Genomic DNA, 57671 nt, shown 5'->3' on the forward strand with positions numbered 1-57671 from the left:
TACCTGGTCATCTCCACGCTGGGCGAGAAGGGCCAGCTCGACGCGGCCAAGTGGGAGCCGTTCCTGCGCGGTGACACCTGGACCGGGTTCATCCTGCCCGGCCTGGTCGGCACGTTGCAGGCGGCGGTGGTCGCGGCGGTGCTCGCGGTGATCTTCGGCGTGCTGTTCGGCCTCGGCCGGCTCTCCGACCACAAGGTGATCCGTACGGTGTGCGGCGGCGTCGTGGAGTTCTTCCGCGCCATCCCGCTGCTCATCCTCATCTTCTTCGTGCAGGCCGGCCCGGCGACGCTGAGCGGCTACACGATGAGCGTGCCGGCGTTCTGGGCCGTGGTCATCGGCCTGACGCTGTACAACGGGTCGGTGCTGGCGGAGATCGTCCGGGCCGGCATCCTCGCCGTGCCGAAGGGGCAGTCCGAGGCCGCGTACGCCATCGGGCTGCGCAAGTCGCAGGTCATGCGGCTGGTGCTGGTGCCGCAGGCGACGACGGCCATGATGCCGGCGATCGTCAGCCAGATGGTCGTGCTGCTCAAGGACACCGCGCTCGGCTGGATCATCGCCTACGAGGACCTGCTGAACGCCGGGCTCAAGCAGTTCGCGGTCAACTACGGCAACCTCATCCCGAGCGCGATCGTGCTGGCGCTGATCTACGTGCTGATCAACCTGGCACTCGGCGCCCTCGCGCACTGGCTGGAACGGCGCAGCCGGCGCAGCCGTACGTCCGCGGCGGGCCCGGTCGCGGCTCCCCCGGCCGTCGGCGCCGGAGGGGCCGGCGCAGGGGCCACCGCCACGCTCTGAGGACCTGATCCCCTGGCAGGGAAAGCCCCAAGAAGGGGTCACGGCTCGGTGAGGGCCGCTCGCGTGGCGGCCCTCCCGCGATCTTCGGCACGCACACTTCTCCTGGACGCAGGGAGAGGTCGGTGGTGGGATGCGGGTCGCGGGGACGCCCCTCTGCCTGGCCGTGTGTCTCGTCTCCTGCGGCTCCGGCGGCTCGTACGCCACCGTCGTGGAAAAGGTCAGGGGCAGCGGACGGGTCACCGTCGGCACCAAGTGGGACCAGCCGGGGCTGGGCCTGAAGCCCGGCACCGGCGAGCCGCAGGGCTTCGACGTCGACGTCGCCAAGTACGTCGTCCAGGCGCTCGCCCCCGGCGAGGACGTGCGGATCACCTGGCGGGAGACGCCCTCGTCCAGCCGCGAGGCCATGCTCCAGAACGGCGCCGTGGACCTGGTCTTCGCCACCTACGCGATCACCGAGGCGCGCAGGCCCAAGGTGACGTTCGGCGGGCCGTACGTCTTGGTGCCCCAGGACACGATGGTCCGCGCCACGGACACCTCGATCCGTACCGTCCAGGACCTGCGCGGCACGCGGCTCTGCCTGGCCAAGGGGTCGAACTCGTACCGGCGGATCGTCGACCCGCCGCCGGACGGCAAACTGGGCCTGCCGGCGCGCCTGGTGTCCGCCGAGAACTACTCCGACTGCGTACGCAAGCTCGACGCCGGGCAGCTCGACGCGGTGAGCACCGAGAACCTGGTGCTGGCCGGCTACGCGGCGGCCGCCCCCGGGCGGTTCCGGCTGCTCGGCGATCCCATCGGCGAGGAGCGGTGGGGCGTCGGGATCAAGAAGGGGGACACGGCGACCTGCGAGGCGGTGAACGCGGCGGTCGCCGCGATGTGGCACGACGGGACGGCCACCCGGCTGCTGCACAAGTGGTTCGGCGACACCGGCCTCCCCCTCCCCTCCGCCCTCCCCCGCCCAGAACCCTGCCCCTGACCCTCCCTGCCCCTCTCGGGGTCTCGCCTTCTCACTCTGGGTCCTCCGCCGTCTCCTGCGGGAAGCCGCAGCCCTTGGCGGAACATGAGCGCAGCTCAGACGGGGGTCGGAAGTGCCGGTGATCTAGGGGGACCTGGCGGCACCGCCGGTGATCTTCCGGCAGGATGCGGGTATGCCTTTCTGGCCCTCCCCCATATCGACGCGAGACGTGGCGGCTTCGGGCACGCGCCCCGCCTGGCCCACCGCCAGGGACGGCCGGGTGTGGTGGACGGAGGACCGCCCCGACGAGGGCGGACGCACCACGATCATCTGCCGCACCCCCGACGGCACCTGCCACGACCTGCTCGCGCCCCCGTGGAACGCCCGCACCAGGGTCCACGAGTACGGCGGCCACCCCTACGCCGTGACCCCCGCGAACGAGGTCGTCTTCGCCAACCTGGAGGACCAGCGGCTCTACCTGCTCGGCGCCGACGGCAAACCGCAGCCCCTCACCCAGGACGGCGCCCGCTACGCCGACCTGCTGGTTCGCGACGGGCAGGTCTGGTGCGTACGCGAACGGCACAACGACGACGGCACGGTCAGCCGGGCCATTGTGACCGTCCCCCTCGACGGCGACGCCGAGCCCCGCGTACGGGTCACCGGGCACGACTTCTACGCCTCCCCCACCCTGTCCCCCGACGGGCGACATCTCGCCTATGTCTGCTGGAACCACCCCCACATGCCCTGGAACGCCACCGAGGTCCGCGTCACCAGCCTGGAGACCGGCGAGTCATGGCCGGTGAAGGGCGGCCCCGCCGAGTCGGTGCTGGCCCCCTCCTGGCGCGACGACGCCCACCTCTACCTCGTCTCCGACGCCTCCGGCTGGTGGAACCTGTACGAGACCGACCTGCGCGGCGAGGACGTCCGTGCCCTCTGCCCCGCCGAGGAGGAGTTCGCGGCGGCGCCGTGGCAGCTCGGCGGCCTGCCGTACGCGGTGCTCGAAGACGGCCGGCTCGCGGTCCTGCACGGGCGCGGTGACCTGCGGCTCGGCGTGCTCGACCCGGAGTCGGGCACCCTCACCGACCTGGAGACCCCCTTCAGCGGCTGGACCGCCGCGCTGACCACCGACGGCACATCCGTCACGGGCGTCGGCTACGCCGCCACGATCCCCCGCTCCGTCGCGACCGTCGACCTCGCCTCGGGCGCCGCGACGCCGCTGCGGCCGGACGCCGCCGAACGGCTGCCCGATCCCGCGCTCCTGCCCGTCCCCCGCGCGGTCCTGGTGCCGGGGGGCGAGGAGGTGCACGCCTACCTCTATCCGCCGTACGAGCCCGCCGCCGAGGGCCTTCCCCCATACGTGATCTTCGTGCACGGCGGCCCGACCTCCCACGCGGGCAGCGCGTTCGACCTGGAGAAGGCGTTCTTCACCACGCGCGGCATCGGCGTGCTCGACGTCAACTACGGCGGCTCGACCGGCTACGGCCGGGCCTACCGCGAGCGCCTGCGCGGCCAGTGGGGCCTGGTGGACGTGGCCGACGTCGTCGCCGCCGCGAAATGGCTGGCCGCCGAGGGGCTCGCCGACCCGGCCAGGATCGCGGTACGCGGCGGCAGCGCGGGCGGCTGGACCGTGATGGCCGCCTGCTGCCGCTCGGACGTCTTCGCCGGCGGGGTGTCCTACTACGGCGTCAGCGCCCTCGGCCCGCTCGTCGCCCACACCCACGACTTCGAATCCCGGTACGTGGAATGGCTCGTCGGCCGCCCCGACCCGGCGGTCTACGCCCAGCGCGAACCGCTCGCCCTGGCCGGCGGCGTCTCCTGCCCCATGCTGCTCCTGCAGGGCCTGGACGATCCCGTGGTGCCGCCCGAGCAGTCGGCGGCCTTCGCCGACGCGCTGTCGGAGCGCGGGGTGGCCTGCACCTATCTGGCTTTCGAGAGCGAGTCACACGGCTTCCGCCGCACCGAGACCCGCACCGCCGCCCTGGCCGCCGAACTCGCCTTCTACCAGCAGATCTTCTCGTAAGGCGCGGGCCCCGGGGCGGCTCCGCTCGGCTCAGCGGGCGAACTCGGTCGCCCGCGACTCCCGCACCACCGTGATCCTGATCTGCCCGGGATAGGTCAGCTCCTCCTCGACCTGCTTGGCCACGTCCCGCGCGATCACCTGGGCCTGGATGTCGTCGATGGCGTCCGGCTTCACCATGACCCGGATCTCCCGCCCGGCCTGCATGGCGAACACCTTCTCCACGCCCTCGTACGACTGCGCGATCTCCTCCAGCCGCTCCAGCCGCTTCACGTACGCCTCCAGCGACTCCCGCCGCGCGCCCGGCCGGCTGCCGCTGATGGCGTCGGCCGCCTGCGTGAGAACCGCTTCGACGGTCTTCACCTCGACCTCGTTGTGGTGCGCCTCGATGGCGTGCACCACGTCCTCCTCCTCGCCGTAGCGGCGGGCGATCTCGGCGCCGATGAGCGCGTGGCTGCCCTCGACCTCGTGCGTGAGGGCCTTGCCGATGTCGTGCAGCAGGGCGCACCGCTTGACCAGCCGCTGGTCCAGCTTCAGCTCGGCGGCCATGATGCCGGCGATGTGCGCGGACTCGATGAGGTGCTTCAGCACGTTCTGGCCGTAGGAGGTGCGGTAGCGGAGCTGGCCCAGCAGGAGCGTCAGCTCGGGGTGCATGTCCGTGATGCCCAGCTCGACGAGGGCGTCCTCCCCGGCCCGCGCGCAGAGGTCCTGGACCTCCTGCCGGCTGCGCTCGTGCGCCTCCTCGATGCGCTGCGGGTGGATGCGCCCGTCGAGGACGAGTTTCTCCAGGGTGAGCCGCGCGGTCTCCCGGCGTACCGGGTCGAAGCAGGACAGCAGCACCGCTTCGGGCGTGTCGTCGATGATGAGGTTGACGCCGGTCGTGGACTCGAAGGCGCGGATGTTGCGCCCTTCGCGCCCGATGATGCGCCCCTTCATCTCGTCGCCCGGCAGGTGCAGCACGCTGACCACCGACTCGGCCGTCTGCTCGGCCGCCACCCGCTGCACGGCCAGCGTCACGATCTTGGTGGCGCGCTTCTCGCCCTCCTTGCGGGCCTGGCTCTCGATCTCCCGTACGATGAGCGCCGCCTCGCGCTTGGCCTGGTTCTCGATCTCCTTGACCAGCTCGGCCTTGGCCTGCTCGGCCGTCAGCCCGGTCACCCGCTCCAGGATGAGCCGCCGCTCGTCCTCCACCTGCAGCAGTTCCTCGCGCCGGCCGGCCAGCTCGATCTCCGTCTCCGCCAGCTTCCTGTCACGCTCGGACTGCCGGCGGGCCTCCTCGTCCAGCCGCTGCTCGCGCTCGGCCAGGCGGGCCTCGCGGCGTTCAAGGTCGGCGCGCAGCTCCTTGAGCTCGGTCTTGAGCACGCGGCTCTCCGCCTCGACCTCCTGCCGCATCCGCGCGGCGCTCTCGGCGGCCGCCTCGGACCTGCGCAGCATCTCCTCGGCGTCGACCTCCGCCTTCTGGCGGATCTCCCGAGCCTCCTCACGCGCCTGTTCGAGCTCCTCGTGCACGACCTGCACCTGCTCGGGACTCGGCCGCGCCACCCCTTTGGGTGCGGTGCCGGACGTGCGGCGTATGACGACGAGCAGCGCGACGATCATCCCGAACGCGAGCACGAGCACCGCCACCATCAGCACCACGACCAGCGGCCCCATGTGCGCCCCGCCCTCCTCGCGTCGTCAACACCCCATAACGCGGACCCAGACCATGGGAGGGGTCACAAGCACGCCACGCGAAGCCCGTACGGTGCCGGGATCGATATCAAGCCAAGACTGACCGGGCGTCGACCCGCACAGCCGACACCTCGCCCGCCTTCATCAACCACGCTCGTTCGTCCGTCGCTCACCGGTATGGCAATCCGCACTGCGCGGAGTAACTCCTCACTGCCGTCGAGGTTATGCGTCGAACTGGTCACGAGCAAGCAAACGAGTCGTCAAGCGTGTCTTACGGGCCCGTGACTCCCCATCAAGCCCAAGATCATCCATCGATGCCGCAATCCCCCCTCGCCGCCCCGATCCCGTCCGGAGACGGGGCAGACGGGCGGCCGGCCACGTCCCTACGGAAAGCCATCGCCCTCCACATCGATGCCCTCCTCATCCAGCGCCTCCCGAATCACCCGGTACGCCAGCCCCGAGGAGTACCCCTTGCGGGCGAGCATGCCGGCCAGACGGCGGGTACGGGTCTGCGGATCGAGAGAGCGGGTGGACGCCAGCTTGCGATCCACCAGCCGCCGAGCCGTCTCCGCCTCCTGATCGGAATCCAGGCGCTCCACAGCCTCCTTGACCGTGTCGTTGTCCACGCCCCGATGACGCAACTCGGCCGCCAGCGCACGCTTGGCCAGCCCACGCCCGTGATGGCGGGAATCGACCCACGCCTCGGCGAACGCCTCATCGTTGATCAGCCCCAACTCCGAGAACCGATCGAGAACCGCGTCGGCCGCCTCCTCCGGCACATCCCGCTTCCGAAGCGCCTCGGCGAGCTGAGCCCGCGTCTTGGGCGCCATCGTCAGGAGCCGAAGCACGATGGCCCGAGCCACCGACTCCGGATCCGCCGGCGGTGCCGACGCGGCCTGGCTCTCCTCATCGGGCCCATCCGGCAGCCACGAACGCCCGGAACTCCGCCGCCCCTTACTACCGGCACGACGCCCACCCCGCCGCCCTTTCCTCGCGCTGCCTCGCTGCCCATCCTCAGCCCCACCACCCAGCAGACTCCCACCCCAGTCCAGGGCACTGGAACCGTCAGCAGTGTGCCTTTCACCGCCCCGATCCCCCGAAGCCCCTTCAAGAGACTCCGCGACAACACCCGCAGCACCGCCCTCCGTGGCACCACTCTCTTCAGCGCCACCTATCGTGGCGCCACCATGCGCAGCGCCACCGCCCCCCGTCACACTCTCGGCGGTGACGCCCGGAGTGGTGACGCCACCCTCGGTGCCGTCCTCCTCGGTATCGGCGTCCTCCTCGGGGGACCCCGCTACGACGGTTTCCTCTGCGGAGCGCCGAGTAGTGGCGTTCTCGGCGGGATCATCCACGGCATCCTCTTCAGCGAGGTCCGCCGCCTGGTTCCCTTCGGCGGCATTCGCTGTCAGGTCCTCGTGCGGGGGATCCACCGCGATCTCCCGCACGGAGGGATACGCCGTCCCATGTTCCTGGGTTAGATCCGGCATGGTGCTGCTCTCGGAGGGATACGCCGTCCCATGTTCCTGGGTTAGATCCGGCATGGTGCTGCCCTCAGCGGGATGCGCTGCTACGCCCCCTTCGAGGGGATCCGGCTGTGCATCCTCTTCGGCGGAATCCGCTGTGGCGTGTACCTCGAAGGGGTCGGCGGCGCTTCCCCTTGCCGGAGGAGTGCCTCCGCGTACGGTCTCGCCTGGAAAACCGCCCGCTGCGGAAGGATCACCTATGGGGAGGCCCGAAGAGCCATCTGAAGGCGTATCCGAAGAGCTGCCGATCGGCACGTCGAGGACGTCAGCGGCCTCGTACGTGCGGGAACGGCCCTCAAGCTCCTGCGCCTCATCAGCCGATCGAGAGCCCTCCAGAACGAAGGGTCCCGGGCTGTCTGTCGTCGCGTCGCGAGGACCACTCAGCGGCATGCCCAGCGGCCCCGCAGGGGAACGGCTGGACGGTATCTCGCGAGGCTCACCAGCAGACGTGTCGGCTGACGAGTCCTCCTGCGAAATCTCGCGCAGGCCGGCGGAGGCCATGGGCATGACGACGGGACTGGCCCCAGACGCAAGCCCAGCAGAATCGCCACCGCCCGAGGCGGCATCTCCCTCCAAAGAGTCCGCGGCGGGCGCTACGGCATCGACAGGAGAACCCCCAGGTAGCACAGGCTCTCCGTCGGAAGAGCCGGTGGAAGGTGCTGCTGGTGTGTTGGCGAAGAAGGGGTGGGTGCTTGAGGCTTCGCCGGGATTGTGGCTTGAAGCGTCGCCGAAGAAGGACGTGGCGGCGGCCGCCGCACGGTCCCTGAAGGAGGCGGACGAGTGTGGCTCGTCCGCGAGGGTTGATGACCAGGCCCCAGCGGGGACCGACGGTGACCAGGCCCCGGTGGAGGTAGCGGGTGACCGGCCCTCGGTGGGAGTGGCGGGCGACCAGGTCTCGGTCGGAGTAGCGGGTGACCGGCCCTCAGTGGGGGAGGCGGACGACCAAGCCCCGGTTGGGGTGGCTGGTGACCGGTCCTCGGCGAGGGCAGAGGGCGACCAGGTCTCGGTCGGGGTAGCGGGCGACCGACCTTCGGCAGGGGCGGAGGGCGACCATCCCTCAATGGGGGTGGCGGACGACCAGCCCTCGGCCGGGGTCGTCGGTGTGGGGTCGTCGGTGTGGGGGGTGGAGGTGCGGTCTTCGTCCTCGCGGGGGCGTCGCTTGGTGCGGCGGCGGGGCTTGGTGGCTTTGGCGCTGGCTGCGGGGGTTTTCTGGCGGGGAGTGTGCTGGTCGCCGGGGGCGTAGGCGGCGTTCTCCGGGTCCACCGGGCCGGAGGTGGTGTCGGTGGAGGGCTCGGGCTGCTCCTCGCCGGGGTCGTGGGAGGAGTCCGAGGCGCGTTGGGCGAGGCGTTGGGCGCGCCACTCCTCCACGGAGGGCCAGCCGTCCGCGGCGGAGCGGGCCAGGTCACGGGAACTGGAACCGGAACTGGCCCGGGAACCGGAACGGGAACGAGGAGGGGTCGGTGAGTCAGTCACGGGTCAGGCCCCAGTGGTGCAGGGGTGGTCGGGCCAGGCGCCCCGCGGCCGGGGCGCCTGTGGCCAAGGCGTGTCACTCATGGGCGACGATCAGACGTCACCCGGCTTCGGAGTGGACTTCGAGCCGCGGCCCGAGGTGGCAGGCGCCGGAGCCGGAGCGGCGACGGGCTCGGCCGGGGCATCGAGGCGCGGGCCCACGCCCAGCTTGTCCTTGATCTTCTTCTCGATCTCGTTGGCCATGTCGGGGTGGTTACGCAGGAAGTTGCGGGCGTTCTCCTTGCCCTGGCCGAGCTGGTCGCCCTCGTAGGTGTACCAGGCTCCCGACTTGCGCACGAAGCCGTGCTCCACGCCCATGTCGATCAGGCCGCCCTCGCGGGAGATGCCCACCCCGTAGAGGATGTCGAAGTCGGCGACCCGGAAGGGCGGGGCCATCTTGTTCTTGACGACCTTGACCCGGGTGCGGTTGCCGACCGCCTCCGTGCCGTCCTTGAGCGTCTCGATGCGGCGGATGTCCATGCGCACCGAGGCGTAGAACTTGAGCGCCTTGCCACCGGTCGTGGTCTCGGGGCTGCCGAACATGACGCCGATCTTCTCGCGCAGCTGGTTGATGAAGATGGCGGTGGTGCCGGTGCTGTTGAGCGCGCCGGCGACCTTGCGCAGGGCCTGCGACATGAGGCGGGCCTGAAGGCCGACGTGGCTGTCGCCCATCTCGCCCTCGATCTCGGCCTTGGGCACCAGGGCGGCCACCGAGTCGATGACGATGATGTCGACGGCACCGGACCGGATCAGCATGTCGGCGATCTCCAGCGCCTGCTCACCGGTGTCGGGCTGGGAGACCAGCAGGGCGTCGGTGTCGACTCCCAGCTTCTTGGCGTATTCGGGGTCGAGGGCGTGCTCGGCGTCGATGAACGCCGCGATGCCCCCGGCCCGCTGGGCGTTGGCGACCGCGTGCAGGGCGATCGTGGTCTTGCCGGACGACTCCGGACCGTAGATCTCGACGATGCGGCCGCGCGGGAGGCCGCCGATGCCGAGCGCCACGTCGAGGGAGATCGACCCGGTGGGGATCACCTCGATGGGAGCTCGGGCGTCGTCGCCCAGGCGCATCACAGAGCCCTTGCCGAACTGCCGCTCGATCTGAGCGAGTGCGGTCTCGAGGGCCTTCTCGCGGTCGTTGATTGCCATGGGAACTCCCCCTGGAGGGTCGTGGTCCGATCAGTCGAGTGAAAGCTACGGCCTGCCACCGACATTTTCTGCGACTGCCGGGGAAGACGTGGCCCGGCGTTCTCCATGGTAGCCGAACGGCTGTTCGATCACAGCAGGAACACACGGGAGCCGGAAGGTTACCCGGAGCACGGCGGGAGCGGGCCCCTGATGATGTTCACGACCGTTCGCGACGGCGTGTTGTCATGCGCGGTGAGCTGGGGAGACTCACTGGAGGGGGCGACGGTTGGAGGCGGTGACGTGGCGAGCGGCTACACCGGTGAACGACGCGCCCATCTGCAGGCTCTCGCGGAGCTGCTGCCGGACCACGGACTGGTGAGCCGCATGGTCGGCGGCGACGAGCCGGTGCTGTGGGCGTGGCATCCGCGTACGGGCCGCCAGACGCTCGTCTTCGCCACCCCGTCGTCGGGCGGCTGGGTGTTCCTGTGGTCGCCGAGAGGTCAGGGCGGCGCGGACGACCTCGGCCGTACGGCGGACGCGCTCCGGCAGACCCTGGACGCCTCCCCCCAGGGCCAGGAGTGAGCGGCGTCAGCGCAGCTTGGACGAGACGTCCTCGACCTGGCACACCGCCCGCCAGACCGTCTTGGCGCTCTCGCCGTCGGCCAGGGCCTGCATCACGGTGCGCCCACCCAACGGGGCGATCACGTAGTCGCGGGCCCACGACTCGGCGTACGCCTCGCCGAAGTGTGCGTTCATACGCCGCCAGAATTCCGTAAGCCGCATGCCATCAAGTATGGAAGCGCCCAGGGGGTGGGTAGGACACCCCCATGCCAAAGACCCACAAGTCTTCACCCCCGAAGACACCCACGACGAAGGCCAACAGGGCCAGACGCCGCCGGCTGCTGTCGGCGTTACGTGACGCCGTCAAGAAGGAGAAGGCGGAGCGCGCGGAGCGGCACGCCGGCATCAGGCAGGCGCCCCGGGCGGGCAAGCCGCGCACGCGCCGGCCCTCGCGGCGTTAGCCGCCCGACCGCACCCCGAGCAGCCGCTCAGCCGGACGGCTGACCCTCCAGAGCCGCCGCTCATCCGGATGAGCTCAGCCGGATGAACAGCGTCCGACCAGACGCAAGGCAGATGGTCGGCGCCCCGAGCAGACCCTCAGTCGGACGGCTGGCGCTCCAAGCGGGCGGTCAGGCGGATGCGCATCTGAGCGGGTGCCGAGGGTGTGGGTGACAGACACGTGCGGGGTCACAGCACCCGCGCGCCGTACATCTCACCGAGATGGTCGGCGAGCAGCTCCAGCCGCGCGCCGTCGGGGTCCTTGAAGTAAATGGAGGCGCCGCTCTCGATCTGGTGCGGCACGCCGGCCATCTCCAGTTTCCCGCGCAGGCGCTCCCACGTGGCCGGGTCCACGGAGATCGCGATGTGGTGCAGCCCTCCCAGCACCTCCTGGTAAGGACCGAGGTCGAGGCCGGGGAAGTCGAAGAAGGCGAGCAGGTTGCCGTTGCCGATGTCGAAGAAGAAGTGGCTGGAGCCCTTGTAGTCGCGGTTCTCGATGATCTCGGTGAGCGGGAACTCCAGCAGATCCTGGTAGAACTGGACGGTCCGCTCCACGTCCGACGAGAGCAGGGCGACATGGTGCAGGCCACGGGCGCTGCTCGACGGCCGGCGCGCTAACACGTGACGGCGCCTGATCTCGGCACGGCGGGCTTCGATGGCCGCGTGGTCAATGGTCACGGTCGCTGTATGTCCGCCAGGAGGCCCGCTCAACCACCCGCCGTCCGCACAATGCGTTTTCTGTCGGTGGCGCGAGGCAATATGGGCTGGTGAGCACGCTAGCCCAGTTCAGCCCGATGACCCAGCAGTGGTTCACGGGGGCGTTCGAGGCGCCCACGGCCGCCCAGGAGGGGGCGTGGGAGTCGATCGCGCGCGGCGACAACACGCTGGTCGTCGCGCCCACGGGGTCGGGCAAGACGCTGGCGGCGTTCCTGTGGTCGCTCGACCGGCTGGCCGCGCAGCCCCGTGATCCCGGGGCGGGCGGGGGCACGCGGGTCCTTTACGTCTCGCCGCTCAAGGCCCTCGCCGTCGACGTCGAGCGCAACCTGCGCGCGCCGCTGGCCGGGCTGAAGCAGACGGCGCGGCGGCTCGGGCTGCCGGTGCCGGAGATCTCGGTGGCGATCCGCTCGGGCGACACGCCCGCGGAGGACCGCAGGAGGTTCGCGGCCAAGCCGTCCGACATCCTCATCACCACGCCGGAGTCGTTGTTCCTGCTGCTCACCAGCCAGGCGCGGGAGGCGCTGCGCGGGGTCGAGACGGTCATCGTGGACGAGGTGCACGCGGTCGCCGCCACCAAGCGCGGCGCCCACCTGGCGCTCACGCTTGAGCGGCTGGACGTGCTGCTGGAGCGGCCGGCGCAGCGCATCGGCCTGTCGGCGACGGTGCGGCCGGTGAGCGAGGTGGCGGCGTTCCTGGGCGGGGCGCGGCCGGCCACGGTGGTGCAGCCGCCCGCCGACAAGCGGATCGAGGTCGAGGTCGTGGTCCCGGTCGAGGACATGACCGAGACCGCCGCCGGCCTCGAGGAGGGCGGCGACGGCGAGGAGCCGCGGGGCAGGTCGATCTGGCCGCACGTCGAGGACCGGTTGTTCGAGCTCATCGAGGCCCACAGCTCGACGATCGTGTTCGCCAACTCCCGGCGGCTGGCCGAGCGGCTGTGCTCGCGCCTCAACGAGCTGGCCTACGAACGTTCCCAGGGCATGGAGGCCGTCGACCTGTCGATCTGGGAGACGCCGTCCGACCTGCCGCGGCGCACCCCGGCCGAGGTCATGGCGCAGGCGGGCGGCACCAAGGGCGTCGTCACGGAGGTCGTACGCGCCCACCACGGCTCGGTGTCGAAGGAGGAGCGGGCGCAGATCGAGGAGGCGCTGAAGTCCGGCCGGCTGCCCGCCGTGGTCGCCACCTCCAGCCTGGAGCTGGGCATCGACATGGGCTCGGTCGATCTCGTCGCGTGCGTGGAGGCGCCGCCGAGCGTGGCGAGCGGCCTGCAGCGCATCGGCCGGGCCGGGCACCAGGTCGGCGCGGTGTCCAAGGGCGTGATCTTCCCGAAATACCGCGGCGACCTGGTGCAGACCGCCGTGGTGGCCGAGCGCATGCAAGCCGGCCACATCGAGGAGATGCGCTATCCGCGCAACCCGCTCGACGTGCTGGCCCAGCAGATCGTGGCCATGACGGCGATGGACGAGTGGACGGTCGACGAGCTGGAGTCGGTGGTCAAGCGGGCCGCACCCTACGCCACGCTGCCGCGCACAGCGCTGGAGGCCACGCTCGACATGCTGGCCGGCCGCTACCCTAGCGAGGAGTTCGCCGAGCTGCGCCCGCGCGTCGTCTGGGACCGTGTCACCGGCACGCTCCAGGGCCGACCGGGCGCGCAGCGGCTCGCGGTCACCAACGGCGGCACGATCCCCGACCGCGGCCTGTTCGGCGTGTTCCTGGTGGGCGAGCGGGCCTCCCGGGTCGGCGAGCTGGACGAGGAGATGGTCTACGAGTCGCGCGTGGGCGACGTGTTCGTGCTGGGCGCGACCTCGTGGCGGATCGAGGACATCACGGCCGACCGGGTGCTGGTCTCCCCCGCGCCTGGGCAGCCGGGCAAGCTGCCGTTCTGGCACGGCGACGCGCCGGGGCGGCCGGCCGAGCTGGGGCGGGCCATCGGGGAGTTCCTGCGCGAGCAGGCCAAGGGCGGCGCGGCCGAACGGCTGCGGGCGGCCGGGCTCGACGACTTCGCCGCGGGCAACCTCCTCGCCTACCTGGAGGAGCAGCGCCAGGCCACCGGCTACGTGCCCGACGACCGCACGCTGCTGGTCGAGCGGTTCCACGACGAGCTGGGCGACTGGCGGATAGTGATCCACTCGCCCTACGGCGCGCGGGTGCACGCGCCGTGGGCGCTGGCGATCAACCGGCGGCTGCGCGAGCGCTACGGCGTCGACGTGCAGGCGCTCCATTCCGACGACGGCATCGTGCTGCGCGTCCCCGACACGCTGGCCGAGCCGCCGGCCGACGTGGCGGCCTTCGACGCCGACGAGATCGAGCAGATCGTCACCGAGGAGCTGGGCGGCTCGGCGCTGTTCGCCTCCCGCTTCCGCGAGTGCGCGGGGCGGGCGCTGCTGCTGCCGCGCCGCACGCCGGGGCGGCGCAGCCCGCTGTGGCAGCAGCGGCAGCGGGCGGCCCACCTCCTGGGGGTGGCCTCGCAGTACGCCTCGTTCCCGATCGTGCTGGAGACGATGCGCGAGTGCCTGCAGGACGTGTTCGACGTGCCGGGGCTGGTGCGGCTCATGCGCGACATCGCCGCCCGCCGGGTGCGGGTGGTGGAGGTGGAGACCTCGCAGGCCTCGCCGTTCGCGGCGTCGCTGCTGTTCCACTACGTGGGCGCGTTCATGTACGAGGGCGACGCGCCGCTGGCCGAGCGGCGGGCGCAGGCGCTGGCCCTGGACACGTCCCTGCTGGCGGAGCTGCTGGGCCAGGCCGACCTGCGTGAGCTGCTCGATCCCGACGTCATCTCCGACGCCGAGCGCGAGCTGGCCCGGCTCGACCGGCCGCTGCGCGACGCCGAGGACCTCGCCGACCTGCTGCGCTCGCACGGGCCGCTGCTGGCGCCCGACGTCAGCGTACGCGGCGGCGATCCGGCCTGGCTGGAGGAGCTGGAGCGGGCGCGGCGGGCCATCCGGGTGCGCGTCGCGGGCGAGGAGCAGTGGGCGGCCGTCGAGGACGCCGGCCGGCTGCGTGACGCACTGGGCGTGCCGCTGCCGGTGGGGGTGCCGCACGTGTTCCTGGAGCCGGTGCCCGATCCGCTGGCCGACCTGGTGGCGCGGCACGCCCGCACCCGCGGCCCGTTCCACGCCGGCACCGCCGCCGCCAGGTTCGGGCTCGGTGTGGCCGTGGTGACCGACGCCCTGCGGCGGCTGGCCGGGTCCGGGCGGGTGGTCAGCGGGGAGTTCCGGCCCGGCGGGCGGGGCGAGGAGTGGTGCGACGCCGGGGTGCTGCGGATGTTGCGGCGGCGGTCGCTGGCCCGGCTGCGCAAGGAGGTGGAGCCGGTCGCGCCGGAGACGCTCGCCCTGTTCCTGCCGGCCTGGCACGGCATCACGGGCGCCTCCGCCGACGGGCCGAGGGCGGGCGGTGACCGGCGGGGCGGCGGGACGGCGCGGGCCATGGACGCGCTGGTCCGGGCGATCGAGCAGCTCCAGGGGGCGGCCGTGCCCGCGTCGGCGCTGGAGAGCCTGGTGCTGCCCGCGCGGGTGCCCGGCTATCACCCGTCGTTGCTGGACGAGCTGACCTCGTCCGGCGAGGTGATGTGGGTGGGGCAGGGGTCGTTGCCCGGCGGCGACGGCTGGGTGTCGCTCTACTTCGCCGACACCGCGCCGCTGCTGCTGCCCGAGCCCGCCGAGATCACGATGACGGCGGTGCACGAACGGGTGCTGGAGCTGCTGGGCGGCGGGGGCGCGCTGTTCTTCCGCGGCATCTCCGACCAGCTCGGCTCGCAGGACGACCAGACGCTGGTGCCGGCTCTGTGGGACCTCGTGTGGTCGGGGCGGATCTCCGGCGACACGCTGGCGCCGCTGCGGGCCACGCTCGGCACCGGGCGGCCCGCGCACCGGCCGGCGACGACCCGGCGGCGGAGGGCGGTGCTGCCCACGCGCAGCGGGCCGCCGACGGTGGCAGGGCGGTGGTGGCTGCTGCCCGCGCCCGCGGCCGACGCCACCCAACGGGCCCAGGCCCAGGCCGAGGCGCTGCTCGAACGGCACGGGGTGGTGACGCGGGGGGCGGTCACCTCGGAGCGGCTGCCGGGCGGGTTCACGCCGGTCTACCAGGTGCTTCGGGCGTACGAGGAGAGCGGGCGGTGCCGGCGGGGCTACTTCGTCGAGGGGCTCGGGGGTGCGCAGTTCGCGCTGCCGGGGGCGGTGGACCGGATGCGCGCCATGGCGCCCGGCATCGCCCCGACGGCCGCCGGCGCACCACCCCTCGACCCAGGCCCGGGGCCCGCTGGGTTCGGGCCCGGGGGCGGGCGGGAAGGTGCTAGGCGAGCTGTGGTGCTGGCGGCGGCGGATCCGGCCAATCCGTACGGCGCCGCGCTGTCGTGGCCGCAGCGTCCCGGCGATGTCGGTCACAAGCCGGGCCGTAAGGCGGGCGCGCTGGTGGTGCTGGTGGACGGGCATCTCGTCCTCTACGTGGAGCGCGGCGGCAAGACCCTGCTGTCGTTCGCCGACGACGAGCGGCTGCAGCCGGCCGTGGACGCCCTGGCCCTCGCCGTACGCGACGGCGCGCTCGGCAAGCTCACCGTCGAGCGCGCCGACGGGGCCTCGATCGGGGAGTCGCCGCTGGCGGCGGCCCTGGAGGCGGCCGGGTTCCATCCCACACCGCGCGGCCTTCGCCTGCGCGCCTGAGCGAAGCTCCGCGGCGGGCCGGGGATCCGCGGCAGGGCCGGGCCTCCGCCGCAGGGCGGGCACTCCGCCGCAGGGCGGGCACTCCGCCGCAGGGCGGGCACTCCGCCGCGGGGTTTGGCCTCCGCCGCAGAGCCGGCCTCCGCCGCAGGGCGGGGAAGCGATCACAATAGCCGGATGAGTTCCTTCCGCCGTTTACGGGCCGACCTCCTCACCGGCAAGAACCTGGAGATCTACCTCACGGCGCTGATCGCGCTGGCGGTAGGTGTGCTCGGCGTCTTCGACGTCGTGGACGCCAAGGTGGTGGGCGCGGCGACGCTGGCCACGCTCGCCCTCGTCGCGGTCAACGCGCTCGGCCCCCGCCATCAGGTGACCGACCTGGAGGCGCGGGTCGCCGAGCTCAACCGCCTGGTCGAGGCCAGGCTCCCCGGTGACACGTTCCTGACCGCCGAGCGGAAGGGGCTCGCCGAGCAGGTGGGGCGGGCGCGCGACCTGCGCCTGGCGGGGGTGACGCTGAGCCGCACGGTGCGGGGGCACGTCGAGGAGCTGCGCAAGGCGCTGGAGCGGGGCGCGACGGTCAAGGTGCTGCTCATCGACCCGTCCGGCGGGGTGCCCGAGGAGGCGGCGCGGCGCAGCACGATCGCCGGGCGCGGTGAGGTCTTCGAGCACCGGGTCACCTCCACGCTTCACCTGCTGGAGGGGCTGGAGGGGGCGATCGAGGTGCGACTCCTGCCGTTCGTGCCCGCGTTCGGGGTGGTGCTGCTGGATCCGGCGGACGACCACGGCGTCGCGTACGTGGAGCTGGGCACGCACAGCACGGCGGGCCGCGATCCGGTCTTCGCGGTGACGCGCCGCCGCGACCTGTTCTGGTTCGAGCACTTCACGGCGGAGTTCGACCGCCTGTGGGAGGTGTCCAGGAAGCGGGAGCCGGATCAGGACGGCTGAAAATCTTGTATACGATAAGCCCGATATGACCGATCTGACGCTGGGCGCGGCCCACCGGACCTTGCGTGACGAGGTCACCGCGGAGCTGCGGCGCCGCATCCTGTCCGGCGAGCTGGCCCAGGGCGAACGGCTGGTCGAGGACCGGCTGGCCGCCGCGCTCGGCGTGTCGCGCAACCCGGTCCGCGAGTCCATCCGGGTGCTCGCCGCCGAGGGTTTCGTCGAGGTCGTCCCCCGTCTCGGGGCCACGGTCGCGCGCCTGTCCGCGGAGGAGGGCGAGGAGCTCTTCGACGTACGGATGGCCGTAGAAGGGCTGGCGGCGCGGCTGGCCGCGCGCAAGCGCACGCCGGAGTCGGCGCGGCGGCTGCGCGCGGTGCTGGAGCAGGCCAAGGACGCCGTCGAGAACGGCCAGGTGGAGCGGGTGGCCGACCTCAACACCGCCTTCCACCTGGCCGTGGGCGAGGCGGCGGGCAACGCCTACCTGCACCTCATGATGACGCCGATGTTGCAGCGGGCGCAGTGGGTCTTCAGCCGTACGGCGTCGGTGCGCGGGCCGCACTCCTGGACCGAGCACCTCGGGCTGTGCGAGGCGATCGTGGCGGGCGACGAGGACGAGGCGCAGGCCAGGGCGGTCGCGCACGTGGCCGCCGCCCGGCGCTCGTTCCTGTCCGCGATCGGCCGGACGGCCAGGCACCCGAACGATTGAGACGCCGGCCCTGTCGTATACAGTCTCCGAGCCGCCGGCCGGGGAGCGGGAAGAAGGAGAGACGTTGTTCACCACCAGGCCCGAGCTGACGGGCGACTTCGGCATGGTCGCGGGCACCCACTGGCTGGCCTCGGCCACCGGCATGAGCGTCCTGGAGCGGGGCGGGAACGCCTTCGACGCGGCCGTGGCCGCCGGCTTCGTGCTGCAGGTGGCCGAGCCGCACCTGAACGGCCCCGGCGGCGAGGTGCCCATCCTGCTGTGGAGCGAGGCCGAGCAGCGGACGCACGTCGTGTGCGGGCAGGGCGTGGCCCCGGCCGCCGCGACCATCGAGCGCTTCCGCGAGCTGGGCCTGGACGTCGTCCCCGGCACCGGACTGCTCGCCGCCACCGTTCCCGGGGCGTTCGGCGGGTGGATGCTCCTGCTGGAGCGGTGGGGCACCTGGCGGCTGGCCGACGTGCTCGCGCCCGCCATCCACTACGCCGAGCACGGCGTCCCCGTGCTGGAGCGCGTCTCGGCCACGATCACCGCGGTCGAGGACCTGTTCACGGCCGACTGGCCCACCTCGGCGGCCACCTGGCTGCCCGGCGGCCGGGTGCCCGAGCCGGGCTCGCGGCTGGCCAACCCCGTGCTCGCCGCCACCTACCGGCGGATCGTCGCCGAGGCCGAGGCCGCCTCCGGCACCCGCGAGGGCCAGCTCGCCGCCGCCCGGCACGCCTGGTACGAGGGTTTCGTCGCCGAGGCGATCGCCGACTTCAGCGCCACGACCGCCTGGCGCGACAGCTCCGGAGAGGTGCACGGCGGCCTGCTGACCGGCGACGACCTCGCGGGCTGGAGCCCCACGACCGAGGAGCCGGTCGGCTTCGACTACCGGGGTCACACGGTGTACAAGACCGGCCCGTGGGGCCAGGGCCCGGTGTTCCTGCAGCAGCTCGCCCTGCTCGACGGCGTGGACCTGGACGCGATGGGCTACCTGAGCGCCGACTACGTCCACACGGTGACCGAGGCCGCCAAGCTCGCCTTCGCCGACCGCGAGGCCTGGTACGGCGATGCCGACGTGCCGCTCGCCGACCTGCTCGACCCGGCCTACAACGCCGCCCGGCGCGCGCTCATCGGTCCCCGGGCGAGCCTGGACCTGCTGCCCGGCTCCCCCGGCGGCCGCGAGCCCCGGCTGCCCGTCCTGCCCGGGGCCAGGGTGCCGGTCACGGAGGGCGTGGGCGAGCCCACCGTGGACACGGCCGGGCTGGAGCGGACGCTGCCCGACGGCCAGGTCCGCGGCGACACCTGCCACGTGGACGTCGTCGACCGCTGGGGCAACATGGTCTCGGCCACGCCGAGCGGCGGCTGGCTGCAGAGCTCCCCCACCATCCCGGCGCTGGGCTTCTGCCTGGGCACGCGGGCCCAGATGTTCTGGCTGCAGGAAGGGCTGCCCTCGTCGCTGCGGCCGGGGGCGCGCCCGCGCACCACGCTGTCGCCGTCGTTCGCGCTCAAGGACGGACGGCCGTGGCTGGCGTTCGGCACGCCGGGCGGCGACCAGCAGGACCAGTGGAGCGTGAACTTCTTCCTGGCGCTCGTCCACGGCGGCCTCAACCTGCAGGAGGCCATCGACGCCCCCATGTTCCACACCGAGCACTTCCCCAGCTCGTTCTTCCCGCGCGGCGCCCGGCCGGGCGTGCTGCACGTGGAGGAGCGGCTTGAGGCCGGCGTGGTGGCCGAGCTGCGGCGGCGCGGGCACGAGGTCGAGGTGCAGGGGCCGTGGTCGCTGGGGCGGCTCAGCGCGGTGGCCCGTGACGGCGGCTTCCTCAAGGCCGCCGCCAACCCGCGTGGCGCCCAGGGCTACGCCGCGGGCCGATGAGCCCCGCGGAGCTGCTCTTCCTGGCGGCGTCCGGCCTGCTGGCCGGGGTGGTGAACGCCCTGGCCGGCGGCGGCACGCTCGTCTCGTTCCCCGCCCTGCTGGCGTTGGGGTATCCGGGCCTGACCGCGTCCGTGACCAACGCGGTGGCGCTGTGGCCCGGCTATCTCGGCGGCGCCCTGGGCTACCGGGCCGAGCTGCGCGGGCAGCGGCGCAGGGTGGTGAGGCTCGGGGCGACGGCGGTCACGGGCGCGGTGGCGGGCAGCGCGCTGCTGCTGGTCACGCCCGGCCGGGTGTTCGAGTCGATCGTGCCGTGGCTGGTGGGTCTCGCCAGCCTCGCGCTGCTGGCCCAGCCGTGGCTGCGCGCCCGTCTCGGCGGCGCGGCCGACGGACCGCCGAGCCGCCGGGTGTACGCCGGGGTGTTCCTCGGCGGGTGCTACGGCGCCTACTTCAACGGCGGCATGGGCGTGCTGCTGCTGGCCGTGCTCGGGCTGTTCCTGCATGACGGCCTGCACCGGGTCAACGCCGTACGGGCCGTGCTGGCGCTGGTGATCACCTCGGTGTCGGCGGTGGCGTTCTCGCTCTTCGCGGACGTGCGGTGGGGGGCGGTCGCGGTGATCGCGCCGGCCAGCCTCGCGGGTGGCTTCCTCGGCACCCGCGTGGCCAGACTGCTGTCGGCGAAGGTCCTGCGTGGCGTGGTGGTCGTCTTCGGCCTCGGTGTGGCCGTGGCGCTCGCACTCCAGTGAAAGCCTGGGTCTCAGGCGACGGTGGCCTCGATGAGGTCGTCCACCACGTCGTTCAGGTCGTTGCCGCGGGCGTGCACCCGCCGCTGGCGCATCGCGCCCGACCCCTTGCGCAGCAGCCGGTCCAGGCCCTCCTGCACGAAGGCCAGGTCACCCGCCTCGGCCAGCGCCGGGCGTACGTGCTCCAGCAGCCGCCAGGCCAGCACGCTCGCGGGCAGGCGGGTGCCGTCGCGCACGTCCACGCCCTCGCCCGCGAGGCCGTCCCTGGCCGCCCGCCAGTAGGCGGCGCGCAGCACCTCGGAGGAGACGGGCAGCCCGTGGTCGCCGCGGCGTACCGCTTCCAGTGAGGTCACCACCAGGGCGCGGACGAGCCCGATCAGTGTGAGGCTGTCGCTCACGTCGAGCGGCACGTCGGCCGCCCTGATCTCGACCGTGGGCAGGCTGGGCGAGGGACGGGTGTCCCAGTAGACCGTCTTCGGGTCGATCAGCGCCCCCGTGTCGCCGAGTGCCTGAACCGCCAGCTCGTAGTCGGTGTAGGAGGCGAAGTAGGGGGGCGCGCCCGCCACCGGCCACCGGCCCCAGGAGATCACTCTCCAGGAGGCGTACCCGGTGTCGCGGCCGGCGAAGAACGGCGAGTTGGCGGCCAGCGCGATCAGCGTCGGCAGCCAGCAGCGCACGTGGTTGCCGACGTAGACGGCGTGCTCGCGGTCGGGCACGTCCACGTGCACGTGGAGCGCGCAGATGGTGATCTCGTCCTGGAGCGCCCGGTAGGCCACCCTGCTCTGCAGGTAGCGGGGCACGTCGGTCAGCGGCGGCGAGCTCACGTCGCCGAGCACGGGGATGCCGCTGGCGACGATCGCGAGACCGCACGCCCGCGCGGCGTCGGCCACCTCCTTTCGTACGGCGCGCAGTTGCGAGCCGAGCTCGCTCAGGTCGGTGGAGGGGGGCGTGCGGGCCTCCACCTGGAAACGGGTGATCTCATGAACCACGTCGGCCATCCCGGTGGTGGCGGCCAGGACATCGGTCGCCCGGGGAGAGACGTGGCGGGTGCGGGGATCGACGATGAGGTATTCCTCTTCGATCCCGATCAGCGGAATCATGCCTGCACCTCGTTGGGGGGAGTGAGTTCCGCAAGGAGTTGTGCCCCGGCGACAGCTCGCGGAAAACCTTCCCGACCCGAGGGTGTCAGGCGGTGAAACCTGTGGGGCCGTAGAGGGCGTGGGGCGCTCCTGTGGCGAGCGCCCAGTAGCGGTCGCCGTAGGACCAGTGCCACCACTCGGTGGGGTAGTTGACGAGACCGGCGGGCTCCAGGACGGCGGCGAGGAGGTCGCGGTGCGCGCGGGCGTCGGCCGAGATGCCGGGGGCCGCGGTGTAGCAGGCGCCGGCGCTCTCCTCGGGGTTGTCGTTGACCTGGGTGCCCATGTCGTACTCGACGCCCTCGGGGTCGCACAGGGTGAGGTCGACGGCCGCGCCGGCGGTGTGGGGGGCCACGCTGACCGGGGAGACGTACCGGCTGGCGGCGACGTGGGCCTCCTCGACCGTCATGCCGGGGTTGGCGGCCAGCAGCTCGTCGCGGTAGCGGGTGAAGTAGAGGGACTGGGTGGCGATCGGCCGGTAGCCCTCCACGATCAGCAGGTGGTAGCCGTCGGGCAGACCGGCCTCGGCGCGCTCCAGCCGCTCCAGCAGCCCGGCGCGCAGGTGCGCCCAGGCGCCGTCGGGGTCGGCCAGCCGCTCGTCCACCCGCAGCCGGCCGCGTACCTCGGCCAGCGGCTCGTCCGACTCCTGCACCGGGATGGCGGCCACCCGGGGGTCCGAGATGAGCACGACGTCGTTCCTGGGGTCGTTCGGGGACTGCCACATGGGCAACGATTTTCACACAGTGTCGGAGAAGACCTGTTCCCGGGCCTGGTCCAGAGCGGCGACCAGGGCCCCGCGCAGCACGGGGTTCCCGGCCACCCTGGTGGTGACGACGGGGGGCCGGCTCGGGCACACGCGGGCCACGGCCTCCTGCACCTTCGCGGCCAGCCGCTCGCCGCCCGCCCGGCCGACGTCGCCGCTCAGCACGATCAGGCCGGGGTCGAGCACGACGGTGACCGCCGCCGCGCCCACGGCCAGCCGCCCGGCGACCGCGTCGAGGAAGTCCTCGCCGCCGTTGCGTACCAGGTCGGGGACGGTCGCCCCCTGCACGCCGTGCTCGCGGGCGAGGCCGCGCAGCGCGTCGTGGCCGACCAGGCGCTGGAAGGAGCCGGACTGCGGCTGGGAGACGTCGGCGGGCAGCGGCTCGCCGGGCACCGGCAGCCAGCCGATCTCGCCCGCGCCGCCGGTGATGCCGCGGTGCAGCCGGCCGTCCAGCATGACGCCGAGGCCCTGGCCGACGCCCGCCCAGATGACCACGAAGTCGTCGTGGCCGACGGCGGCGCCGTAGGTGTGCTCGGCCAGGGCGACCAGGTTGACGTCGTTCTCGATGGTGACGGAGGCGCCGAGGGTGCGGCGGAGGCTGGCGAGCACGCCGACGTGCCAGGCGGGCAGGTCGTACGACCAGCGCACGTCCCCGCTGACCGGGTCCACGACGCCCCTGGTGCCGATGACGAACGCCTTGAGCCGCTCCAGCCCGATGCCGGCGGTGCCGCAGGCGCGCTGCACGGCGGCGTGGACCGTGCGGACCGGGTCGCCGCCGTCGGCGGGGTTGACCGTGATCTCGACCACGATCCGGCCTGTGATGTCGGCCACACCGACCTTGAGGCTGTCGGGCAGCACCTCCAGGCCGGCGACATAGGCGCTGGACGGCACCACCCCGTACAGTGCGGCGTGCGGCCCCCTGCCGCCCGCCCGCTCCCCCGCGACCTCGACCAGCCCCCGCTCCTCCAGTCGAGCCAGGAGCTGACCTGCGGTTACCTTGGAGAGCCCGGTCCGCTCGCCCAGCTCGGCCCGGGTGAGCGGGCCGTCCACGAGGAGGAGCTCGAGTGCCGCGCGATCGTTCAACCGCCGCAGCAGCCGGGGAACCCCCGGGCTTCGACTCATTACCGCACCCCTCTCGTCACGAATGGCTAACGGGCGTTTCTTTTAAGAAAGTTTCTTGTTAGTTTAGCAGCGTCGTTCGGCATTTGACGATCAGCCTGGTGCGGACCGTAGGCCAGCACCCGGGAAGGGAGAACCCTGTGAGGATCGCGAAGATCACAGCCACTACGGTCACCACGGCCGCCCTGGCCCTGGGCCTGGCCGCCTGTGGCTCCGGCGAGGCGCCCTCCTCCTCACCGAGCGCCGCGGCCTCCGCCAGCGGCCCTAAGTTCGCCGGCAAGACGCTGAGCGTCTGGCGCCTCGGCGACAGCAACCCGGCCGCGGCCAAGTACATGGAAGAGCTGAACGCCGAGTTCAAGCAGCAGACCGGCGCCGAGGTCAAGCTCGAGTGGATCCCGTGGCCGCAGGTCGCCGACAAGTTCGCGGCCGCCGCCACCGGCTCGGGCCCGGACGTGACCGAGATCGGCAACGACCAGGTCCCGATGTGGCAGAGCCAGGACGCGCTCACCCCGATCACGGACATCGCCCGCGAGGGCGACCGCGCGCAGATCCCCGAGAACCTCTACGGCTACGAGACCGTGGACGGCGAGATCTACGCCGTGCCGTGGGGCGCCGGCGCCCGCGCCGTCCTCTACCGCAAGGACTGGTTCGAGGAGCTCAAGATCGAGGTCCCGAAGACCTGGGACGAGCTCGTCGCCGCCGCCAAGAAGATCCAGAAGGAGAAGGGCGAGGGGGTGGACGGCTTCGCCTTCAACGGCGGCTCCGACGCCAACCACCTGCTGGCCGCGTTCGCCTGGTCCGAGGGCGGCGACTTCGCCGTCAAGGAGGGCGACAAGTGGGTCGGCAAGCTCACCGAGCCCGGCTTCGCCAAGGGCTTCGAGACCTACACCGGCCTGGTGACGGGCGGCCTGTCCAGCAAGGCGAACCTCACGCTCAACACGGTCGACATCCGTAAGCGCTTCGCCAACAACAAGGTCGCGATGTACCTCACCGCTGGCTGGGACCTCCCCGGCATCGAGGAGGACTCGAAGGGCAAGCTGAAGAGCGACAAGCTCGCCTTCTTCCCGCTGCCCGCCAAGACCGGCGGCGTCGCCCCCTCCTTCTTCGGCGGCAACGACATCGCGCTGTGGGGCGGCACCAAGGAGGCCGACCTCGGCAAGGAGTACATCAAGCTGGCCACCAGCAAGACCTGGGCCGACCGCTACGCCAGCGAGGGCGGCCTGCTCCCGGTCTACCCGGACACCCTGGCCAAGCTTGAGGAGGACCCGGCGCAGGGCGCGTTCGCGCAGGCGTTCGCCAAGGCCCGCGCCTTCCCCGCCGACCCCAACTGGTCCGAGGCGGACGCCACCAAGATGGTGCTGCAGAACGCCGCGCGGGCCGTCATCGAGGGCAAGAAGGACGCAGGCGCCGCCCTCGCCGACGCCAACAAGGAACTCGAAGAGATCCTGAACCAGTGAGCATGGCGAACCCGACTACGGTCGCCCGGGACGGGGGCTCCTCCCCCGCCCCGGGTCACCGGCGCAGGAAGGAGAGCGGCCGCGGGCGGGCGAGCGGGCTGCCGGCGTGGAGCATCCCGTACGTGCTGCTCGTGCCCGGCCTGCTGGTGATCGCGGGGCTGCTGCTCTACCCGATGTTCCAGCTCGCGGTCATGGCCTTCCAGAAGGTGGGCCTGGCCCAGATCCGGGGCACCAGGCCGGCCGAGTGGGTGGGCCTGGAGAACTTCGAGAAGATTCTGTCCAACGACATCTTCTGGTCGGCGCTCCGCAACACCGTGGCCTTCGCCTTCGTCGCGGTCAGCCTCACCCTGGTCGTCGGCACCGCCGTCGGGGTGCTCCTGCACCGGCTCGGCAGGAAGATGTCGCTGTTCGTGGTGATCGGGTGCATGTTCGCCTGGGCGGTGCCGCCGGTGGCGCAGGGCGTCATCTGGCGCTCGCTCTTCGACGCCGAGGCCGGCATCGTCAACTGGGCGCTCGACCTGCTGCCCGACTGGCTGGCCGCGCCGCCCGACGGGCAGCGGAGCTGGGTCGGCACCCCCTGGCTCAACGACACCCTGCCCCTCTACATCGCGCTGGTCGTCTGCGTGGTGTGGGCCGGCTTCCCGTTCATCGCGGTGTCGGTGCTGGCCGGGCTCAAGGGCATCCCCGCCGAGCTGTACGAGGCGGCCAGGGTCGACGGCTCCGGGCCGTGGCGCACGTTCACCAAGATCACCCTGCCGTTGCTGAAACCCGTCTTCGCCGTCCTGACGATCCTGTCGATCATCTGGGACTTCAAGGTCTTCAGCCAGCTCTACGTGCTGATGAACGGGCCCACCAACCGCGACGGCTTCAACCTGTCCATGTACGCGGTCGCCGAGGCGTTCAAGCCCCCGCAGAAGCTGGGCAGCGGCGCGGCGATCTCCGTCGTCCTGACGATCATCCTGCTCGTGATCACCGTCGTGTACGTCAGGCAGATCGTGAAGCAGGAGGAGATGTGACCCCGCTCGCCCGCAAGAGGCTCGGCAAGATCCTCCTCAACACGGCCGGCGTCCTGGTCTTCCTCTACGCCGTCTTCCCCGTCTACTGGATGGTGGCGACCGGCTTCAAGGAGAACGACCAGATCTTCACCACGGAGTTCGTCCCGTTCCCGACACACTTCACCTTCGATCACTTCGAGCGGGTGCTGACCGAGGGCGTCGCGAACAACTCCATCTGGCTCTACATGCGCAACAGCGCCATCGTGGCGCTCGGGACGGTGCTCATCGGCTCGGCCTTCGCCCTGCTGTCGGCCACCGCCATCGCCCGCTTCCGCTTCAAGGGCCGCGGCGTGTTCCTCGTCGTGCTGCTGGTCGTGCAGATGCTGCCGGCCGAGGGGCTGCTCATCCCGCTCTACATGATGGTCAAGCGGGTGGGGCTCGGCGACACCTTCATCGGGCTGATCGTCACCCAGGTCGCGCTCACGCTGCCGTTCGGCGTGTGGATGCTCCGCACGTTCGTCGCGGCGGTCCCCAAGTCGCTGGAGGAGGCGGCCTGGATCGACGGCGCGGGGCGCATGCAGACCTTCTGGAAGGTGCTCTTCCCGCTGGTCGCGCCCGGTCTGGTGGCGACGAGCATCTTCTCGTTCATCACCGCGTGGAACGACCTGGTCTTCGCCCTCTACCTGATGTCGGAGTCCGAGGGCTACACGATGCCCGTCGCCCTGCAGTACTTCTTCGGCCAGAAGGGCGTCGACTGGGGGGCGATCATGGCCGGATCCACCCTGATGACGATCCCGGTCGTCGTCTTCTTCCTGCTCGTGCAGCGCCGCATGGTCTCCGGCCTGGTCGCCGGGGCCGTCAAGGGCTGACGCGACACATCCCCGCACGGCGCCGCCGGCGCCGTGCACGACCCTGCCCATTTTCACTGCCCATCTTCCACTTGATGAGGAGCCATGAGTCAGAGTGATCGGGGGCTGCGCCGCCTGGCGGCCGGCACACTGCTCGTCGCCTTCCAGGGCACCGAGGCGCCCGACTGGGTGCTGCGCGAGCTGGAGCACGGCCTGGGCGGCGTGACGCTCTTCGGGTTCAACGTGGCCGACCACGGCCAGGTGAGGGAGCTGACCACCGCGCTGCGGGGAGCCGGTGAGCCCGTCATCTCCCTGGACGAGGAGGGCGGCGACGTCACGCGGCTCGCCTACCACGTCGGCAGCCCGTACCCGGGCAACGCGGCGCTCGGGGCGGTGGACGATCCCGGGCTGACCCGCAGCGTCTACCGGGCCATCGCCGCCGAGCTGGCGTCCTGCGGCATCAACCTCGACATGGCGCCGAGCGCGGACGTCAACACCGAGGCCGACAACCCGGTGATCGGCACCCGCTCGTTCGGCGCGGACGCCGCCCTGGTGGCCCGGCACACCGTGGCCGCCGTGGAGGGCCTGCAGTCGCTGCGCGTGGCCGCCTGCGTCAAGCACTTCCCCGGCCACGGCGCCACCCGCGTGGACTCGCACCTGGCGATCCCGGTCGTGGACGTGGGCCTCGACGTGCTGCGCGAGCGGGAGCTCGCCCCGTTCCGCGCGGCCGTGGCGGCGGGGGCGAAGTCGGTGATGACCGCGCACGTCGCCGTGCCGGCCGTGACGGGCGACTCGCCCGCGACGCTGTCCGGCGCGGCGCTGACCGGGCTCCTCAGGGGCGAGCTCGGTTTCGACGGCGTGGTCGTCACCGACGCCCTGGACATGCACGCCATCACCCGCAGCGTCGGCCTCGCCGGCGGCGCGGTGCTGACCCTCGCGGCCGGGGCCGACCTGCTGTGCCTCGGGCCGCTGCCCGTCTACGACGACGTGCAGGCGATCATCGCCGAGATCGTCTCGGCGGTGCGCGAGGGCCGGCTGCCGGGCGAGCGGCTGGAGGAGGCCGCGGCGCGGGTGGCCGCGCTGCGGGAGTGGTTCGGCGGGGACCGCGAGATGCCGGCCGAGCGCAACGTCGTGGGCCTGCACGCGGCCCGCCGCGCCGTACGGCTGAGCGGCGTCCCCGAGCCCCTGGTCGAGCCTCTGGTGGTCGAGGTGGACACCCCGCCGACGATCGCCGTGGGCGACGTGCCGTGGGGCGTGGGACCGTGGCTGCCCGAGGCGGAGGTCGTCCGCGTCGAGCCGTCGGCCGCCGACGCGTCCGCGCTGCTGGCCAAGGCCGCAGGACGGTCCCTGGTCGTCGTGGTCAAGGACGCCCACCGCCATCCCGCGAGCCGGGACCTGGTCTCGGCGCTGGTGACGGCCCGGCCGGACACGACCGTCATCGAGATGGGGCTGCCGGTGTGGCGGCCGGACAGCGCCGCCTACATCGCGACGTACGGGGCCGCCCGCGCCAACGCCCAGGCGGCCGTGGAGCTCCTCCAGACCGCCTGACTCAGGAGGCCAGCAGCTCCTCGCGGGCCTGGTCGAGCGCGGCCAGCACGGCGCCGCGCAGCACCGGGTTGCCCTCGGTCACCGTGGTGGTGCCCACCTGGGGCCGGACCGGGCAGATGCGGGCCACGGCCTCCTCCACCCGGGACGCGAGCGCGTCGCCGCCCGCCTGCCCCACCTCCCCGGCCAGCACCACGAGGCCGGGGTCGAGGATCACGCACACGGCGGCCACGCCGAGCGCGAGCCGCTGGGCGATCTCGTCGAGCAGCGGCTCGCCCCGCGTGCCCGCGGCCATCGCGACCCGTACGCACTCGCCGGCGCTGCTGGCCGCGAAGCCGTAGCCCTGGGCCAGCTCGGCCACCGCCTCGGCGCTGACCAGCGACTGCAGGCCGCCCGCCAGCGACGGCAGCCGCCCCGGCTCGGTGCGGATGTCCTCCGGCAGCGGCACCCCGGGCACCGGCAGGTAGCCGATCTCGCCCGCGCTGCCGGAACGCCCCCGGTGCAGCCGGCCGCCGAGCATGACCGCCAGGCCGAGGCCGCGGCTGGCCCACAGCAGCACGAAGTCGTCCACGCCCTGGGCGGCCCCGTCGGCGCGCTCGGCGATGGCGGCGAGGTTGACGTCGTTCTCGATCGTCACCTCGCGCCGCAGGTCGCCGGCGAGCGCCCCGTGGATGCCCTCGTGCCAGCCGGGCAGGTCGAAGGAGAAACGCACGTCGCCGCTGCGCGGATCGACCACGCCGGGGGTGCCGATCACCACGCCGCGCAGTCTGCTCAGCCCGACCTTGGCGCCGCGGCAGGCCTTGACGATGGCCTCGTGCACGGCGGCGACCGGGTCCTCGTGGCCCTTCGGGTCGACGGTGATCTCGGTGATGGTGTGGCCGTGGATGTCGGCGACGGCCGAGGAGATGCGTTCGGGGCCGACCTCCAGGCCGGCGACGTACGCGCTGGAGGGGATCACCGAGTAGAGGGCCGCGTTGGGCCCCCGCCCGCCGGCCTGGGTGCCGACGACCTCGACCAGGCCGCGCTCCTCCAGCCTGGACAGCGTCTGCGAGGCCGTGACCTTGGACAGGCCGGTCAGGTCGCCGATCTGGCCGCGGGTCATGGGACCGGTGGCCAGCAGCAGTTCGAGCGCGGCCCGGTCGTTGATCTCCCTCAGCAGCCTGGGCACACCTGGGCGTCGCTCCACCACGCTGAATCCCCACCGTCGGTCCACTGCGAATCGTCACTGCGAAATCGCAAAGATTGTTGGAAGTTTAGCGCCCGCGTTCGCGAGAGACGTCGCAGGTGAACGCGAGAATTCTTCATGATCACCGTTTCGGAGGGCCGTGCGCGGGACGACGCCGGACTCCGGATCACCTCCCCCAACTGACGACTGTGCGGCTAACCAGTGTTGACCAGGAGGGATAATCGAGAACATGCGCCTCTCCGCTCGTGTCGACTACGCCCTCCGAGCCGCCGCCGAACTCGCCGCCGCGGGTGCCGGCCCGACGACCGTGGGCGAGCTCGCCAAGGAACAGGACATGCCTCCCAAATACCTGGAGAACATCCTGCTCCAGATGCGCCGCGCCGGGCTGGTCCGCGGGCAGCGAGGCCCCGAGGGCGGCTACGTCCTGGCCCGGCCCGCGGGCGAGATCTCCCTCGCCGACGTGATCCGGGCGGTGGACGGCCCGCTCGCCAACGTACGCGGCGAGCGGCCCGAGCACGTCGGCTACCGGGGGCCGGCCGAGTCGCTGCAGCAGGTGTGGATCGCGCTGCGCGCCACCGAGCGCGCCATCCTGGAGGAGGTCACGCTGGAGCAGGTCGCCGCCGGCACGCTGCCCGACCGCGTCCGCCAGCTCGCCGCCGACCCCGCCGCCTGGGACTGACCTCCCGGCTCAGCGCCTGGTGCACCAGAGCGTTCCTGATCTCCCCTGACCACGTCCACGGCCGAGCCGCCGGGAACGGGTTCCTAGACTGGATGGATGCCCGAGGGAGACGCCGTCCACCGCACGGCCGCCCGCCTGCGCTCCGCGCTCGACGGACGGGTGCTCACGAGGTCCGACTTCCGCGTGCCGCGGCACGCCACCGCGGACCTGACCGGCCGCGAGGTGCTGACCACGCTCTCGCGCGGCAAGCACCTGCTCACCCGCGTCGAGGGCGGCCTGACCGTGCACACGCACCTGCGCATGGACGGGAGCTGGCGGATCGTCGGGCCAGGAGCCCGGGTGCCGCCCGGCGACCAGGTGCGGCTGATCCTGGCCAACCGGGACTGCACGGCGCTCGGCCGCAAGCTGGGGATGGTGGACCTCGTACGGACGGAGGACGAGGCGCGGCTGGTCGGCCACCTGGGGCCGGATCTGCTCGGGCCCGACTGGGACCCGGACGAGGCCGTGCGGAGGCTGCGCGAGGCGCCCGGCAGGACCATCGGGGAGGCGCTGCTCGATCAGCGCAACCTGGCGGGGATCGGCACGATCTATCGCGCCGAGACCTTGTTCCTGCGGGGGATCTGGCCGTGGAGGAAGGTCGGGGAGATCGAGGATCTGGGCGGGCTCGTATCGCTGGCACAGCGCCTGCTGGCGGCCAACCTCGAACACGCGGGCACGGTGACGACAGGTGATCGCCGCCCGGCGAACGCGACGTGGGTCTACGGCAGGGCAGGAAGACCCTGTCGCCGATGCGGCACCCGCATCAGCCGAGGGGAGATGGGATCGCAGCCACAGGAACGGCTGATCCTGTGGTGTGCCGGCTGCCAGCCTCGTTAGGCAGCCACCATGTCCTTGACTTCGGGGAACACGGAATCGGAGATCGATCCGGGAACCGTCTCCGCGAGAGGCAGTCGCTCGTGCTCGGGAACATCGGCGAGCACGGGAGCAGCCTGGAGCTCGGCCAGCGCGAACTGGTCGGACACCTCACGCAGCACCTGCGAGAGTGGCACTCCGAGCGCACCGCAGATGGACGCGAGCAGCTCCGACGACGCCTCCTTCTGCCCCCGCTCGACCTCGGACAAATAGCCGAGCGAGACACGGGCCAGCGTGGAAACCTCGCGCAGCGTGCGTCCCTGGCGCACGCGCAACCGCCTCAGCACATCGCCGAGCAGCTGACGCAGCAGAATCATCTGTCGCTCCCTCCCCGGCGCGGATGTCTTCACCACGCCCCGCGCGATCGGATCGTGCCGCACATTGGTCTTCTTCGCTTCGTACATACTCCTCGCCGTCATCACCGGGCGTCGCCGCCCCTTGCCCGCCGCTTGTGCCTCGCCGCGCGACTCATCAGGCCCGCCTGCCGGGCGCTCGGTGCTTGCAGTTGGCTCACGGACCTCACTCACAGCTCCACCGTACCCGTATCCACCGACACCGCGTCAGACCGTGCAAGGCATGTTCGCTCGGGACGTAACACGGTAATCATCCGGAATGTTCCCCTATGTTCGCCTGTAGCACACTTGAGAGGAGATCAACTACCTCGTGCACCGTCTCTACCCTTATACGTTCGCGTGACCCCTCAAGTCTCAACTCGCGTCCCCAGACCTGTCCGCCGGGACCGGCGACGGCGACGAACACGGTGCCGACGGGCCGGCCGTCCTGGGGCTCCGGCCCGGCCACCCCGGTCACGGCCATCCCGTAGCTCGCCGCGCAGACCCGCGCGACGCCCCGCGCCATGGCCGCCGCCACCTCGGGGTGCACCGCCCCCTCACGCTCCAGGAGCTCGCCCGGCACGCCCAGCAGGTCGCGCTTGAGCTCGGTGGCGTAGGAGATCACCCCGCCGCGGAAGACCCGCGACGCCCCGGGCACCGCCGTGACGGTCGCCCCGATCAGCCCTCCGGTCAGCGACTCGGCCACCGCCAGCGTCGCCCCCTGCCGCTCCAGCAGCGCCAGCGCATCCGCAACGTCCATCGTCGATCACTCCCCGCGTGCCCGCCTGGCCACCTTACGCAGTCTGACCGCCCTGAACACGTAGTCGGCGCCGGTGAGCACCGTCACCACGAGCGCGGCCCCCATCACCACCCAGCGCAGCACGTCCGGCACCATCGGCAGGAGATAGAGGACGATCGCCGCGATCTGCAGCACGGTCTTGACCTTGCCGCCGTAGCTGGCGGGGATCACCGCGTGCCGCAGCAGCACGAACCTGAGCGCGGTGATGCCCAGCTCCCGCCCCAGGATCACCACCGTGACCCACCACGGCAGCTCCTGCAGGACCGACAGGCACACCAGCGCCGCGCCCGTCAGCGCCTTGTCGGCGATCGGGTCGGCGATCTTGCCGAAGTCGGTGATGAGGCCGTAGCGGCGGGCCAGCTCACCGTCGAGATGATCGGTGAGCGAGGCCACGCCGAACACCGCCAGCGCGGCGATCCGCCAGCCGGTGCCGGGCAGGAAAAGACAGACCACGAAGAAAGGGACGAGCACCAACCGGAGGACCGTGAGGATGTTGGCGATGTTCCACGGGCTCACCGCACGGCGCTCGTCCTTCTTCATGGACCGGCCTTGATGCGCGCGATCAGGTCGACCCCCTCGGCGTCGACCACGACCGCGCGCACGACCTGGCCCTTGACCAGGCCGATGCCCTGCACGGTCACCGAGCCGTCGACCTCGGGACCCTGGTGGGCGGCCCGGCCCTCGTAGCCGCCGTCGCCCAGGTCGTCCTCGATCAGCACGTCGACCTCGGTGCCGATGCGCTCCTCCGCCCGCTGGGCGGTCAGCTCCTCGGCCAGCTCGGTGAGCACCCGCACCCGCTCGTCGATGACCTCCTGCGCCAGCTTGCCGGGCAGGTCGGCCGCCTCGGTGCCGTCCTCGTCGGAGTAGCCGAACACGCCGATGACGTCGAGCCGCGCGGCTTCGAGGAAGCCCACCAGCTCGCCGAACTCCTCCTCGGTCTCGCCGGGGAAGCCCACGATGAAGTTGGAGCGCACGCCCGCCTCGGGAGCGCGCTCGCGCACGCTCTCCAGCAGCCCGAGGAAACGCTCGGGGTCGCCGAAGCGGCGCATCCGGCGCAGCACGCCGTTGCTGGCGTGCTGGAAGGACAGGTCGAAGTAGGGGGCCACGCCCTCGGTGCCGCAGATCACGTCGATGAGCCCGGGACGCAGCTCGGCCGGCTGCAGGTAGCTGACCCGCACCCGCTCGACGCCCTCCACCTCGGCCAGGCGCGGCAGCAGCTTCTCCAGCGCCCGCAGGTCGCCGAGGTCCTTGCCGTAGGAGGTGGAGTTCTCGCTCACCAGCACCAGCTCGCGGACCCCGCGATGGGCCAGCCAGTCGGCCTCGGCCAGCAGCTCGTCGGGGACGCGCGAGACGTAGGAGCCACGGAAGGACGGGATGGCGCAGAACGTGCAGCGCCGGTCGCAGCCGGAGGCGAGCTTCAGCGAGGCCACGGGGCTCTCGTCGAGCCGCTTGCGCAGCACGCGGGGCCCGCTGGCGGGAGCGACGCCCGACGGCAGGTCCCCGTGACCGGGAATGCCGGTCTTGGGCGCGGCGGCGCGCTCGACCGGCGAGATGGGCAGCAGGGTGCGGCGGTCACGCGGCGTGTGAGGCTTCAGCGACCGGCCGGCGAGCACGTCGTCGAGCCGGTCGCCGATCTCGGCGTAGTCGTCGAAGGAGATGACGGCGCTGGCCTCGGGCAGCGCCTCGGCCAGCTCGCCTCCGTAGCGCTCGGCCATGCAGCCCGCGGCGACGACCTTGGCGCCGGAGTCCGCGGCGGCGAGCAGCGTGTCGATGGAGTCTTTTTTGGCCGAGTCGATGAAGCCGCACGTGTTGACGACGACGACGTCGGGGTCGTCGTCGCCGAGCTGCCAACCGGCAGCCTCAAGTCGCGCGGCCAGCTCCTCGGAGTCGACCTCGTTGCGGGCGCAGCCCAGGGTGATCAGCGATGCGGTGCGGCGGGATGACATGGTGAACACTACGGTATCGGGAGTTGGCCACCACCCGATGCACTGGCCCACCGGAGACGGCTAGCGGGCCTTCTGCTTGACCGGTGCCTTCGGCGCCTCGAACGAGGTGCGCACCATCTCCCCGCGCTCCCCGAGCCGCTTCACCTTCTTGCCGTTGACCTGCAGCGTCACCGCCGTGGCGTCGCTCAGCAGCAGGGTCACCTTGCCCGGCGCCCGCCACTCCGAGGTCTTGCCCGCGTTGAGCGTGCCCGAGAAGAGCCGGTGGCCATCGGCGTCGTGCACCCCGACGTACGACGAGCGCTTGGCCCTGATCCGCAGCGTCACCATCTCCTTCGAACGCGTGCCGCGCGACGGCGACGCCTTGGGCGACTCGGTGATGGGGGTGTTGGGCGGCACGCTCGGCCGGGCCGACGACTGCCGCACCCCGGCCACCTGCACCTGGTCGCCCGCTCCCCCGAGCATGCGCATCGTGCCGAACACGACCACGATCGCCAGCGCCACCCCCAGCGCCATCGACCAGTTGGGCCCCCGCCGCTCCGGCAGGTTGATCTTCTTGTCGGCCTGGAAGACGGCCGAGGCCCGCACCGGCTCCGGCGCCCCGCCGTGTTCCTGGTCGTACTGGTGGACGACGGCCTCGGGATCGAGCCCGACGGCCGCGGCGATGGCCTTGACGTGACCTCTGGCGTAGAACGGGCCTCCGCACTGGTCGTAGAGATCCTGCTCGATGCAATGGACGATGGTCTCGCGGATGCGCGTGGCCGCGCTGACCTGCGCGACCGACATCCCGGCCGACTGCCTGGCTGCCGCCAGCATGGCCCCGATGCTCTGCTGTTCCTGCACGGCGAACGCCTCCCCGATGGCGTCTGGTTCCCCCACCACGACTCTCCGTAGTGGTTCCTATTCAACCAGTTGACGCCGCTCGCCCCCGCATTGGGGTCATTCGCCACGCAGGTCGGCCAGCAGACCGGGCAAATCGTCGGGCTTCACGAGCACTTCGCGCGCCTTGGAGCCCTCGCTCGGGCCGACCACGTTGCGGCTCTCCAGGAGGTCCATGAGCCGCCCCGCCTTGGCGAAGCCGACCCGCAGCTTGCGCTGGAGCATCGAGGTCGAGCCGAACTGGGTGGTCACGATCAGCTCGGCCGCCTGGATCAGCAGGTCGAGGTCGTCGCCGATCTCCTCGTCGATCTCCCGCTTGACCGGCGCCGCCGCCACGTCCTCGCGGTATTCGACCTGCATCTGCGCCTTGCAGTGCGCGACGATCTCGGCGATCTCCTTCTCCGAGACGAACGCGTTCTGGATCCGGATGGGCTTGCTCGCGCCCATCGGCAGGAACAGCGCGTCGCCCTGGCCGACCAGCTTGTCGGCGCCGGGCTGGTCGAGGATGACCCGCGAGTCGGTGAGGCTGGAGACGGCGAAGGCCAGCCGGGAGGGCACGTTGGCCTTGATCAGGCCGGTGACGACGTCGACGGACGGCCGCTGCGTGGCGATCACCAGGTGGATGCCGGCCGCGCGGGCGAGCTGCGTGATGCGCACGATCGAGTCCTCGACGTCGCGCGGCGCCACCATCATGAGGTCGGCCAGCTCGTCCACGATCACCAGCAGGTACGGGTACGGCTGGTAGACCCGCTCGCTGCCCGGCGGCGGCTGCAGCTTGCCCGCCCGCACCGCCTTGTTGAACTCGTCCACGTGCCGGAACCCCGACGCCGCCAGGTCGTCGTAGCGCCGGTCCATCTCCCCCACGACCCATTCCAGAGCCTCTGCGGCCTTCTTCGGGTTCGTGATGATCGGGGTGATGAGGTGGGGGATGCCCTCGTACACGCTGAGCTCGACCCGCTTGGGGTCGACCAGCACCATGCGCACCTCGTCGGGCGTGGACCGCATGAGTATGGAGGTGATCAGGCCGTTGACGCAGACCGACTTGCCGGCGCCGGTGGCGCCCGCGATGAGCAGGTGGGGCATCTTGGCCAGGTTGGCCACGATGGTGCGGCCCTCGACGTCCTTGCCCAGGCCGACGATCATCGGGTGGTGGTCGGCCTGGGCCACCTGCGAGCGCAGCACGTCGCCCAGCGCCACGAGGTCCTTGTCGGCGTTGGGGATCTCCACGCCGATGGCCGACTTGCCGGGGATCGGCGACAGGATGCGCACGTCGGCGGACTTGACCGCGTAGGCGATGTTCTTGGTGAGCGCGGTGACCTTCTCGACCTTCACCGCCGGGCCGAGCTCGATCTCGTAGCGGGTCACGGTCGGGCCGCGGGTGAAGCCGATCACCTGCGCGTCGATGCTGAACTGCTCCAGCACGCTGGTCAGCGCGTTGACCACGGTGGTGTTGGCCTTGGTCTGCGGCTTGGGCGCGGTGCCGGGCTTGAGGAACTGCAGGTCGGGCAGCGCGTACGGCCCCGCCTGCGGCGACAGCACGAGCTGCTCGACCTTGCGCGGCGCGGGCGTCGGCAGCGGCGGCTCCGGCGGCCTGCGCTCGGCCTCGGCCTCCGCCGCGGCGGCTGCGGCGACCGCCGCGTCCTCCTCGTCGGTGAGCCCAGGGACGATCTCCGGCGAGTGCTCGGCGCGCTCCTTGTCCTTCTCCGACAGCACCGGCGTGTCGTAGGGCTTGACGCCGTCGCCGCCCTCGCCGTCGCCCGTGGGTTTCTTCGTCCGGGGACGCTTCCTGCTCGGTTCGCGCGGCAGCGGGTCGGACTGCCGCTCGAAGAGCAGGTGCCGCAGCTCGGCCAGCCGCTCGGGGATGCGGTGCACCGGCGTCGCGGTGATCACCAGGACGCCGAACGCCGACAGGAGCAGCAGCAGCGGGATCGTGATCCACGACGGCAGGATGCTCATCGGCGGCGCCGAGACGATGAAGCCGACCATGCCCCCGGCCGCCGACACCTTGTCCATGCCCTGGCCCTCGCCGGCCGGGTACGGCGTGTCGTTGGCCACGTGGATCACGCCGAGCACGCCGACCAGCAGCGCCGCCCAGCCGATCACCATGCGGCCGGTGTCGGCGTTCTGGTCGGGGTGGCGCATGTAACGCCAGGCCAGCAGGCCGAGCAGCAGCGGCAGCGCCCAGGCCAGCGAGCCGAACACGCCGCGCACGGTCGCGTTGACCACCCCGGAGACGGCCCCGTCGGCGTTGCGCCAGGTCATGGAGGCCAGCACGATCGCGGCGGCGAGCCAGGCCAGCCCGAGCCCGTCGCGCCGGTGCGCCGGGTCCAGCTCGCGGGCGTTGTTGCCCAGCGCGCGGGCCATGCTGCCGACCCCGCCCGCGAACAACATCCACAGCCCGACGATCAGCTTGCCGATCATCGTGAAGACCCAGCTGATCGGATCGGGGTGGGCGACGGAGGACTTGCGGCCGGAGGCGCCCGTCCTCGGCCGGGGGCGCCCGGCCGACGCCGTCGTCCGCTTCGCGGACGTCGTGCGGGCCGGGGTCGACCGCTTCGCCGGCCCCTTGGATGCGCTTTTCGGCGTACGGGTGGCCATGGTGCCAAAGGTACGACGGAGACACCGGACTCCGCGCGCTGACGCGCCGCACACCCGTACAAAGACCCCTACACGTTCGGCCCGATCAGGTGGTGAACCGGTAGGTGGTCGTGGAGGTCCGGCGCTCGCCTGGCCGCAGCACCGTGGAGGGGAACTGCGGCTGGTTGGGCGAGTCGGGGAAGTGCTGGGTCTCCAGGCACAGCCCCGCGAACGGCCCGAACGGCGTGACCGTGCCGTCCAGCATGCTGCCGGAGTAGAACTGCACGCCCGGCTCGGTCGTGGTGACCTCCATGGTGAGGCCGCCGGCCGTGACGCTCATGCCGCCGTCGAGCACGTAGCAGTGGTCGTAGCCGCCGTCGATGCGCTCGCCGAGCGCGTGCGGCTCGGTGAAGTCGAACGGGGTGCCCTTGACCGGCGCCAGCTCCCCGGTCGGGATCTTGTCGGCGTCGACCGGCAGGTAGTGCTCGGCGGCGATGCGTACGACGTGGTCGCGCACGTCGCCCTCGCCCTGCCCCTTGAGGTTGAAGTAGGAGTGGTTGGTGAGGTTGACCACGGTCGGCTTGTCGGTCTCGGTGGCGTAGTCGATGCGCAGGCCGTCGTCCTCCAGCGTGTACGTCACCGTCGCGGTCAGCGTGCCCGGGTAGCCCTGGTCGCCGTCCGGGCTGACCAGGGTCAGCGTGACGGAGGAGGGCGAGCGGTCGGCGACGGTCCACACCTTGGAGTCGAAGCCCTCGGTGCCGCCGTGCAGGCTGTTGGGCCCGTTGTTGACCGGCAGGGTGTACTCGACGCCGTCGAGGGTGAAGCGGCCGCCCGCGATGCGGTTGCCGTAGCGGCCGACGACCGCGCCGAAGTAGCGGCTGCGGGTGAGGTAGTCCTCCAGCGTGTCCAGCCCGAGCACCACGTTGCGGCCCGACACCTCCAGCGAGCGTACGACGGCGCCGAGCGTCAGCACCTCGGCGCGGAGCCGTCCGGACGACAGCTCCACCTGCTCCACCTGCTCGCCGGACGGCAGCGTTCCGAAAATCATTTTTGTGCCCTTCCCGTGGACTCGCGGACTATGAGGGCGGTGTCGAGGGTCACCGTCGCGCCCTCGCCCCCCGATTGCAGCAACAGGTCCACCGCCATCCGCCCCGCGGCCACGGCGGGCATGGCCACCGTGGTGAGCTTCGGCCGGTTGAGCCGGCCGGGCAGGATGTCGTCGAACCCGATGACACTTATCTGGTCTGGTACCCCGATGTCCATCGTGGCGAGCCCCTCGATGAGGCCGAGCGCGACGAGATCGTTGTAGGCCAGCACGGCGGTCGCCCCGCACGCCGCGACGTCGGCGGCCACGGCCAGGCCGCCGCCCTCGGTCGGCTGGTTGGGGCCGAAGAAGACGAGGTCGAGCCCCGGCGTCTCGGCGGCGACGCCCTGCATCTCGTTGCTGGTCCACGACCCGATGGGGCCGGACACGAGCGCGATCCTGCGGTGGCCGAGCCCGGCCAGGTGCTCCAGGGCCAGCTTGGCGCCCTGGGCGACGTTCATGAGCACCGCGGGCATGCCCTTGATGCGGCGGTTGACCACCACGAACGGGACGTCCTCGGCCAGGCGCTCGATCATCTTGTTGGACAGGCGGGGGCTGCACAGCAGGACGCCGTCCACCTGCTTGGTGAACGTCCTGATCAGCTCTTCCTCGACCCGCGGGTCCTCGTCGGTGTCGGCCACGAACACGTGGTAGTCGCGGCCCCTGGCCTGCGCCTGGGCCGCCTTGATGAGCGGCGGGAAGAACGGGTTGGCGATGTCGGCCACGATGAGGCCCATGTTGAAGGTGCGCCCGGTGGTGAGCGCGCGGGCCGCCCGGTTGGGCCGGTAGCCGAGGTCGTCGGCCGCGGCCAGCACCCGGCTCCTGGTGGCAGGATTGACCAGGTGCGGCGCGGAGAAGGTGCGGGAGACTGTGGACACGTGCACGCCGCAGGCGCGCGCCACGTCCTTGATCGTCGCCGCCATCGCCGTCCTCCCTTGCAAACGGTTGCCAGATCAAACCTTGACCTTTGCCGCTCTGCCCGTCAAGGTTCGTGCAACCGGTTGCCATGGTCGGCGGTCACCAGCGGCCGCCGAGCTCCTTCAGTGTGAAGACGCCGCCCGCGCGGTCGTGCACCGGGTCCGACAGGTCGGGCTCGCCGTGCTCGGCGATCAGGGGCGCCGCCAGCGTCTCCGAGTCGTCGCGCGAGACGTAGCCGATGGACTCGGCCTCCTTCAGCGACCACCAGCGGCGGGTGTTGTCCGAGACGCCCCACACCACGTGGAGGCCGGGCGCGACCAGCGCGGCCTCGACCAGGCGGGCCAGGTCGTCGGGTGAGATCCAGGTGGCCAGGCCGCGGGTGTCGAGCGGGCCTTCGTTGCAGGTGCCGAGCCGGACGACGGTGATGTTCATGCCGAAGCGGTCATGGTAGAGGCCGGCCAGGGCCTCCATGACGACCTTGCTGACGCCGTAGAAGGTGTCGGGGCGGGGGAAGGCGTAGTCCGGCAGGTCCTCGCCGCCCGCCGGCCTGGTGTGGAAGCCGGCCGCGTGGTGGCTGCCCATGAGGACGAGCTGGCGTACGCCCGCCTCGCGCGCCGCCTCCAGCAGCACCTGCGTGCCGTCGATGTTGGCCCGCACGATGTCGGCCCAGGGGTGCTCGCGGCTCTGCCCGCCCAGGTGGAGCACCGCGTCCACGCCCTTGACGGCCTCGGCCATGGCGGCCGGGTCGGCGAGGTCGGCGACGACCTGCTCCTCCCCCGGACCGGGCTCGACCGGCTGGAGATCGGAGAGCCGCAGGACGCGACCCTCGCGGGCGAGCCGGGGGCGAAGCAGCGTGCCGACTTTCCCCGCGGCACCGGTCATGAGAATGCGCATGTCTTCATGGTGTACACGATTCTGACCCAAATTCACATACTTGAATATTGACCGTGAAGCATGCGCTAGTTACGTTCACAGCCACGAGTTCAAGTCTTCGACTCATGTCCACGTATGTGAACGGGAGGCGGTCTGATGTCACGTCGTCTGCTGGGGGTCGCGGTCGCTGCGGCCCTCGCCGCAACGGTGACCGGCTGCGGCTCCGGGGGATCGAGTTCAACCGACGACACTCTGGAGATCTGGATCCGGCAGGCGCCCGATTCCGACTCCGCCAAGACGGCGCAGAAACTCGCCGACGCATTCACCAGGTCCAGCGGGGTGAAGACCAAGGTCGTCGCGCTTTTCGACGACTTCGAGACCAAACTCAACCAGCAGGCCGCGCAGCGGCAGCTTCCCGACATCGTCATCAACGACACCGCGCAGCTCGGCAACATGCACAGCCAGGGCTGGCTCCAGGAGGTCGACAAGGCGGGCTTATCCGGCTCCGGCGACCTCGCCGACCGGGCCTGGCAGGCCGCCGCGGGCAGCGACGGCAAGTTCTACGCCGCGCCCTTCTCCGCGCAGGCGTTCGCGCTGATCGTCCGCAAGGACTGGCGCGAGAAGGTCGGCATGGAGCCGCCCGCGACCTGGGAGGACCTGACCAAGCTGGCCGTCGCCTTCACCGAGAAGGACCCCGACGGCAACGGCCAGAAGGACACCAGCGGCTTCGTCGCCCCCGCCGGCACCAAGCGCGGCTACGCCTCCTGGTACGCCTCCTCCCTCATCTACGCCAACGGCGCCGACTTCCTCAAGGCCAACGGCCCCGGCAAGTACGTCGCCGCCGCGAACGACCCCAGGTTCGTGGAGGCCGTCCAATACCTCCAGGACCAGTTCTGCAAGACCAAGACCGTCAACCCGGGCGCGGTCAGCAACGACACGACCGTCACGCACGAGGTGTTCGAGAAGGGCCAGGGCGGCATCTACCTGGTCGGCCCGTACGTGCTCGCGCGCTTCGTCAAGAGCGTCGGCACCGACAAGATCGAGGTCCTGCCCGTGCCCAAGGGCCCCTCCGGCGGCCCCGGCACCCTCGGCGAGGGCGAGAACGTCTACCTCATGGCCGGCTCGCAGCTGCAGGACGCGCAGAAGAAGTTCGCCGAGTTCGCGATCTCCCCCGAGGGCCAGCGGATCGGCATGAACAAGGACGCCAACGGCGCCATCGTCCGCCTGCCGGTCAACAGGACCGTGGACATGGCCGCCGAACGCCAGGACCCGCGCTGGAAGGTCTTCCAGGAGTCCTACGACTTCGCGGTCTACGCGCCGCCGGTGCCGAACTGGGCGCCGATCCGGCAGACCTCCGCCGACGCGATCAACACCGTCTGGGCCGACTGCTCGGCGGACGTCAAGACGGCCATGGACGGGCTGAACACCAAGCTCACCCAGGAACTCCAGAGCCAGAAAGCGTCATGACCGCGACCGTGACCCGGGCGGGAGCCGCCACCGCGCCCCCTCGCCGCCGCGCCCGACGGGCGCGGTGGCGGGGGCCGCTGGTCGCCTGGCTGTTCCTGGCGCCCGCGCTGCTGCTCTTCCTGTACTTCAAGTTCATCCCCATGGTCGTGGGCCTGTGGAAGAGCCTGTTCAAGGTCCAGACGTTCCTCGGGGACGAATGGGTCGGTCTCGACAACTACCGCACGATCATCACCGACGACCTGTTCGCCGCGGCCATCGGGCACAGCGTGGTGCTGGCGCTCGGCACCACGATCGGCTCCCTCGTGCTGGGGCTCGGGCTGGCGCTGCTCGTCGAGGGGCCGGCACGCTACCTGTGGTTCGTCAGGACGGCGGCGTTCCTGCCGGTCGTGACGACGATGGCGGCGGTGGCCGAGGTGTGGCGGATCATGTTCCATCCGGCCGACAACGGGATGCTCAACGTGATCATCGGCTGGGCGGGCGTCGATCCGCAGCCCTGGCTGGCCAGTGAGCACTCCTCGCTCTGGTCGATCATGCTCATGAGCGTCTGGCGCGGCACCCCGTACGACATGATGATCTTCCTGGCCGGGCTGGTCGGCGTGGACCGCACGCTCTACGAGGCGGCGGCCGTGGACGGGGCCTCCACCTGGCGGCGGCTGCGGCACATCACGCTGCCCGCGCTGCGCCCGGTGTTCTGGATCCTGTTCACGCTCGCGGCCATCCGCGGGCTGCGCGTCTTCGTCGAGGTCTACGTGCTCACCAACGGCGGGCCGAACAACTCCTCCGAGGTGCTGATGACGCTCATCTACAAGCTCGGCTTCCAGAAGAACGAGCTGGGCGTCGCCTCGGCCGGCGGGATCGTGCTGTTCCTCGCCACGCTCGTGCTCACGGTGATCGTGCAGCTGATGCGCAGGAGGCAGGCGTCATGAGGTTCGACAGCGCACTGGGGCTGGAGTCACGCAAGGGCCCGCTCGCCGCCGCCGCGCGCTTCGTCGTCTACGGGCTCATGGTCGTGGCCTTCACGGGGCCGCTCGTGGGGCTGCTGGTCAGCGCGTTCAGCAAGACCCTCGACCCCACCTCGTTCACCCTCTGGCCGGACGAGTTCACGCTGGAGAACTTCATCCAGGCCGGGGACAAGAACGTCTACCTCTACCTGCTGAACTCGTTCGTGGTCGTCGGCTTCGGGCTGCTGCTGCAGATGCTGGTGAGCGTCTTCGCGGCGTACGCGCTGGCCCGCAAGAAGTTCCGCGGCATGACGGTCGTGATGCTGCTCATGCTGGCCACGATGATGCTGCCCGAGGAGATCATCGCGATCCCGCTCTCGCTCGTCCTCGCCGACCTGCCGGTGCTGCACCTCAACCTCATCGGCACGTACGCGGGGATGATCCTGCCCGTCGGCGCCTGGGGGTTCTCGATCCTGGTCATGACCGAGTTCATGAAGGAGGTGCCGGTCGAGCTGGAGGAGGCCGCGCGCATCGACGGGGCGGGCGAGCTGCGCATCTTCGCCACGATCATCGTGCCGCTGTGCCGGCCGGCGCTCGGCGTGATCGGCGTCTTCGGGTTCACCATGATCTGGGACCAGTACCTGCTGCCGCTGATCGTGGCGACCGAGTCGACCATGTGGACGCTGCCCATCGCGCTGCGCTCGCTCCGCTCGGACGAGGAGGTCGGCATCGGGGTGCTGCTCGCGGCCTCGCTGCTGGCGCTGCTGCCGTCGATCATCGCGTTCCTGGCGTTCCAGCGGCAGTTCATGCGCGGCCTCACCAGCGGGGCGGTCAAGGGATAGCGGTCAAGGGATAGCGTCCACGTATCTGGACGCTATCCCATATGCTGGATGTGTCGGCATTGTGGAGTGAGATGGGACGAGTATGGAGCCCCAGCTGGTCAAGTCCGCCGAGCGGACCGTACGCATCCTGGAAGCGCTGGCGGAGTCGCACGAGACCCTGACGCTGTCGGAGCTCCAGCAGCGCACCGGTTTCCCGCGCAGCAGCCTGCACGCCCTCATGCGCACGCTGGTCGAGCTCAACTGGGTCGAGACCGACTCGGCCCGCTCGGCGTTCGGGATCGGGCCGCACGCGCTGCTCACCGGGACGGCGTACCTCGACAAGGATCCCGCGCTGCCCTTCGCCCAGGAAACCCTGGAGGACCTGCGGGACGAGATCGGGCAGACCGTGCACTTCGCCCGCCGGGACGGTGCCCACGTGCTCTACCTGGCCACCAGGGAGTCGCGCGAGGCCGCGCACGTCATCCCCAGGGTCGGCCGGCGGCTGCCCGCCCACGTCACCGCGCTCGGCCAGGTCCTGCTCGCCCAGCTCACCGACGACGAGGTCGTGGCCCTGCTCCCCGACCCCCTCCAGGGACTCACCGAGCACTCCATCACCGACCTGGGCAAACTGACCGGCGAGCTGGACCAGGTGCGCACCCGGGGCTGGGCCTGCGAACGCGAACAGGGCACGCCCGGCCTGGCCTGCGTGGCCGTGGCCGTCGACTACCGCATCCCGGCCACGGACGCGATCAGCTGCTCGATGCCCGCCGCCCTGCCGCCCGCCGACGTCGAACGGGTCACCGAAGCGGTGATCAAGCACACCCGCAAGCTCGCTGCCACCCTCCGCCGGGAGGGCATCCGCTAGGAAAGGACCGTTGATGCGGCTAGATGGCGTTCTCTTCTTCCCGGTGACCCCGTTCGACGCCGCCGGCGAGCTCGCGGAAGCGGTGCTCGCCCGGCACGTCGCCGACGGGGTCGCGGCCGGGGCGGGAGCGGTGTTCACCGCGTGCGGCACCGGCGAGTTCAACGCCCTCGACCTCGGCGAGTACGGGCGGGCCGTCGCCGCCGCCGTCAGCGCCGCCGGGGGGCGGGTGCCCGTGCTCGGCGGGGCCGGCGGCACGCTCCCCGCCGCCCGCGCGATCGCCCGCGAGGCGGCCGCGCGCGGCGCCGACGGGCTGCTGCTCATGCCTCCCTACCTCGTCAACGCCCCCGCCGCCGGCCTGGTCCGGTACGTCCGCGACGTGGCCGCCGCCGCCTCCGAGCTGCCGGTGATCATCTACCAGCGGGGTAACGCCCGCTTCACCCCCGAGGCCGTGACCGAGCTGGCCCAGGTGCCGAACATCGTCGGCCTCAAGGACGGCCTCGGCGACTTCGACCTGCTCCAGCGGATCATCCTGCGGGTGCGGGAGGCCGGCCACCGGGACTTCACCTTCTTCAACGGGCTGCCGACCGCCGAGTTCACCATGCCCGCGTACCGGGGGCTCGGGGTGACGCTGTACTCCAGCGCGGTGTTCGCGTTCGCGCCCGAGATCGCGATCGCTTTCCACAAAGCGTTGACCGCCGGGGACGAGGCGCTGGTGCAGCGGCTGCTGACCGGGTTCTACCTGCCGCTGGTGGAGCTGCGCGACCTGGTGCCCGGGTACGCGGTGTCGCTGGTGAAGGCGGGGGTGCGGCTGCGCGGGCTGGAGGTCGGCGGGGTGCGGGCGCCGCTGGTGGATCCGTCGGTGGAGCATGTGGAACGGCTTGAGCGGATTGTGGGGGCAGGGCTGGAAATAGCAGGCGCCTGACCCGCCTCCCCCGGCCCTGTCTCCGCCGCCCCTCCCCGCACCTCTTCCCCAGCCTCCCGTTTCCCCCAGCACCCCTTCCAACCACGGCCGCCCTGTCACCACCAGCCGCGTCCCACCAGCCACCGGCGATCAGCCACCGCCCTCACCCATGGCCCTTCACCACGCCCCCGCCCCAGGAGCAGTGGAGCAGGAGCAGTGGACCATGAGCCCTTACCTTGCGGCACGACCACCCGACACCAGTCACCCGACAGGAGCCGGCCGACACCAGTCAGCTGACAGGAGCCGCGTGGCACCGGCCACGCGGCACCAGCCACGCGACACCAGCCACGCGACACCAGCCACAGGACATCAGCCACATGGCACCAGCACTCAGGCCTGAGCCGTGCACGCGGGCCCGAATCAACAGCCGCCGGCCACCAGCCATGAGTCACGAGCCACGAGCCGCGCGACACCGGCCACGAGCCACGAGCCACGAGCCGCGCGACACCGGCCACGAGCCACGAGCCAGCGTGGGCCGGGCACCACCTGAGCCAACAGCCATGAGCGCGCCGTCAGCCATCAGCGTGCAGTTGTCGGCCCTCAGCCGCCGAGCTGCAACCGCCCATCCACCCGCCGCGGAATCCCGAGCGGGTTGCCATCCTTCAACTCATCCGGCAGCAACCCCTCCGGCCAGTCCTGGTACGCCGTCGGCGCCAGCCACCGCTCGATCGCCGTAGCCCCGACCGAGGTGGACGCCGTGGTGGCCGACGGCCAGGGCCCGCCATGGTGCATCGCCCAGCACACCGCGACCCCCGTCGGCCAGCCGTTCCAGATGAGCCGCCCCGCCTTGCGCCCGAGCACCTCGACGACCTCGCCGGCCTCGTCCGGATCGGTCCCGTGGACGGTGGCCGTGAGCGACCCGTCCAGCCGCTCGAGCACCGCCCGCAGCTCCCCCACCTCGCGGTACGTCACCACGATCGACGCCGGCCCGAAGCACTCCTCCCCGATCTCCGGCAGCTTCTCCGCGAAGGTGGCCAGGTCAGCGGTGAACACCTTCGGCGTCACGGCCCAGCTCCCCTCCCCGGCCTTGCCCTCGGCCAGCAGCTGCAGCTCGCCGAGCCGTTGGACGCCGCCCAGGTAACCGTCCCTGATCCGTTCGGCGAGCATCGGCCCGCCGCTGGTCCCCTCGACCGCCTCCACGAGCGCCTTGCGCAGCTCGTCGCCCTCGGGCACGAACATCAGCCCCGGGTTCGTACAGAACTGCCCGACCCCCAGCGTCAGCGACCCCGCGAACCCGGCCGCCACCTTGTCCACGGGCGCGGACGGCAGCACGACCACCGGGTTGACGCTCCCGAGCTCACCGTAGAACGGGATCGGCGTCTCCCGTTCGTCGATCAGCTGCTGGATCGCCTTGCCCCCGGCCACCGACCCGGTGAACCCGGCCGCCACCACCAGCGGATGCTGGACCAGGTCCGCCCCGGCCCCCATGCCCTGGACCAGCCCCAGCAGATCCGGGTACGGCAGCGCCTCCCGTACGATCTTCGCCACCCGCTCCGAGGTGTTGGGGTGCCCCGGGTGCGCCTTGACGACCACCGCGCATCCGGCCGCCAGCGCCGAGGCGGTGTCGCCCCCGGCCACCGAGAACGCGAACGGGAAGTTGCTCGCCGCGAACACCGCCACCACGCCCGGCAGCGCGTGCTTCATCCGCCGTACGTCGGGCCGCGGCGGGGTCAGGGAGGCGTCGGCGTGATCGATGATCGCCTCCAGGTAACCGCCATCCCTGATCACCTCGGCGAAGAGCCGGAACTGCCCCGCCGTCCGCGCGACCTCGCCGCGCAGGCGTACCTCGCCGAGGGCGGTCTCCTGGTCGGCGAGCTGCCACAGCTCGTCCACGTGCGCGGCGAGGGCGTCGGCGACGGCCTCCAGCGCCTGCGCCCGCTCGGCCGCCGGCGTGGCCCGCCAGGCCTGCCCGGCGGCCGCCGCGGCGGAAACGACCAGGTCGACCCCGGCGGTGTCGGTCTCTGGCAGGGCGACGCCCACGGTCTGGCTGGTCCTGGGGTCGTGTCCGTAGATCATCGAATGGCCCTTCGGAGTCTTGACACTTCTTCAGCCCAATTCTTACAGTTCTGGATACTTGTCCACAAATCTGTCTCTTGTTCACATATATGGACGGCGGTCGAGATGATCATCAGGGAGATCCACGTCACCCCAGTCGCATTCCGGGATCCACCCCTCCTCAACGCCGCCGGGGTCCACGAACCATGGGCCCTCCGTACCATTGTCGAGGTCGTCACGGACGAGGGACTGACCGGGCTGGGCGAGACCTACGGCGACCTCGGCCACCTCGGCAAGGTGCGCGAGTGCGCGCAGGCCCTGGTCGGGCTGGACGTCCACGCCACGAACGAGATGTACGCCCGCGTGGCCGCCACCGTCGGCGACGTGGTCACCGACCTGCACGGCCTGACCGGCGTCGCGACCAAGGAGAAGAGCGTCGACCGGGTCTTCGCCGCCTTCGAGGTGGCCTGCCTGGACATTCGCGGCAAGGCGGCCGGGGTGCCCGTCGTCGACCTGCTCGGCGGCCGCGTCCGCGACGCCGTCGAGTACAGCGCGTACCTGTTCTACAAGTGGGCCGGCCACCCCGGCGACCAGCCGGACCGCTTCGGCCCCGCGCTGGACCCGGCGGGCATCGTCGAGCAGGCCGCCCTCCTCATCAAGGAGTACGGCTTCAAGTCGATCAAACTCAAGGGCGGCGTCTACCCGCCGGACGAGGAGATCGCCGCGATCAGAGCCCTGCACGAGGCGTTCCCCGGCGTGCCCCTCCGCCTTGACCCCAACGCCGCCTGGAGCGTCGCGACCTCCATCCGCGTCGGCCGCGAACTCGACGGCCTGCTCCAGTACCTGGAGGACCCCACTCCCGACATCTCCGGCATGGCCGAGGTCGCCGCCTCCGTCCCCATGCCCCTCGCCACGAACATGTGCGTGGTCACCCCCGACCACCTGCCCCCCGCGATCGCCGCCGGCGCGATCGGCGTACTCCTGCTGGACCACCACTACTGGGGCGGCCTCGTCCGCTCCTCCCACGTGGCCAGCCTGTGCGCGACGTTCGGCCTGTCGCTGTCCATGCATTCCAACTCCCACCTCGGCATCAGCCTGGCCGCCATGACCCACCTCGCCGCCGCCACGCCGAACCTCACGTTCGCCTGCGACACCCACACCCCCTGGCAGGACGGCCAGGACGTGATCGCCCCCGGCGCACTCCGCTTCACCGACGGCGCCGTCCCCGTCCCCACCGCCCCCGGCCTGGGCGTGGAACTCGACCGGGACGCACTGGCCCGCATGCACGAGCAGTACGAGAAGTGCGGAATCGTGGCACGGGACGACACGACGTACATGCAACGCTTCGACCCAACCTTCTCCACCACCCGCCCCCGCTGGTAGCCCCCACCCTCCCACTCAACTCCCGCCCCGCTTCTCCTCCCCCACCTCTAACTGTCAAACCGCCGCCCCGAAACGCCCCCACCCCACCACCGTTTCCACTCATCCAGCCCAGCCCAAACAACCGCCGCATCAAAGCTGCCCGCCACAGCAGCCCCGGCCGACCGGCGATCCTGCGCCCGAAACCGGCAGCACCACCAGGACAGCCACCACAGTCGTCACCACCATCAACCGATAACGACCGCCCCGCCAAGGCAGTCGCACGACCGCTTCAACAGCAGCGCCCCGACCACCAGGCCACCACCCACCCCTCAACACAGCCGCCCATCGCGCTGCCTAGCAAGACCGGCCCAGCGACTGCCCCCACAATCGCCCAGCACGACCTCCCGGCACACCGCCCGCACAGCCGCCCATCAAGGCATGCACAACCGCCCTACACACCGTCCCCACAACCGATCAGCACGCCGCTCCGCACACCCTCCCGACACACCACCCCCACGCAGCCGCCTACCAGGGCCATGCACAACCACCCAGAACGCCGCACCGCACAACGCCCTACCTGGGCCGGGCCGTTCCCCTCAAGACCAAGCCAGCCAAAGCCAAGTAGTAACCACGCAACAGCAGCAGCCGCCTCATCCGTCAGGAGCCGAGTGGGTCCCATGAACATCGCATATGTCTACCCCTGGGACGTGGTCGGCGACCCGTCCGCACCCGACCGCCTCGCCGCGCTCGGCGTGGACGCGATCGCCCTGGCCGCCAGCTACCACTCGACCCGGGCCGCCACTCCGTACCACCCGTCACACCGCGTCCTGGACGCCCCGTACCCCGCCTTCTACCTCCCGGTACGCCCGTCCGCCTGGTCCCGCCTACGCCCGGCGTCCCCGACCTGGACACCGGCCGACGCCTTCCTACAGGCGAGGGACGCCCTCAAAGCGGTCGGCCTCCAGGTTCACGCCTGGACGGTCCTGACCCACAACTCCCGACTAGGCGCCGCGAACCCCGATCTGATCGTCCGGAACGCCTTCGGCGACCCGTATCCGTACGCGCTGTGCCCCGCCCACGACGACGTCCTCGACTACTGCGACCACCTCGTCAGGGAGATCCTCACGCTCGCCACGCCTGACGGTTTCATCCTGGAAGCCTGTGGCCCGATGGGCTTCAGCCACCTGAGCGTCCACGAAAAGACGTCCGGCGCCGACTGGACCGCCGTGGACTCCGACCTGCTCTCCCTCTGCTTCTGCACATCCTGCGCCCCTCGTTACCCGGAGCCCACCGAAGCGAGAGTCCGCGCAGTCCTCGACCGCACCCTCCCGACCTCCGACTTCCTCACCGTGGAAGAAGCCCTCGGTCCCCTCGCCGACGAAGTACGCACCACCCGCGTCGCTCTCTCCGCAACCCTGCGCCACCGCCTCCTGACGACCATCCGCGAACTCGCCCCGAACATCCCCATCGCCCTGCACGCCAACCCGGACCCCTGGGCAACCGGCGCCTTCGCCGCTCTCCCGTCAGGCGACCCCGCCGCCGACGTCCTGGTAGCCAGTTGCTGGGGCGATCCCAGCCAGGACGCGCCCCGCCTGACTCACCTGACCACCCTGACCACGCCCACCCAGCGCGTAGGCGCCTACGTCCTCGCGCTCCCCCCACGCCCAGCGGACGCATCGATCCTGGCCGACCACATCAGAACGTACGCCAAAGCCGGCGCCACCGACTTCCACCTGTACCACGCAGGCCTGGCCTCCCCCACCCGCCTGGCAGCCCTAACCGAGGCCCTACGCCAACTCACCTAACCCCAGCCCCCGTGCACCCAGACGCCAATCCCCTAGACACACCACAACCACACCACCAGCCGCCTCCGAAGGCAGACCGGAACATCGACTTCAGTCCGCCCCATGTGCACCAAAGAACAGCCCTGCGCCAGCGACAGCCCATCAGATCAGAAAGCGATTCACCGGGCCGCATATCCGCCGCCCAACCCGGCACCCCCGTACAAGGCCCTGCCCCCTCAAGCCTTGCAACCCCTCAGAGCCCGATGCCCACTGCGAGCCCGATGCCCACTGACGAGGCCGGGTTCCCACTGACGAGGCCGGGTTCCCACTGGCGAGGCCAGTTCCCGCGGGGCTGTGTAGACCCAGCCGACTTCACCTCCAGGTCAGCTCGCCCCCAGGTGAACTCAGCCCCGATGCCGACATCGGCTGAATCGCCCGGTCCCGCAGGCATCCCACCGCCAGCGCACACGAGGCCCCCAACAACCGTCTCGGCGCTTTCGACAACCCGCCCGCCGCACCTGCACGAGTCAGACCACCAGCTCAATCACCAGCACTCAGCGATTACGCCGAACGATGGAAGCGTTGAGAGCCGTCGCGAACAGAGTCCACACCGCATAAGGCAACAGGACAATCCCTGCCACGCGATCGACCTTCATAGCCTGCCGGACGAGCACGACGTTAGAGACGTTGAGCGCCGCTATCTCGGCCAACGCCCACCGAGGCGAACGCGCCCGAAAGAAGATCGCAGACCACGTCGCGTTGAGTGCCAAATTTCCAGCCAGAGCCCGCTCGACCGCCTTCTGCTGCTGCCCGTCCCCCTGAGACAGCGCCCGCGCGCCCCCGAACGCGATGAGCGCATAGAGCGGCGTCCACACCAGTGGGAACGCCTGCGCCGGTGGCTGCCAGCCAGGCTTCCGCAGCCGCCGATACCAACGAGTACGAGGATTCGTTCCGATTGATCCCACGACCGCTGTTACAGCGCTGGCCACACCAGTCCGCAGCAGTGCTTTCTTCATCGTCATCGCCATCGCCATAGCAGTCGCCCCTGCCCCACACGGACCAGACTAAGCAGCATCACCCAAAGCGACCGGATATGGCCAGATCCAATCGACATGTGACCACAGTCATCAGAACCGCCGAACTTAACCGTATTATCTGCGACTATGGCCCTACGCCAAGCGGGAAAATATCAGGCCCCACTGATAATTCCCCGAGTCCTTTCGGCATCACTCGATTCTGCGTCAAGAATACCGGCCAGCCACAGCAGCCCGAACCAGTGTACAAACGCATCAAGAGCCATCACGGGAACTAGCGTCGCTATCGATCATTGAAACCGTTAGACACAGATTCCATCAAGAAGCGCTGCAATCTCCGCCAGGACGACAACCGCCCCTACCGGAACCCCTCGCACCGGCCCGGCCCTCATCTCCCACATCCGCAGCCAACCCCGGCGAACGCTTCCACCACGCGCCTACACTCACACTCCACGCATAACAGGCAAAACGGCCACGACTCAGCTGTCCTCAGGGGCAGTTTTCTTCCCCCCGAAACTCCGGCCAAATCGGACATGCTGGGGCTCCGGGATGAACGGCTCAACACGCAGAAGTACAAACCCACTCCCGCCGCCGACCGCTCGTGCCACAGCACCCCCAACTGCTTGCGACCATGGATAACAGCAAGCGAGACCCGGCCATGAGAGGCCGACGTCTCTCCCGACTACCGCAAAGGTAGGAATGCGTGGACGTGCAGACGGAGATCCTCGGTCTGAAACTGCGTGTTGAGGCTCTGGAGGCGTGCATGATCGCCGACACTGACCGCACGGCAACCGTGAGTATCATCACCGCCCTCCGAACGGACATCGCCGAACTCCGAGCCGACGTAGCCGAAGATTTCGCAGCGTGGGGCGACGAGGTGGCCGGCGTTCGCTGCCAGCTCAACGACTATCTCAAAACTTCGCACTCCGACCTCGTGCGAGCCCTCGACTCACTCCGTTGCGAGATGATCGACCTGGGCATCCGGCTCGACCGCCTGTTGGAAAACGGCGAATCCTAACCGAAATCAGTGCCCTCGACCCCATCGGGGGCACATACTCAAAGCGCCATCACCCAATACATCAATAGGGGCTCTAAAGTCGCAAAGCCGCCAGTCCGACGAACTGCCCCAACCGCCCAGTCATACCAGCGACAGCCAAGCACTACCGATATACCGGTCCCGCAAACCGCATCCGGACTACTACGACATACTGCCTTGCTATCGACATGCCCTAACAACGTCACCCCTCGGCCGCTCATAGCGCGGCAGAGACCAACCCACTCTCGTAGGCAGCAATCACCAATTGCGCCCGATCCCGAGCCTCCAACTTGGCCAGCAGCCGGGTGATGTGCGTCTTCACCGTCGCCAAGCTCACTTGCAAATGCAGAGCGATCTCCCCGTTCGACAATCCACGCGCGATCAGCAGGAGCACCTCGCGCTCCCGCTCCGTGACCCCATCCAGCCCTTTCACCTGGGGAAACACCGGACTACGAGCGAACTGCTCAATCAACCGCCGCGTGACCGTGGGAGCCAGCAGCGCTTCTCCGCCGGCCACAATTCGAATGGCAGCCAGCAGCTCGGCGGGAGGTGTGTCCTTGAGCAAGAACCCGCTCGCCCCTGCGCGCAGAGCATCGTAAACATACGCATCCAAGTCGAACATGGTCACAACCAGAACCCGAGACACCTCTCTGACCTGCCGCGTGGCCTCAATACCGTCCATCTCCGGCATTCGTACATCCATCAGCACCACGTCTGGCTTCTGCCTCAGGGCTACCGCGACCGCCTCCGCCCCGGTGGCCGCCTCTCCGACCACAGCGAGGTCCGGCTCGGAGTCGACCAGCACCTTGAAGCTGCCCCGGAGCAAGGCCTGGTCGTCGGCAATGACCACTCGAATCACGTGACCTCCTCCCCGTACGGCAAGCGTGCGAATACCCGAAATCCTCGTCCAGGCAGACCTCCGGCCTCAAAGGCGCCGCCGTACATCATCACCCGCTCTCGCATGCCGATCAGCCCATGACCGGCCCCTGCAGAGGGCAGAGTTCTCCTGCCCGGTCCGTCATCGACGACTTCGATCCTCACGTCCCTTCCATCACCCAGAACGGAGACCCGGCACCGTGCCGGCGCGGCATGCTTGATCACGTTGGTAAGCGCCTCCTGCACGATCCGGTACACAGCCAGCTCGACCCCCTCAGGCAATCGCGCTACCGAAGACCCGGCGGCCGTGGTAGTGCCACCAATGCCCCCGCCACCAACTCCGTGGTCACCAACGCCCTCGCCGCCAGACACGACACCACTAACAGCTACGCCATCAGCACCAGCGCCTAGGGCGGCGGTGTCAGAAGCCGTGGTACCGAAAGCCGTGGGTCCGGAACCCGTGGGTCCGGAACCCGTGGGTCCGGAAGCCCTGGGCCCAGAAGCCGCGGGGCCAGCTGGTGCACCGTTGGCCCGTACACCCTCGGCCCCTCCACCGTCACCTGAAGCGCCGTCTCCACCAGCGCCACGAGCCGTACTGTCATCAGTCACAGAGCCACCAGCCGTGGCACCGCTCATGCCGTTACGGCCCGCGCCATTACGACGGCCCGCGCCATTACGCCGCGCACCGCCACGGTCGACGCCATCGATGCCGTTGAGCCGCTCGACGCCCCGGTCATCGTCATCTCGACCGGCAGCACCTCGACCTGAAGCATCTCGACCGACAAGCTCATCGCCACCGACGTGCTGTCCATCCGAATCGTCCTGGTCTTCGCTCGGGCTTCCGATCACGCTCCTCTTCCCCGTGGCAGCGTGGAAGCGCGCCTCGAACTGCACCTCAATTCCTGCGGACCGAGCTTGTCGGACAAGACCGTCCAGCCCAGCAAGCCCTGGGGACGGGGTTCGATCCGCCGCATCAGAAGTCGATCGCAACATCCCGAGCAAGTGCCGCATCTCGATCAAGGCGCCGCGGCTCGCGGTCTCGATCACGCGTAAGGCGTCCCGCGCTTCCTCCGGCCTGGTCGCGATCACGTGATTCGCCACTCCGGCCTTGACCGCGATCAAGCCCACGTTGTGCGTGACGACATCGTGAAGTTCTCGGGCAATCCGCAGCCGTTCCTGTGTCACCGCCTGCGCAGCCAATCGCTCGGCATTGCGCGCCGCGTACAGTCGGCGCTCGTACACGGCTCTGCCGATCGTCCAGGCGCCGCCTAGCGCTGCGATGCCCATCAACGGCTCGTCGAGGTTCACGACCCATGAGGGGACGGTCTGCGGCGTACCCGCCACCACCAACCCCGCGACGGTGAACAGACTCAGCGACCCGATGGCCGAGACCGGCACCAGGCTGCCGACTCGCTCGTTCAGCGCGACCACGTAGAGCGCGTACGCGGGCGCGAAGTAGGAGAACGTGACGGCGCCCGTGATCTGAGCTACGACCGCGAGCGCCAGTGTGAACAGGAAGACAGGCATCGGCCACACCCTCCGCAACGCCAAGGGCAACCCGAGCCCGAGCGGCAGTGCGACCTTCGCCCACGGCGGAAGGTGCGCCGCAGCGGCCGCGGACGTGAGGAACACGAAGGCGATGACGATCCCCGCCACCAGGTCGAGCATTACCAACTGCCCGCGCCCCAGGCCTCTGGCGAAGAAGGGGCCGCGGTCCTTGCTGCTCACCCTGTCGAGGTTCTCGTCCACGCGAGGAACCGTAGCCGCTGCGGCGGCGTGCGCACATCAACCCGGGGTCTGACCTTGAAGTTCGGACCGTGGTCCGACGCGCTTGCCGCCCGCCGTCCGGCAAGCTTCACGCCGTGATCGAGCTTCAGCACCTCACCAAGCGTTATGGCGGCACTCTCGCCGTCGACAACCTGACCTTCAACGTCGAGCCCGGCCATGTGACCGGTTTCCTGGGCCCCAACGGCGCAGGCAAGTCGACGACGATGCGCCTGATATTGGGCCTGGACGCCCCCGCTTCCGGGCAGGCGCTGATCAACGGCCACCGCTACACCTCGTTGCGCAAGCCTATGCACGAGGTCGGCGCTCTGCTGGACGCCGGCGCGGTGCAGGGTGGCCGCAGTGCCTACAACCACCTGCTCGCCCTGGCCCGCACCAACGACATCGGCCCGAGGCGTGTAGCTCACGTATTGGAGGAGGTGGGCCTGGCTGGTGTGGCGCGAAAACGCGTGGCCGGTTTCTCTCTCGGGATGAAGCAACGGCTGGGCATCGCCGCCGCGCTGCTGGGAGATCCCGGTGTGCTGATGTTCGACGAGCCGGTCAACGGCCTCGACCCTGACGGTGTGCGCTGGATCCGCGACCTCATGCGTTCCCTGGCCGCCGAGGGCCGGACGATCCTGCTGTCCAGCCATCTGATGAGCGAGATGGCCCTCACCGCCGAACGCATCGTCATCATCGGCCGAGGCCGGCTCATCACCGAGGCCACGGTCGCCGACCTGACCAGTCGCTATCCGTCCCTGGAGGACGCCTACATGGCCCTGACGGCCGACAGCATCCAGTACGGAGCAGCCAGATGAGGGCCGCCCTCTCCGCCGAGCGGCTCAAGCCGCGCCCACTGCCCTTCCCTCTGTCAGGTCCTAGGCACGGCGGTCCTCATGGTGGTTCTGGGCCCGGCTTGGACGTTGCACCTCAGCAACCTGGCCGACCACCCTGGGTTCTGCACGCCCCCGAACCCGGAAGAGGGCCTCCTGCCACTCATCCAGATCAACCTGGCGGTCCTGGGCATGCTGGCCGTGCCCAGCGAGTACGTGCTGACATGACTGCACAAGCCCCGGCACAGTCCCGCACGCCACTAGGTTATTCCTGACCAACAACGCTCTCGTCGTCCTGGGGAGCTTCATGTCGGCGAGTGCGGCACTCCTGAGGATCCATGCGCTGAGCCGACGATCGCGGACCGTCCGCTACCTCGTGTTCAACTCGGCCTCCACTCCGACGATCTTCCGATGCTGCTGGCATCTGGGATGTCGGTCACCGCCCTGGCCCTCACCGAGCTGGCCATCGGCACTGCCCTGAGGTCGAAGGCAGACGTCGTCGCCTCCGTCGCGGCGGTGTTCCTCGTCCTCCTGGCATCGTGGCTTCCTTCCCTCGCCCTGGAACACCCGCGTCGCCACATTCCTGCTGCCCAGCCTCATCCCGCAACTGGCCGGCGAACGCCTCTCGATCCGCTTCGGCGGCGGCTTCCTCCCGCCATGGGCCGCCCTCGCCGTCCTCATCGCCTATCCCGACGCCGCCCTTCCCATCGGCCATCACCTGCTTCAGGAGAAGAAACGCATGATCCCCGCGAAAGACCGCCGCTCGGCCCCCTGTACAGCCGCAAACGGCTTCGAGCACCGCACCCGTCTCACCGCCTGCCAGGGAGCGGCGTCATGAGTGTCCTTGCCGCCGAATGGTTGAAAGTCCGCTCAGTCCGATCCACCTACGTGATCCTCGGCATGAGCCTGGGGACCATCCTCCTGGGCCTCGCGCTCGCCGTGATGGCCGCAGGGATGTACGACAGCGCGCCGCTGGACAAGCGCCCGGACGCGCGCATCGCAGATCTTGAAGAAGTCCTGGTGATCGTGCCTCAACTGTGCCTGGGCATCCTGGGCGCGTTGGCCGTGACCTCCGAGTACGCGACGGGGCTCATCAGAACGAGCCTCGCGGTCGTCCCTCGGCGTTGGCCGGTTCTCGGTGCCAAAGCGGCCACCGTCGGCACAGTGGGCCTGATCATCGGTCCGATCGCTGTCTTCGGCACTTACGCCGTGTCCCGGGCGGTGCTCGGCGACCGCTTCTCCGGTGCGTACGCCAGCCCGTTCGTGGACAGGATGCCCGTCCTGGCCGTTCTCAGCCTCACGGTTCCGGTGTTCGCACTGCTCGGGCTCGGTCTGGGCGCTCTGCTCCGCTCCACCGCCGGATCGATCGCGGTCATCGTCGGCCTCGTCTACGTGATTCCGATGATCATCGGCAACATTCCCGAGCCATGGAGTGAACGGCTCGGTTCGGTCATGATCGGCGCCCTCCCCCGGCAGATCACCGGCGACGGCAATGCCTCCTCGGTGTTCGGCTCTCTCCTGTCACCCGCGACCGCCACCACAGTCCTGCTCGCCTATGCGGTCCTGCCCCTCCTCGCCGCCACTTGGGCGATTCGCCGGAGGGACGTCTGACCTGGGCCGGGGC

The 57671-nt window shown here is 70.7% G+C and carries 48 protein-coding genes and 1 pseudogene (1 of these 49 only partly in view); 27 read left to right on the forward strand and 22 right to left on the reverse strand.

All coding sequences use genetic code 11. The features are described 5' to 3' along the window. From ACBR40_RS32130 to ACBR40_RS32140, 3 genes are all read left to right on the forward strand, one after another. Window positions 1-795: the 3' portion of an amino acid ABC transporter permease gene (locus ACBR40_RS32130; protein ID WP_344204967.1), read on the forward strand. 99 nt of this gene lie to the left of the window's left edge; the window shows 795 of its 894 coding nt (coding positions 100-894); the start codon falls outside the window, past its left edge; it ends in the stop codon at window positions 793-795. 130 nt (window positions 796-925) lie between these two features. Then, window positions 926-1768, forward strand: coding sequence for a glutamate ABC transporter substrate-binding protein (locus ACBR40_RS32135; protein ID WP_371251170.1), 843 nt, complete (start codon window positions 926-928; stop codon window positions 1766-1768). A 208-nt stretch (window positions 1769-1976) separates the two neighbouring features. Then, entirely contained in the window at window positions 1977-3767 is a 1791-nt protein-coding gene (locus ACBR40_RS32140) for a prolyl oligopeptidase family serine peptidase (RefSeq protein ID WP_371251171.1), read from the forward strand. Between the two features lie 30 nt (window positions 3768-3797). On the opposite strand, the gene rny is transcribed toward ACBR40_RS32140, so the two are convergent. From rny to recA, 3 genes are all read right to left on the reverse strand, one after another. Then, on the reverse strand, window positions 3798-5417 hold the full coding sequence (gene rny, locus ACBR40_RS32145; RefSeq protein WP_344204972.1) for a ribonuclease Y: 1620 nt from the start codon (window positions 5415-5417) through the stop codon (window positions 3798-3800). Between the two features lie 401 nt (window positions 5418-5818). Further along, the gene (recX, locus tag ACBR40_RS32150) at window positions 5819-6298 is read right to left on the reverse strand and encodes a recombination regulator RecX (RefSeq protein WP_371251172.1); all 480 of its coding nucleotides are present in this window, start codon (window positions 6296-6298) and stop codon (window positions 5819-5821) included. A 2226-nt stretch (window positions 6299-8524) separates the two neighbouring features. Continuing rightward, on the reverse strand, window positions 8525-9616 hold the full coding sequence (gene recA, locus ACBR40_RS32155; protein WP_344204974.1) for a recombinase RecA: 1092 nt from the start codon (window positions 9614-9616) through the stop codon (window positions 8525-8527). A gap of 279 nt (window positions 9617-9895) precedes the next feature. Between recA and ACBR40_RS32160 the strand changes: the two genes are divergently transcribed. Continuing rightward, complete coding sequence (locus ACBR40_RS32160; protein ID WP_371251173.1) at window positions 9896-10177, forward strand: hypothetical protein; 282 nt, start codon at window positions 9896-9898, stop codon at window positions 10175-10177. 6 nt (window positions 10178-10183) lie between these two features. Here the strand turns inward: ACBR40_RS32160 and ACBR40_RS32165 are convergent, their stop codons facing one another. Beyond that, the gene (locus tag ACBR40_RS32165; protein ID WP_026214037.1) at window positions 10184-10378 is read right to left on the reverse strand and encodes a DUF3046 domain-containing protein; all 195 of its coding nucleotides are present in this window, start codon (window positions 10376-10378) and stop codon (window positions 10184-10186) included. Window positions 10379-10422: 44 nt separating this feature from the next. Here ACBR40_RS32165 and ACBR40_RS32170 point away from each other — a divergent pair, with 44 nt between their 5' ends. After that, entirely contained in the window at window positions 10423-10617 is a 195-nt protein-coding gene (locus ACBR40_RS32170; RefSeq protein WP_329583084.1) for a hypothetical protein, read from the forward strand. A gap of 226 nt (window positions 10618-10843) precedes the next feature. On the opposite strand, the gene ACBR40_RS32175 is transcribed toward ACBR40_RS32170, so the two are convergent. Beyond that, window positions 10844-11332 (reverse strand): VOC family protein, encoded by a 489-nt coding sequence (locus ACBR40_RS32175; protein WP_344204977.1) that lies wholly within the window; start codon window positions 11330-11332, stop codon window positions 10844-10846. A 116-nt stretch (window positions 11333-11448) separates the two neighbouring features. Between ACBR40_RS32175 and ACBR40_RS32180 the strand changes: the two genes are divergently transcribed. The 5 genes from ACBR40_RS32180 (at window position 11449) to ACBR40_RS32200 (ending at window position 20266) form a co-directional block, all read left to right on the forward strand. Next, complete coding sequence (locus tag ACBR40_RS32180; RefSeq protein ID WP_371251212.1) at window positions 11449-16026, forward strand: ATP-dependent helicase; 4578 nt, start codon at window positions 11449-11451, stop codon at window positions 16024-16026. Between the two features lie 174 nt (window positions 16027-16200). Continuing rightward, a complete protein-coding gene (locus ACBR40_RS32185) occupies window positions 16201-16968 on the forward strand; it encodes a hypothetical protein (RefSeq protein WP_371251174.1) in 768 nt (255 codons plus the stop codon). 25 nt (window positions 16969-16993) lie between these two features. After that, a complete protein-coding gene (locus tag ACBR40_RS32190) occupies window positions 16994-17671 on the forward strand; it encodes a GntR family transcriptional regulator (RefSeq protein ID WP_371251175.1) in 678 nt (225 codons plus the stop codon). A 103-nt stretch (window positions 17672-17774) separates the two neighbouring features. Next, complete coding sequence (locus tag ACBR40_RS32195) at window positions 17775-19523, forward strand: gamma-glutamyltransferase family protein (RefSeq protein WP_371251213.1); 1749 nt, start codon at window positions 17775-17777, stop codon at window positions 19521-19523. Continuing rightward, window positions 19520-20266 (forward strand): sulfite exporter TauE/SafE family protein, encoded by a 747-nt coding sequence (locus ACBR40_RS32200; RefSeq protein WP_344204983.1) that lies wholly within the window; start codon window positions 19520-19522, stop codon window positions 20264-20266. The genes ACBR40_RS32195 and ACBR40_RS32200 overlap by 4 nt, the downstream gene beginning before the upstream one ends. 11 nt (window positions 20267-20277) lie before the next feature. Here ACBR40_RS32200 and ACBR40_RS32205 read toward each other — a convergent pair whose 3' ends face one another. From ACBR40_RS32205 to ACBR40_RS32215, 3 genes are all read right to left on the reverse strand, one after another. Continuing rightward, window positions 20278-21363 carry a glutamate--cysteine ligase gene (locus tag ACBR40_RS32205; protein ID WP_371251176.1) on the reverse strand — a complete coding sequence of 362 codons (1086 nt, stop codon included), beginning with the start codon at window positions 21361-21363 and terminating at the stop codon, window positions 20278-20280. Window positions 21364-21448: 85 nt separating this feature from the next. Next, window positions 21449-22123, reverse strand: a complete 675-nt coding sequence (locus tag ACBR40_RS32210) for a M15 family metallopeptidase (protein WP_344204986.1) — start codon at window positions 22121-22123, stop codon at window positions 21449-21451. A 12-nt stretch (window positions 22124-22135) separates the two neighbouring features. Next, window positions 22136-23284, reverse strand: coding sequence for an ROK family transcriptional regulator (locus ACBR40_RS32215; protein ID WP_344204987.1), 1149 nt, complete (start codon window positions 23282-23284; stop codon window positions 22136-22138). 137 nt (window positions 23285-23421) lie between these two features. Between ACBR40_RS32215 and ACBR40_RS32220 the strand changes: the two genes are divergently transcribed. The 4 genes from ACBR40_RS32220 (at window position 23422) to ACBR40_RS32235 (ending at window position 28129) form a co-directional block, all read left to right on the forward strand. Continuing rightward, on the forward strand, window positions 23422-24738 hold the full coding sequence (locus tag ACBR40_RS32220; RefSeq protein ID WP_371251177.1) for an extracellular solute-binding protein: 1317 nt from the start codon (window positions 23422-23424) through the stop codon (window positions 24736-24738). Window positions 24739-24740: 2 nt separating this feature from the next. Then, on the forward strand, window positions 24741-25754 hold the full coding sequence (locus tag ACBR40_RS32225) for a carbohydrate ABC transporter permease (RefSeq protein ID WP_371251178.1): 1014 nt from the start codon (window positions 24741-24743) through the stop codon (window positions 25752-25754). After that, window positions 25751-26602: a carbohydrate ABC transporter permease gene (locus tag ACBR40_RS32230; protein WP_371251179.1), complete on the forward strand. Its 852-nt coding sequence runs from the start codon at window positions 25751-25753 to the stop codon at window positions 26600-26602. Before ACBR40_RS32225 ends, ACBR40_RS32230 begins: the two co-directional genes overlap by 4 nt. 84 nt (window positions 26603-26686) lie before the next feature. Beyond that, on the forward strand, window positions 26687-28129 hold the full coding sequence (locus tag ACBR40_RS32235; protein WP_371251180.1) for a glycoside hydrolase family 3 protein: 1443 nt from the start codon (window positions 26687-26689) through the stop codon (window positions 28127-28129). Between the two features lies 1 nt (window position 28130). On the opposite strand, the gene ACBR40_RS32240 is transcribed toward ACBR40_RS32235, so the two are convergent. After that, complete coding sequence (locus ACBR40_RS32240; protein WP_344205297.1) at window positions 28131-29312, reverse strand: ROK family transcriptional regulator; 1182 nt, start codon at window positions 29310-29312, stop codon at window positions 28131-28133. A gap of 229 nt (window positions 29313-29541) precedes the next feature. On the opposite strand from ACBR40_RS32240, the gene ACBR40_RS32245 reads away from it, so the two are divergent. Both ACBR40_RS32245 and ACBR40_RS32250 read left to right on the forward strand, forming a co-directional pair. Continuing rightward, window positions 29542-29991, forward strand: a complete 450-nt coding sequence (locus tag ACBR40_RS32245) for an Rrf2 family transcriptional regulator (protein WP_091083967.1) — start codon at window positions 29542-29544, stop codon at window positions 29989-29991. 96 nt (window positions 29992-30087) lie between these two features. Next, on the forward strand, window positions 30088-30867 hold the full coding sequence (locus ACBR40_RS32250) for a DNA-formamidopyrimidine glycosylase family protein (RefSeq protein WP_371251181.1): 780 nt from the start codon (window positions 30088-30090) through the stop codon (window positions 30865-30867). Here ACBR40_RS32250 and ACBR40_RS32255 read toward each other — a convergent pair. From ACBR40_RS32255 to ACBR40_RS32295, 9 genes are all read right to left on the reverse strand, one after another. Beyond that, window positions 30864-31220 carry a helix-turn-helix domain-containing protein gene (locus tag ACBR40_RS32255; protein WP_091084154.1) on the reverse strand — a complete coding sequence of 119 codons (357 nt, stop codon included), beginning with the start codon at window positions 31218-31220 and terminating at the stop codon, window positions 30864-30866. The genes ACBR40_RS32250 and ACBR40_RS32255 overlap by 4 nt on opposite strands. A gap of 286 nt (window positions 31221-31506) precedes the next feature. Then, window positions 31507-31995 (reverse strand): nicotinamide-nucleotide amidohydrolase family protein, encoded by a 489-nt coding sequence (locus ACBR40_RS32260; protein ID WP_364450965.1) that lies wholly within the window; start codon window positions 31993-31995, stop codon window positions 31507-31509. A gap of 6 nt (window positions 31996-32001) precedes the next feature. After that, a complete protein-coding gene (pgsA, locus tag ACBR40_RS32265) occupies window positions 32002-32574 on the reverse strand; it encodes a CDP-diacylglycerol--glycerol-3-phosphate 3-phosphatidyltransferase (protein WP_364450962.1) in 573 nt (190 codons plus the stop codon). Further along, window positions 32571-33980: a 30S ribosomal protein S12 methylthiotransferase RimO gene (gene rimO, locus ACBR40_RS32270; protein WP_344204999.1), complete on the reverse strand. Its 1410-nt coding sequence runs from the start codon at window positions 33978-33980 to the stop codon at window positions 32571-32573. Before rimO ends, pgsA begins: the two co-directional genes overlap by 4 nt. Before the next feature lie 60 nt (window positions 33981-34040). Further along, window positions 34041-34856: a helix-turn-helix domain-containing protein gene (locus tag ACBR40_RS32275; protein WP_371251183.1), complete on the reverse strand. Its 816-nt coding sequence runs from the start codon at window positions 34854-34856 to the stop codon at window positions 34041-34043. A 60-nt stretch (window positions 34857-34916) separates the two neighbouring features. Further along, window positions 34917-37454, reverse strand: coding sequence for a DNA translocase FtsK (locus ACBR40_RS32280; protein ID WP_371251184.1), 2538 nt, complete (start codon window positions 37452-37454; stop codon window positions 34917-34919). A gap of 85 nt (window positions 37455-37539) precedes the next feature. Next, complete coding sequence (locus ACBR40_RS32285; RefSeq protein WP_371251185.1) at window positions 37540-38481, reverse strand: aldose epimerase family protein; 942 nt, start codon at window positions 38479-38481, stop codon at window positions 37540-37542. Beyond that, window positions 38478-39440, reverse strand: a complete 963-nt coding sequence (locus tag ACBR40_RS32290; RefSeq protein WP_344205004.1) for a LacI family DNA-binding transcriptional regulator — start codon at window positions 39438-39440, stop codon at window positions 38478-38480. The genes ACBR40_RS32285 and ACBR40_RS32290 overlap by 4 nt, the downstream gene beginning before the upstream one ends. Before the next feature lie 94 nt (window positions 39441-39534). After that, on the reverse strand, window positions 39535-40329 hold the full coding sequence (locus tag ACBR40_RS32295; protein WP_344205005.1) for an NAD(P)-dependent oxidoreductase: 795 nt from the start codon (window positions 40327-40329) through the stop codon (window positions 39535-39537). Between the two features lie 135 nt (window positions 40330-40464). On the opposite strand from ACBR40_RS32295, the gene ACBR40_RS32300 reads away from it, so the two are divergent. From ACBR40_RS32300 to ACBR40_RS32320, 5 genes are all read left to right on the forward strand, one after another. Continuing rightward, window positions 40465-41775, forward strand: a complete 1311-nt coding sequence (locus ACBR40_RS32300; RefSeq protein WP_371251187.1) for a sugar ABC transporter substrate-binding protein — start codon at window positions 40465-40467, stop codon at window positions 41773-41775. Next, window positions 41772-42701: a sugar ABC transporter permease gene (locus ACBR40_RS32305; RefSeq protein WP_344205008.1), complete on the forward strand. Its 930-nt coding sequence runs from the start codon at window positions 41772-41774 to the stop codon at window positions 42699-42701. The genes ACBR40_RS32300 and ACBR40_RS32305 overlap by 4 nt, the downstream gene beginning before the upstream one ends. After that, a complete protein-coding gene (locus tag ACBR40_RS32310; RefSeq protein ID WP_371251189.1) occupies window positions 42698-43558 on the forward strand; it encodes a carbohydrate ABC transporter permease in 861 nt (286 codons plus the stop codon). The genes ACBR40_RS32305 and ACBR40_RS32310 overlap by 4 nt, the downstream gene beginning before the upstream one ends. 82 nt (window positions 43559-43640) lie before the next feature. Continuing rightward, a complete protein-coding gene (locus ACBR40_RS32315) occupies window positions 43641-44402 on the forward strand; it encodes an IclR family transcriptional regulator (protein ID WP_344205011.1) in 762 nt (253 codons plus the stop codon). Window positions 44403-44415: 13 nt separating this feature from the next. Continuing rightward, window positions 44416-45324 carry a 5-dehydro-4-deoxyglucarate dehydratase gene (locus ACBR40_RS32320; RefSeq protein WP_371251191.1) on the forward strand — a complete coding sequence of 303 codons (909 nt, stop codon included), beginning with the start codon at window positions 44416-44418 and terminating at the stop codon, window positions 45322-45324. Window positions 45325-45903: 579 nt separating this feature from the next. On the opposite strand, the gene ACBR40_RS32325 is transcribed toward ACBR40_RS32320, so the two are convergent. Then, on the reverse strand, window positions 45904-47379 hold the full coding sequence (locus ACBR40_RS32325) for an aldehyde dehydrogenase (NADP(+)) (protein ID WP_371251193.1): 1476 nt from the start codon (window positions 47377-47379) through the stop codon (window positions 45904-45906). Window positions 47380-47484: 105 nt separating this feature from the next. On the opposite strand from ACBR40_RS32325, the gene ACBR40_RS32330 reads away from it, so the two are divergent. Next, window positions 47485-48741 carry a glucarate dehydratase family protein gene (locus ACBR40_RS32330; protein ID WP_371251195.1) on the forward strand — a complete coding sequence of 419 codons (1257 nt, stop codon included), beginning with the start codon at window positions 47485-47487 and terminating at the stop codon, window positions 48739-48741. Between the two features lie 656 nt (window positions 48742-49397). Then, window positions 49398-50525 carry a hypothetical protein gene (locus ACBR40_RS32335; RefSeq protein ID WP_371251197.1) on the forward strand — a complete coding sequence of 376 codons (1128 nt, stop codon included), beginning with the start codon at window positions 49398-49400 and terminating at the stop codon, window positions 50523-50525. 533 nt (window positions 50526-51058) lie between these two features. On the opposite strand, the gene ACBR40_RS32340 is transcribed toward ACBR40_RS32335, so the two are convergent. Then, a complete protein-coding gene (locus tag ACBR40_RS32340) occupies window positions 51059-51538 on the reverse strand; it encodes a TspO/MBR family protein (RefSeq protein ID WP_371251199.1) in 480 nt (159 codons plus the stop codon). A 703-nt stretch (window positions 51539-52241) separates the two neighbouring features. Between ACBR40_RS32340 and ACBR40_RS32345 the strand changes: the two genes are divergently transcribed. Continuing rightward, on the forward strand, window positions 52242-52556 hold the full coding sequence (locus ACBR40_RS32345) for a hypothetical protein (protein WP_344205020.1): 315 nt from the start codon (window positions 52242-52244) through the stop codon (window positions 52554-52556). Window positions 52557-52791: 235 nt separating this feature from the next. Here the strand turns inward: ACBR40_RS32345 and ACBR40_RS32350 are convergent, their stop codons facing one another. Both ACBR40_RS32350 and ACBR40_RS32355 read right to left on the reverse strand, forming a co-directional pair. Further along, window positions 52792-53433: a response regulator gene (locus ACBR40_RS32350; RefSeq protein ID WP_371251201.1), complete on the reverse strand. Its 642-nt coding sequence runs from the start codon at window positions 53431-53433 to the stop codon at window positions 52792-52794. Continuing rightward, the gene (locus tag ACBR40_RS32355; protein WP_371251203.1) at window positions 53430-55199 is read right to left on the reverse strand and encodes a sensor histidine kinase; all 1770 of its coding nucleotides are present in this window, start codon (window positions 55197-55199) and stop codon (window positions 53430-53432) included. The genes ACBR40_RS32350 and ACBR40_RS32355 overlap by 4 nt, the downstream gene beginning before the upstream one ends. Window positions 55200-55312: 113 nt before the next feature. Between ACBR40_RS32355 and ACBR40_RS32360 the strand changes: the two are divergent. The 3 genes and pseudogenes from ACBR40_RS32360 to ACBR40_RS32370 form a co-directional block, all read left to right on the forward strand. Next, a pseudogene (locus tag ACBR40_RS32360) lies at window positions 55313-55966 on the forward strand (ABC transporter ATP-binding protein); the annotation flags it as partial. A gap of 144 nt (window positions 55967-56110) precedes the next feature. Continuing rightward, entirely contained in the window at window positions 56111-56275 is a 165-nt protein-coding gene (locus tag ACBR40_RS32365) for a hypothetical protein (RefSeq protein WP_371251204.1), read from the forward strand. A 606-nt stretch (window positions 56276-56881) separates the two neighbouring features. Continuing rightward, complete coding sequence (locus ACBR40_RS32370; protein ID WP_371251205.1) at window positions 56882-57658, forward strand: ABC transporter permease; 777 nt, start codon at window positions 56882-56884, stop codon at window positions 57656-57658. Window positions 57659-57671: the final 13 nt, after the last annotated feature.

The sequence above is a fragment of the Nonomuraea sp. AD125B genome (genome assembly GCF_041402765.1).
Classification (GTDB): Bacteria; Actinomycetota; Actinomycetes; order Streptosporangiales; family Streptosporangiaceae; genus Nonomuraea; species Nonomuraea bangladeshensis.

Bases quoted from the DNA above. Each gene is read 5' to 3' on its own strand.
- ACBR40_RS32135 (WP_371251170.1), top strand. From the start codon at position 926: ATGCGGGTCGCGGGGACGCCCCTCTGCCTGGCCGTGTGTCTCGTCTCC.
- rny (WP_344204972.1), bottom strand. From the start codon at position 5,417: ATGGGGCCGCTGGTCGTGGTGCTGATGGTGGCGGTGCTCGTGCTCGCG.
- recA (WP_344204974.1), bottom strand. From the start codon at position 9,616: ATGGCAATCAACGACCGCGAGAAGGCCCTCGAGACCGCACTCGCTCAG.
- ACBR40_RS32165 (WP_026214037.1), bottom strand. From the start codon at position 10,378: ATGCGGCTTACGGAATTCTGGCGGCGTATGAACGCACACTTCGGCGAG.
- ACBR40_RS32170 (WP_329583084.1), top strand. From the start codon at position 10,423: ATGCCAAAGACCCACAAGTCTTCACCCCCGAAGACACCCACGACGAAG.
- ACBR40_RS32180 (WP_371251212.1), top strand. From the start codon at position 11,449: ATGACCCAGCAGTGGTTCACGGGGGCGTTCGAGGCGCCCACGGCCGCC.
- ACBR40_RS32185 (WP_371251174.1), top strand. From the start codon at position 16,201: ATGAGTTCCTTCCGCCGTTTACGGGCCGACCTCCTCACCGGCAAGAAC.
- ACBR40_RS32190 (WP_371251175.1), top strand. From the start codon at position 16,994: ATGACCGATCTGACGCTGGGCGCGGCCCACCGGACCTTGCGTGACGAG.
- ACBR40_RS32195 (WP_371251213.1), top strand. From the start codon at position 17,775: ATGGTCGCGGGCACCCACTGGCTGGCCTCGGCCACCGGCATGAGCGTC.
- ACBR40_RS32200 (WP_344204983.1), top strand. From the start codon at position 19,520: ATGAGCCCCGCGGAGCTGCTCTTCCTGGCGGCGTCCGGCCTGCTGGCC.
- ACBR40_RS32205 (WP_371251176.1), bottom strand. From the start codon at position 21,363: ATGATTCCGCTGATCGGGATCGAAGAGGAATACCTCATCGTCGATCCC.
- ACBR40_RS32210 (WP_344204986.1), bottom strand. From the start codon at position 22,123: ATGTGGCAGTCCCCGAACGACCCCAGGAACGACGTCGTGCTCATCTCG.
- ACBR40_RS32215 (WP_344204987.1), bottom strand. From the start codon at position 23,284: ATGAGTCGAAGCCCGGGGGTTCCCCGGCTGCTGCGGCGGTTGAACGAT.
- ACBR40_RS32225 (WP_371251178.1), top strand. From the start codon at position 24,741: ATGGCGAACCCGACTACGGTCGCCCGGGACGGGGGCTCCTCCCCCGCC.
- ACBR40_RS32235 (WP_371251180.1), top strand. From the start codon at position 26,687: ATGAGTCAGAGTGATCGGGGGCTGCGCCGCCTGGCGGCCGGCACACTG.
- ACBR40_RS32245 (WP_091083967.1), top strand. From the start codon at position 29,542: ATGCGCCTCTCCGCTCGTGTCGACTACGCCCTCCGAGCCGCCGCCGAA.
- ACBR40_RS32250 (WP_371251181.1), top strand. From the start codon at position 30,088: ATGCCCGAGGGAGACGCCGTCCACCGCACGGCCGCCCGCCTGCGCTCC.
- ACBR40_RS32255 (WP_091084154.1), bottom strand. From the start codon at position 31,220: ATGATTCTGCTGCGTCAGCTGCTCGGCGATGTGCTGAGGCGGTTGCGC.
- ACBR40_RS32260 (WP_364450965.1), bottom strand. From the start codon at position 31,995: ATGGACGTTGCGGATGCGCTGGCGCTGCTGGAGCGGCAGGGGGCGACG.
- pgsA (WP_364450962.1), bottom strand. From the start codon at position 32,574: ATGAAGAAGGACGAGCGCCGTGCGGTGAGCCCGTGGAACATCGCCAAC.
- rimO (WP_344204999.1), bottom strand. From the start codon at position 33,980: ATGTCATCCCGCCGCACCGCATCGCTGATCACCCTGGGCTGCGCCCGC.
- ACBR40_RS32280 (WP_371251184.1), bottom strand. From the start codon at position 37,454: ATGGCCACCCGTACGCCGAAAAGCGCATCCAAGGGGCCGGCGAAGCGG.
- ACBR40_RS32285 (WP_371251185.1), bottom strand. From the start codon at position 38,481: ATGATTTTCGGAACGCTGCCGTCCGGCGAGCAGGTGGAGCAGGTGGAG.
- ACBR40_RS32290 (WP_344205004.1), bottom strand. From the start codon at position 39,440: ATGGCGGCGACGATCAAGGACGTGGCGCGCGCCTGCGGCGTGCACGTG.
- ACBR40_RS32295 (WP_344205005.1), bottom strand. From the start codon at position 40,329: ATGCGCATTCTCATGACCGGTGCCGCGGGGAAAGTCGGCACGCTGCTT.
- ACBR40_RS32300 (WP_371251187.1), top strand. From the start codon at position 40,465: ATGTCACGTCGTCTGCTGGGGGTCGCGGTCGCTGCGGCCCTCGCCGCA.
- ACBR40_RS32305 (WP_344205008.1), top strand. From the start codon at position 41,772: ATGACCGCGACCGTGACCCGGGCGGGAGCCGCCACCGCGCCCCCTCGC.
- ACBR40_RS32310 (WP_371251189.1), top strand. From the start codon at position 42,698: ATGAGGTTCGACAGCGCACTGGGGCTGGAGTCACGCAAGGGCCCGCTC.
- ACBR40_RS32315 (WP_344205011.1), top strand. From the start codon at position 43,641: ATGGAGCCCCAGCTGGTCAAGTCCGCCGAGCGGACCGTACGCATCCTG.
- ACBR40_RS32320 (WP_371251191.1), top strand. From the start codon at position 44,416: ATGCGGCTAGATGGCGTTCTCTTCTTCCCGGTGACCCCGTTCGACGCC.
- ACBR40_RS32325 (WP_371251193.1), bottom strand. From the start codon at position 47,379: ATGATCTACGGACACGACCCCAGGACCAGCCAGACCGTGGGCGTCGCC.
- ACBR40_RS32330 (WP_371251195.1), top strand. From the start codon at position 47,485: ATGATCATCAGGGAGATCCACGTCACCCCAGTCGCATTCCGGGATCCA.
- ACBR40_RS32335 (WP_371251197.1), top strand. From the start codon at position 49,398: ATGAACATCGCATATGTCTACCCCTGGGACGTGGTCGGCGACCCGTCC.
- ACBR40_RS32340 (WP_371251199.1), bottom strand. From the start codon at position 51,538: ATGGCGATGGCGATGACGATGAAGAAAGCACTGCTGCGGACTGGTGTG.
- ACBR40_RS32365 (WP_371251204.1), top strand. From the start codon at position 56,111: ATGGTGGTTCTGGGCCCGGCTTGGACGTTGCACCTCAGCAACCTGGCC.
- ACBR40_RS32370 (WP_371251205.1), top strand. From the start codon at position 56,882: ATGAGTGTCCTTGCCGCCGAATGGTTGAAAGTCCGCTCAGTCCGATCC.